The organism is Desmonostoc vinosum (assembly GCF_059505385.1).
On record NZ_JCACKM010000042.1, the window covers coordinates 1 to 49,526 of the forward strand.

Below are 49,526 nucleotides of genomic sequence, written 5' to 3' on the forward strand. Positions count from 1 at the left end.
TCTCCCTATCTCCGCGTCAGCCAAATCATAAGTCTTTAAACGGACATGATATAAATACAAATAGCGTTGCATAAGCATTGGTAGGTTGGGGTTTAGTGTAATAAAATCATGACTAATTTACACAATAGAAAACCCTGTTATGGCAACTAAGCTCACAAATACTATAAAACAGTTTAAAAATTTGCAATCATAAAAGGCATTTATATGAAAGCAATAGTTGTGATGCCGTTAGCCGAACAAAAAGGTGGCGGTGAAATGATGCTTTGGGATTTGATGCAGCAGGGACGTAACGCAGGTGTTGAGTGGTTGGTAATCTTTTTAGAAGACGGCCCGATGGTTGCACAAATCCAGTCCCTTAGCATTGATACGCGAATTGTCAAAATCGGTCGTCTGCGTCAATTTCACCGTTTGATTGTTGCAGTTTTTAGGATAGCAGCGATCGCCCGTCGTGAAAAAGCAAATGTAATAGTCAATTGGATGTGGATTACCCATATATCGGGAGGTCTAGCAGCGATGCTAGCGGGGATACCTGCTGTGTGGTATCAACTAGAAGTACCAACTGACAAGGCTTGGTTAGTGCGGCTTGCTACTCTATTACCTGCGCGTGCAATTATCACCCTCTCCCAAGATGGTAAACAGGCACAAGCGCAGATTTGGCCCCACAGACCAACAGCCTTAGTCTACCCTGGTGTAGCATTAGACAGATTTGAACCTTCTAGCCTACCTTCTGCTGAACAAGCACGACGAAAGTTAGGTTTGCCATTGCATGGGCCATTAATTGGAATTGTTGGACGATTGCAGCGATGGAAGGGAATGCATGTATTAGTGCAAGCAATGCCGAAAGTATTGCAAAAGTACCCAGATGCTCATTGTGTAATAGTTGGGGGAAAGCATGATTTAGAACCAGACTATGAAGACTTGTTAAAAGCAGAGATAGCAGCTTTGGGGTTAAATCAGCGGGTAATTATGGCTGGGCTACAGCGTAATATCCCAGAATGGATACAAGCAATGGATGTATTCGTTCATGCATCGGATCAAGAACCATTTGGAATAGTGATTATTGAAGCTATGGCTCTTGGTAAACCAGTAATTGCGGGTAATGCCGGAGGCCCAACTGAGATTATTACTAACGGTGTCAATGGAATGCTAACACCCTATGGCGATGCAGCTCAGTTGGCGATCGCTATTATCCGCTATCTTGATGAACAAGAATTTGCTCAAAGTGCCGGAGTAGCAGCGCGACAGCGTGCCCTAGATTTCTCTACACAACGTTATGCTCAAAACTTTATCAATACACTTCGTTCTGTAATTCTAGGTGTCTCGTAGATAGAATAATAGTTTTTTCACACCGTTTTATTTAGCTCCAGATCACAACTCAATTACAAAACTATCTCGCCGATGAAAGTCAGCCTCTGCACCTCGATGAGTTAACGCCCAGTAACTCACCGCGCTGTCTTGATTTTTGATGACAGTGGTAATGGCAACTTCAAGGGCTTGAGCTGCTGAAATGATTTTACTTAAATCGATATCTAAAGCCAGTGTCAAACTATCAAACTGCTGCTGCACACTAAACGGGAGTGTTGTAAAAGCTGTTTCCTCTTGCATTCCTTGACGATACCCATCAAAACGATAGATATTCCAGTGTCCAGCAGGCGACAAGTTAAATTCCCAATAGCGTTGAGAATTCTTGATGCCAAGAAAGAACTCAAAGCAAGTATCTTTCCATAACTCATGCTTTCGCACTGCTGTGTCTGATGGTGGAGTAATAACAACTTCTTGCAAGTTGCCCACTAGTGTGTGATTGATGCTCAATATATTAACATGTCGGGCGATATTACCTAAAATGTTTAAATCCGGCAAGGACTCGCCAGAGGGGAAAGGTAGCAAATAAAATGACTGCTGGTTCATTTCACGTCTTGGATGATGGCACGAATCTTGGTTTCTTGAGATTCGATACTCTCGGTAAGCTTAAACTGAACTAGTGCCCTCGCGAGGTTGTGTTCTGGATGCTTGACTTTGAAGTAGATATTTCCTGCTAAATAATCAGCAAAGAATCTCAGCCCTAATTCAAAAGCAATGAGACGAATCGCATCGTACATGTAGATATAGTCATTTTCTGTAAGAAACGCCTTCGCCACAGAGAGATAACCAGTTAAAATTTCTTGACACAATTCAGTATCAAAATATATATCTTCCCATGCTGTGGTTTCTTCTCCAGCAGGATTACAGCCCGATCGCAAACAATCGCCAATGTCGTAATGTACCAGACCAGGTTTAACAGTATCAAGATCAATGACACTGACAGCTTTTTGAGTAGCAGTATCAAACATCACATTATTGATTTTAGGATCGCCATGCATCAAGCGTAACGGTAGCTTACCTTTGGTTTTGGCATTTTCTAATACGTGTGCCAAGAGTTGGCGATCGCTAACAAATTGTAAGCAATAATTAACTTCAGGAGATTGACGCACACTAGTTTTTGTCAAAACTTCGTTGTAATGTTGAAGGTAAAGAGGTGTGATATGAAACCCTACAAGGGTGTCGGCAAGTTTTTCCGGCGACAGGTCACTAATGAGATTGTGGAACATCCCCAAAGCATAGCCAATTTCTTGGGCGTGTGAGCTGCTTTGCATGGTGTCAAAAGATTGCGAGGCTGAGATAAAGCTAATCGCTCGCCAAAATGAGCTGTTAGTATCTCTCCAGTAGTCTTGAGCATTTTTAGTTGGCAATACGCGCGGTACTTCCCAGCGGCGGTTAAGAGGACTGCATTGTAAACGCTGACGAACATGATCAGTATAGGCACGCATATTCTGCATGATCAGTTCGGGCTGACGAAATACCCGCATATTAATTCTTTGTAAAACAAAATGCTTTTCTGCTGAAGCATCCAATGTTACCAGGAAGGTATCATTGACATTACCACTTCCAAATGCTTGAACGCTTATCACCTTACCTTGAAGCGCGAATTGATCAGCAATAGCAACAAGATGATCTGTACCCTGTGTTTTCAATTCTTCTGTCATGTTTGTGTTTGACCTGCACTACTCCTCACGTAATTGCACAAAGGCAATAGGGCATATAGTAGCGCAAGGGAATGGAGAATGGGGACGCGGGGACGCAAAGACGCGGGGAAAATTTCCCGGTCACTGAGCGAAGTCGAAGTGCATCCCCTCCTATCCTGCAACAAGGTCGATTAGATTATCTTGGCAGTACGCAGACCGAAAAACAGACCAAGAGCTATACCAAAGAACAAACCCAAGAAGACGATGTAGGCAATTATTGCAAACATTTATTTTTTCTCCACAATACTTCACTAAATCTATTGAATCATTTGGGATGAGGAATAGGGAATGGGGAATTGGGAATTGGTTCCAAAATCTTTAAACGCGTCCCCCTTTGGGTGACGCTCGCAAGCTCGCTAACGCAGTCGCCTGCGGAGGGAAACCCTCCTTTACTCGCTGTCTCACCGCGTCCCCGTATCTCTCTATCCCCACGTTGTTCAAAACGCTAAATCTCAAAAACCTACACCTGTCAACCCTCATCCCCCCTTTTCAAGATTGCGATAGAATACAGCCCACAGGCGCTTTTTGGGTTGGGTAATGACTTCTGTAATTAGTGTGAATCTACCAGAGCAGTCTTATGAGATTGCGATCGCATCTGCAAGTTTAGATCAATTAGGTGAACGGATGAGCAGTTTAAACCTGGGCAAAAAGGTACTGCTGGTTTCTAACCCGACTATTTTTAAATATTATGGGGAAAAAGCGATCGCATCTTTAAAATCTGCTGGATTTGAAGTTGCTAGCTGCACTCTCCCACCAGGTGAACGCTACAAAAACCTCAACTCTATCCAAAAAATCTATGACGCTGCTTTGGAAAACCGTCTAGAACGTTCCTCGACAATGGTGGCTTTGGGGGGAGGTGTAGTTGGTGATATGGCTGGCTTTGCAGCAGCAACTTGGCTACGAGGGATTAATGTGGTGCAAGTGCCTACCACTCTCTTAGCAATGGTAGATTCGGCAATTGGTGGCAAAACAGGTGTTAATCATCCCCGTGGTAAAAACTTGATTGGGGCATTCCATCAACCACGTCTGGTGTTAGTTGACCCCGCAGTGCTAAAAACTCTGCCGATGCGGGAATTTCGAGCCGGAATGGCAGAGGTGATTAAATACGGCGTCATTTGGGATGCAGAATTATTCACTCAGTTAGAAGCAAGTAAACGCCTCGACCAACTCCGCTATGTAAAAGCTGATTTGGTGGATTTCATATTAACGCACTCTTGTCAAGCAAAAGCTGATGTTGTCGGCAAAGATGAGAAAGAAGCCGGACTGCGGGCAATTCTTAATTATGGTCATACCATCGGTCATGCAGTGGAAAGCTTAACTGGTTATCGTCTAGTAAATCACGGTGAAGCAGTCGCTATTGGCATGGTAGCAGCAGGAAAAATCGCCGTGGAACTAGGACTATGGCAAAAAGAAGATACAGAACGGCAAAATATTTTAATTCAAAAAACGGGTTTACCGACTCAGTTACCAGATGGGTTGAATATTGAAGCAATTATAGACTCGTTACAATTAGACAAAAAAGTTAAAGCGGGTAAAGTCCGGTTCGTTTTACCAACGCAGATTGGTGTTGTAAAAGTTACTGATGAAGTGCCTTCAGATGTTATTCGCCAAGTATTGCAAGGAATGTAGTTAAATTGCGATCGCCACGGTTAACTTTTAAGTAATTAATTATGTGTGCGATCGCGTTCAAATAAACCTCCCAAATACTATATACTTAGGAAGATTTTCGCGCAAGTTAATGTGTTGTAAAATACGTGGCAGCAGGCTAGGTAAATCTTGATTTGAGAGCATAAGTTTATGACTTAAACCACAACTTATACTTACGATGCCGTTGGTCAAAGGTTGGTAGGATAAGGAAAGGCAAAGTATTATTGCCATATTTAAAAGTTTTTGTGTGACATGACTATTACTGATGTTACTTCCCCTTTAATTACGAGCGCTCAACACACTCGCCAAGCTGCAAGTTCGCTGGCGATTCTCTCTACTGAAGCAAAAAATCAAGCGCTCGCAATGATCGCTCAAGCTTTAGAATCAGCAAAAGATGAAATATTGCAAGCAAATCTTGTAGATTGCCAAGCTGCTGTTGATGTCATTCCCAAACCACTTTACAAGCGTTTGCAGCTAGATGAACATAAACTAAGAGATGCGATCACCGGAGTACAAGATGTAGGCAAGCTAGCAGATCCGGTAGGTCAAATACAAATTCACCGCGAACTTGATACTGGCTTAGTTCTGAAGCGAATCACTTGTCCTTTGGGTGTTTTGGGAATTATTTTTGAAGCACGTCCAGAGGCAGCAATTCAAATAGTTTCGTTGGCTATTAAGTCTGGTAATGGTGTAATTCTCAAAGGTGGTAGCGAAGCTGTTCGTTCTTGTGAAGCAATTGTTAAAGCAATTAAACAAGGTTTATCTCAAACTGCTGTTAATCCCGATGCAGTGCAATTGTTAACAACTAGAGAAGAAACTCTAGAACTTTTGCAGTTAGATAAATATGTCGATTTAATTATTCCTAGAGGGTCTAACTCTTTTGTTAGGCTTGTGCAGGAAAATACTCGGATTCCTGTATTAGGACATGCTGATGGCATTTGTCATCTTTATGTAGACAAAGCTGCTGATATTAGCAAAGCAATTACTATAGCAGTTGATGCCAAAGCCCAATATCCTGCTGTTTGTAATGCAATCGAAACTTTGTTAATTCACCAAGCGATCGCACCTGAATTTTTACCAAAAGTTGCTGAAGCTTTGCAAGCACGTCATGTAGAATTAAGAGGCGATAAACGCACTCTAGCAATTTTACCAAACATTGCCACAGCAACAGAAACAGATTGGGAAACAGAATATAGCGATTTTATTTTGTCAATTAAGATTGTAGAGTCTTTAGAAGATGCGATCGCTCATATTAATCAATATGGTTCTCGTCATACCGATGCGATTATTACCGAAGATGTCACTACTGCTGAAGCTTTCTTTGGACTAGTAAATTCAGCTGGAGTATTTCACAATTGCTCTACCCGTTTTGCTGATGGTTTCCGCTATGGTTTTGGTGCAGAGGTAGGGATTAGTACTCAACAAATGCCGCCTCGTGGCCCTGTTGGTTTAGAGGGATTAGTAACATACAAATATCAAATGACTGGTGATGGTCATATTGTTGCAACCTACACCGGAGAAAATGCCAAGTCATTTACTCATCATGATTTAAGCTAACGTGCCTTACATCTGCACAGTCTTTGGTTATTGGTGTCATTTGTCATTAATTAATGACAAATGACACCAATAACAGAAAATTAACATGTATATAGTCAAAGAAAATAATCGGGTTGAACTCACACAATTCAGTTCAAAGAACCATAGAAGTCGTTGGGATCTAAGTCCACAGGAAATAAAAACATTTCCTTATTGATTAGCAGTGCCTCATAACAAAGCTTAACTGCCTTATTTAGGGTGCAGAACTTGATTGGAACCCATTTACTATTGGAGAAAAAGTAAACAACGACTCGAATCGGTGTAGACTCTTCCAACGGAAGTGGAATTTGCCAAGGTGAAAGCATAGAATATAAAACTCATTTTTATGTACTTATAATTAATTCTTATAGCAACACACGTTTATCGCCACTGTCCTAAGTCAGACTTTTGTGGTATATCCAATGAGTGGTCTATTACACAATACGGTTCAATTAAGTGTTTAGCCTTAAATGTTGTATTAAAAAGAACTCTTGTGGGATGGGCGTCTTGCCCGTCCGTGGCGGGTATCTTGACTGTTCCGCAAGAAAGTTTATTACAACATTACAACACATAACTAAGCTGTATTAAGAATCCGCTGGTTAGGGATCATGTATCATCAATTAGGTATCTTCTTTGAGCATTGATTTAACGACTTTGATAGTTCTGTCATTTTTTACCCTTTGAACTTACATACGTCTTCTATGCCTAGAAAAACCCCATCCCACTCGACTACCACAACACCACTGGCTCTCTCTGAATTACATATCCGTCTAGAGACTCTAGAAAAAGAACACCAATCGCTACTGAAACAGATTAAGAGAAAGCGGACAGAACTAAAGAACTTTGTTGAACAGATGCGTTCTTTAGCCACGGATGTATTTCATCGAGCCACGCCTAGTTTCCAAAAAATGGCAGAGCTAGATAAAGAAATCCACACTCTGTTTAATGAAATTTTTTCCACCAGAAAGTTTGGTAAACAAACCCAAAAAAATATAGAAGCAATTTACCATAGCCTTCAGATGGCAGGAATCATCAGTCCAAAATCTCAGAACGAACAGCCAGATACAGAAATAGACGAACTGTTTGAAAACTCCGAGCCAGAAGATGATTTTTCGCAAGAAAACGCTGAATATCGCCATCAAAATTGGCAAGCACAACAGTTTCCTGAATCTCCGTCTGTAGCTAGAACAGATGAATCTAGAAAAATTCGTCAAACATTTCTGAGGTTAGCTGAAATCTTTCATCCTGATAAGGTAAAAGACAGCGAAACCCAGATGTACCATACAGAGATTATGAAGGAAATTAATAAAGCCTACCAAGATGGAGATTTGGCACGACTTTTAGAAATTGAACGACAGCAACAAGTGGGCGAAACTATTGACTATAATAGCGAGGATGATTTAACACGAAAATGTAGAAGTTTAGAACAGCAAAATGAAATTCTCCAAACTCAATATGAAAACTTGAAAAGGGAACTACGTCTAGTAAAAAATACTCCAGAAGGAGCAATAGTTTCTGATTCTCGTAAAGCTGCTAAAAAAGGCATTGATCCTATTGGACAGATGTTAGAAACAATAGAAGATCAGATTCATGTAATTACAGAAATTCGTGATTTTGTCAATAACTTTAAACAAAAGAATATTACTATTAAAGAATTTCTCAATGGCCCAGCTATTCTGCGCTCTTTGAATCAAGAAATTATGGAAGATATGCTTGAGCAGATGTTATCAGAATTAAATGGGATAGTGATATTTTGAACTACCGAACTTAGGAAATACTATAATGAGGGTTCACCCTGTTCCCTTTTAATGCAATGATAAACTTTGTATTCATAGCCGTTTACCGCTGGCAAAGATTGAGTTTCAGCGCTACATGTTTTGACTTCTGCTGCTACAGAGGCATGGAAATTAACCAGCCATAAATCAAAGGGTCTTGGTAATGTTTTTAAGGTATTTCCGAGAGCAATTGTAGAAGTGTTGGGATTTTGGTCTTGATGAGCAAGGAGAAACAGAGGAGATACAGAGGCATGATTTTGGATTTTAAATTCCCTCACTATCCCCATCATTTCACCAATTTGGACGTGAGTTAATTGTGTAGTGGCAATTAGTATTTGCGCTTTGGATGTTTGTTGAATTAGCTGTACAAAAAGGTCAGGACGGTAGTATTTTTGATAGCCGAAGTTACAAACTACTGTAACTGCACTCAAAAAACCCATGAGCCAGATTAATATTACAGCTTTTTTGCCATTTATTCCCCATTTACCTAGTTCTGAAAAATTTTGTTCTACTTTTTTAAAGACGGATTTGTTGGCATTTTTTTCTATGATTAATTCTTGAGGAAGATGCCAACAAACTGCAAGACTTGCTCCTACTAAAATCATCACAGCAGGAAAGTAAACAAAGTTATAACGAGCGCCCCTAGTTAGGTCGATACCAAGACAATAGGTGAAGATAAAAAATAAAGTGATCGCCCCAACAATTACTCCAGTTAACATCTGAATCATCAGACGAGTTTCTGATGTTTGTAACTGTAATTGCCACCCGCGAACTAAAATCGGTACTGCCCAAATAAAGAAAATCAGCATCACCAAACCAGAAACAATCACTACCGCTAATTGTGGTGCTTCAACTGGTAGCAAGCAAATCATCGTAATCCATGCTGCCAAAGCTTGGAAAATTGGGCTTAGCCAAGCAAATCCCACACGCGGCTCTTGTATCCAGTCTGTCAATTTACTCCCATAAGTATTCTGTAAAAATATTGGTAGCCAAACCAAACCTGCGACAAAAGTGCCGATCGCAACGCTATAGATCCTCACCCAAGGAGGGGAAAGAGGATGATGTCGCCAAGCCAGAACTATTAAAACTAGAGCTTCCGCACAGAGGGTAAGAGCAAAGAAGTAATGAGTTGCAATACCTAAAGCATTAATGCCTACCCAAAAGAGTGCGATCCACACGGGTAACTGTGTACGATTTTGGATATGACGCGTAGTAATGACTAGGCAGGCAAGAGAAGCGATTACCCACAGAATAGCCAAAGTGTAATGACGTGCTTCTTGTGCTAAAAAAATGCTGTAAGGTGATACTGCCATCATCGCCGCAGCTAGATGACCAACTAAGCGAGAGCGAAAAGCTAACCAACTGACGATATAAATAGCCAGAACCGATGCCGCGCCCAAAAGAGCAGCAAGCGATCGCGCCCCCCACAAATCAACTAAACCCCCCTGTGCCGGAAATAACTGCATCCACCAGTGAGCTAAGAAAAAATACAGTGGCGGGTGGTTCGTTTCATGACTCAGATGTTCCCATACGTCTTGAATACTAGCATTAGCTTGGGGTTGGAGTGGCTGCAAGAGAATATCAGGGGTGATGGCCTGATCCAAAGGTACTGATAAAAAACTATTCCCTAAACTAAACACCAAGGTAGAAAATTCATCAGTCCAAGGCGGCTTGCTAGTTAAGTTAGCCAAGCGCAAACCGATGCCGATAAGCAACCAAATCAGCAACAGTAAAGGATTAAGCCAGCGTTTAGGGATAAAAATATACCAGTTAAGTAGATGCATTGTTCCCTATTCCATGATCCTAATTCTTAACAGCCACAATCCGATAGGACTGCTTGCTATGGGGAGTGTGAATAATCCTTCGTACTACAAATGACAAAGGACTAATGACCAACGACAAAATTCACCAACTTTCCAGGTACCACAATCACCTTCTTAATCTCCTTTCCCTCAAGGTAACGCTGGGCAACTTCTGATTCGCGGGCATACTTCTCCTGCGCCGCTTTATCAGCTGACGCTGGTACTTGAATCGCACCGCGAGTTTTACCATTAATCTGAATCACCAAAGGAATTTCATCAGCTACCAACGCTTGAGGATCATAAGATGGCCAAGTTTGCTTATGCACTGACTCGACGTTGCCTAATTGATGCCACAATTCATCAGCAATGTGGGGTGCAAAAGGTGCTAGCAACACCACCAATGTTTCAATACCCTCTGCATAAATAGGTGAATCTTGACAATTAGCTTCTTTTAAAGCATTTCGCAATTTCATCAACTCTGACACAGCAGTGTTAAATTGATACTCACCTTCTACATCTTCGGTGGTTTTTTGAATGGCAGTGTGAATTACCTGACGCAAATCCTTTTCCGATTTACTCAGTTGTGTCTGCTGATTACTAACTACTCTTGGCTTACTAGTAAAATCACTTGCCAATTGCCAAACATCATTTAAAAAGCGGAATTGTCCTTTGACATCAGCTTCATCCCACTCCAAATCTTTTTCTGGAGGTGCTTTGAACAAAATGAACATCCGCGCTGTGTCTACACCATATTTGGCAATGACATCTTCTGGTGCTACACCATTACCCTTGGACTTGGACATCGTAGCATAAAGCTGCTGTAACGGTTCTCCTGTCCGAGGATCACGGGGGTCAGCCGGGTCAACAAGATTAGAAGCAATCCATTTATCTTTACCAGACTTATTGGGATTCAAGTAAGTTAAACCCTGTACCATGCCTTGAGTCAACAAACGTTGGAAGGGTTCGTCAAAGTTCAACAAGCCCCTATCTCGCAACACCTTAGTAAAGAACCGTGAATATAACAGATGTAAAATCGCGTGTTCAATACCACCTACATACTGATCAACTGGCATCCAGTCATTAGTTTTACTAGAATCAAAAACTTGCTGTTCGTTCTTAGCGTCGGTAAAGCGCAAGAAATACCACGAGGAATCAATAAAAGTATCCATCGTGTCAGTTTCTCGCTTCGCTGGCGTGCCACAGGTTGGACAAGGTACATTTACCCAGTCTGCTAACTGAGTCAACGGCGAACCACTACGCCCAGTAAATTCGATATCTTCCGGTAACTGCACAGGTAAATCTTTGTCAGGTACTGGCACAATTCCACATTGGGGACAATGAATTACAGGTATTGGTGCGCCCCAGTAGCGTTGGCGTGAAATTAACCAATCCCGTAAGCGATACTGGACTCGCAATTTACCGAAACCTTCTTTTTCGGCATACTCGATTATTGCTTGCTTAGCATCAGTAGAAGTCATGCCAGTAAAAAGCCCAGAATTGATTAAAATTCCTGGTTCAGTGTATGCCTCGTTGTAATCAATCTGGATGAGTTGTGTAATTTCATCTGTCTCTAATGTGGGAGTTAAATCAAAACCTGCCACATCTTCTGGGGAAGCGATCACAAAATCAATCGGCAAATCGTAAGTTTGAGCAAACTTAAAATCTCGGACATCATGCGCTGGTACACCCATCACTGCCCCTGTACCATATTCATACAGTACATAGTCAGCAATCAAAATGGGAACCTCATCTCCTGTGAAAGGATTAATAGCTTTCCCACCCGTGGAGACGCCTCGTTTGGGCTTGTCTTCCGCAGTGCGTTCTAACTCACTTTGACGGGAAACTTCTTTAATAAAAGCTTCTACTGCCGCTTGCTGTTCTTTGGTGGTAACGCGCTTGGTTAATGGGTGTTCTGGTGCTAACACCAAATAGCTAACACCATAAACTGTGTCTGGGCGTGTGGTATACACGCCAATTTTTTCGTCACTGCCAGCGATCGCAAATTCTAAATAAGCGCCTGTGGATTTACCAATCCAGTTGGCTTGCATCAACTTCACACGTTCTGGCCAACCTGTCAACTTATCTAAATCATTGAGTAATTCTTCGGCGTAGTCGGTAATCTTAAAAAACCACTGCCGTAACAATTTGCGCTCAACTTCTGCCCCGCTACGCCAAGAACGCCCTTCGCTATCAACTTGTTCGTTTGCCAACACAGTTTGGTCAACAGGATCCCAGTTTACCGCCGCTTCTTTTTGGTAAGCTAACCCCGCCTGCAAAAACTGCAAGAAAATCCATTGTGTCCACTTGTAATAGTCTGGGGAACAGGTAGCAACTTCGCGTTCCCAGTCGATAGAAAAACCAAGACGCTGCAATTGCTGCCGCATTTGAGCAATATTTTGATAAGTCCACTTTGCCGGCGGAACACCACGGTCAATAGCGGCATTTTCTGCTGGCAAGCCAAAGGCATCCCAACCCATTGGGTGCAGTACCCGATACCCTTGCATTCGCTTAAGGCGGGCAATCACATCAGTAATTGTATAATTACGGACGTGACCCATGTGTAGGCTACCCGATGGATAAGGGAACATGGACAAAGCATAGAATTTTGGCTTGTCATCAACGATGGGTGTTTGATCTAAGCCAAGTTCTGCCCATGTTTTTTGCCATTTTTCCTCAATTGCTGCTGGTGTATATCGGAAATCCACCGAAAATTCTCCTACTGGATCTGTAATCGTGTCTGCCTCCATATTGTAGATGGTGGGCAAGGTAATCAGTTGGTAAAAATTAGGTAATGATTGAATCAAATATAAAATTTTCTGGTTTGGTACAGGTTTTTGTCTACGGTACGCTCAAACCAGGTGAAGCTAATTATCAAAAATATTGTGCTAGCAAGGTAATCGATGCTAGAAAAGCATTTGTATTAGGTAAACTATTTGCGTTACCGATGGGCTACCCAGCCATGACGCTTGGAGACAGTCAAGTCCACGGTTATTTACTTTCTTTTACCGATTTAGGGATTCTCAACGAGTTAGATGTCTTAGAAGATTATCAACCCACTAGACAAATGTCAGAAAATCTCTACACTCGGCAAAAGATCATTGCTTACGAACCAAACGGGCTACCCCTCGGTTGGGCTTGGGTTTACATCATGACCCTAGAGCGAGTTTACCAATCAAAAGGTGTCCCCCAACTTGATGGTAGGTGGAGGAGCTAAATTTATCCGCAAAGCAGTTTATTGTTAATCGCCATCACCTATCTTCTTGTAGGAAGTGGCATGGCAGTTTTTTAACTCAGCACCTCAATTAATGTCATATTCAACCTTACGCTGTTGCGGCCGTAACTCCTTGAGTGGATCTTCAGGAGAGGTCACTGCTGCTTTGGGAATTTCAATTACTGGGTTATTTAATCCCACCATCAGCGGCGAGACTGGAATCATAGTTTTCGTTGCTTCTACTGGTGGTTTTTGCGCCAGTTGGGGTACTCTTGATTCGCCACCTAGCAGCAAGCTAGATACTAACCCGATCAAGCAAGCTGCAATGGTTCCACCTCCTAGTACCCACGCTACGCGGGAACGACGGTGTAGACGTGTCAATACTTGCTGCATTGTTACTTCTGGCGACTGCTGGTTTGCTGGGACTGAGAGAGTCCGCAAACCTTGTCTTAGCTTCAACAGCCGAGCATACAAGCATTGAACTGAGGCATCGTTTGCTAGCCATTCCTCCACTTGCTTGCGTTCGGAAGCTGTTACCTCACCATCGAGGTAAGCACTCAATAACTCGAAGCGATCGCGCTTCACCATATCCATAGGGCCCGTTGATTCATTGGTATGCTTAGCCACCCCATCCGACAACTCTTGAGGAAACTGCCAGCGAGAAGGGTCATAAAACTGAGAATCAGTAGTCATATTAACATTATTACCAATTCATACACGGGGAAGAGAAGCGGACGATCCTGAGAAATTAATCAATTTTTCTCCTGATGGCACAAGCAATCGGTATTTTCCTAACAATTCTTAATCAATTCTTAAATTTTGCAATTTATTAGGAAAGACATACTGTAAGCTAAATGTCTAGATAATTTTGCAATTGAGCTTGCAATCTCGATCTAGCCCTAGCTATTCTTGATTTTACAGTTCCTAAAGAAACACCAGTGATTTCGGCAATTTCTTCATATGCCAAACCCTCGATTTCTCTCAGGACAATAGTTGTACGAAACACCTCTGGTAAATCCGCGATCGCTTCTCGCAATTGTTCGTAAAACTCTCTAGTTGTCAGTTGTTCTTCTGGGCCAGGGGTATCTCCGGCGATTTCCCAATCCATTTCGCCATCGTCTAGCGATCGGGGTGCATCCAGCGACAGGGGACTAACAAATCGTTTGCGTTTGCGTAGCTCATCATAAAACAAGTTGGTAGCAATCCGGCTGAGCCAACCTCGAAATTTGGCAGGTTCTTGTAATCGGTTAATATTTCGATACACACGAATCCAAACTTCTTGAGCTAAATCAGCTCTATCAGACCAATCTGGAGCCAAATGGTATAAAACCCTATCTACTTGAGTTTGATAGCGACGCAATAGTTCTGCAAACACAGCACGATCCGGTCGCAGCCCTGCTTGACAACGCAAAATTAGATCATGATTAGAGAGCTTGTCAACTTGCACTGATGCTTCTGGATACTTTGCATCAACCGTTGACCAGGATACAGTGATCGATTGACTCATAGATCGTACTGGCTTTAAATCATCCCTTTCTATTAGACCTGCTAACTGAGATCAAGTTCCTGGGTTAAGTGACGGATTTATGACTGGAACACTGAGATGTACAGGTTTGGGAATATCCTAGACCAAGAACGGGGTGTGAGGTGTAGGGGAAAAGAACTCTAATCTATATACATCCTGGCCCAAAACCAATAGAGTACAAGCCCCACCAGTTTTCAAGCTTGACACCCACGGTCAAAATCCCACAACGGAGGTATGAAAATACTTATACTCCCCACTTTCAATATAGCATAGCAACAATAAGCACATGTAATTGCTTTTGGCAACTGTGTATGTACGCTTGATAAAAATAATTGAATCTAGTTATTAAAGATAAGGATAAAGATTTTGCACTTGATAACTTCAAAGTTTCTCCACAATAAGCTACTTTTTAGGTGTCTAAACTTTGCATTCTAGATTTTAGAACTGTTTGATATCTTCAAAAACTGGGGAACAATATCTGTAATTTTAACTACCGTGGTCACTATGAACGTTATTTTTTCGATTTTGTTACTAGAATAGTTGCTGTATTTTGTGGGTGTTGCTGGTAGCTATTGCCAGAACTAGTTTGTTCAGGTACACGAACTTGAAAAAAGAAATTGAGGGAAAATGTAATTGTGATTGCTAGCAATAATTTTTCAAACATGGTCTTTCTCCCGCCCACACCATTTGTGATTGATTGCTACATTTCGATAGTTCCAGAAAATGATTTTTCTAGTAAAAAATTTTTCTGCCAAGATCATCTGCTATAGCCTTAGTTTGCCCAAAGGTATCAGCAGATTTATAACGAAAGTAAAAAGTTTTGATAAAATTTTGACAATTTGACAATATAATGCTTAGCTGATCCAAGTTAAGCGGCTGGATATGTCAGGGATAAACAATAGGCGAAAGCAATGGTAAGAAATGAATCTGTAGCGCGTATGGTCATGTTGCTCTGTTTTGGCACAGCAATTTTATCTCTGGCTGTCCATTGGCGGATTACGACAGCAGCAGAACAACTGGAGAAGCCAGCATCTGCTTCCCCACCGCGAGACTCTACCCCATCAAAATCTCAACAAAGCCGTCCACAAGGCGTTTACAGAAATACCTCACAAGCGAGTTCACAAAAAGCAGCAATAGATGTGTCTGCACTTCCCAGTCAACCCACACAGAACTCAGTTGCCAAACAGCACTCTCAACCAAAATTATCTGCTAGGCGTAATGCTGATGTGGAAAAAATTAGCAAAAAAAAGATAGCCAAAACAACTGACCGACCAAATAAGACAGGATTAGTTGTGTCAGAAGCAACACAGAAACCAATAACGAATGACCAACCACTGTTTTTATTATCTCAAGCTTCAGAACCACAAAAATTAACTGATAGACTAGCAGCGCAGCAGACGCAAGTCGTTGTTGACTTGAGCGATCGCCGCGCTTATGTTTACGCTAGAGATGAGGTTATAGCTAGTTATCCCCTGGCTATAGGTAAAAAAGGCTGGGAAACGCCTACTGGTTCTTTTAAAATCAGGCACATGCAATATCATCCGATTTGGCGTCACCCGATTACCGGCAAAGTATTTGAGGCTGGTACTGATAGTCCTTTAGGGGATAGATGGATTGGTTTTTGGACAGATGGACGTAATCACATTGGTTTTCACGGCACACCAGATACCGAAGTCATGGGAAGCGCTGTATCTCACGGTTGTCTGAGAATGCGTAATCCTGATGTGAGAGTACTGTATGAGCAAGTAAAGATAGGCACGGAAGTGGTGGTGCGTGATTAGGGAATGGGGGACAGTTTTTCTATTTCCTAATAGTCATTAGTCCTGTGTATAAAACTAATGACTAATGACCAATGACCAATGACTCTTAAGATTGCGATTTTTGCTCAAAGTTAGGCGCGTATGACTGAAGTAAAGCGCTGACTTGGCGTACAACTTCGTTGCCAGTACTTTTACCCAGTGCCTGACGTTCTGGGAAGAAATTGGGCCGGTCTAAATAGCGACTGATTGCCTCGCCTATTTGCTGAGAAATTAATTCTTGCAGTTCCGCCTTAGCGCGTTGGCGCTGGTAGTTGGCACCTTCTTCTGTAGTAGCGTACAGGGGTGGTAGACGGTTGAGGGCGTAAGCGGCAATATCTCCCACATCTAAGGAACTTTCGCTAGTAGCTTCAATTTCTGCTACTCTGGCGATCGCTTCTGTTAGCACTAACTCTTCCATAACATTGATAAACTGTTTGCGAGGTACCGCCACTACCTCACCTGTTAGCAATGCTCCCATCAGACGATCTAGCGCCATATACTCCTCGATTGAGAGTTCCGAGGCGTTATCACAGATTCGCCCAACTTCTGCTTCCATTGCTGGTGTAAGATAGCCATCTTGGAGAGCTTGTTCTACAATTTTTTCAATACTCATAACGCTCATCATTTTTACGCTAGCCAAGTAAGGTAGGGACGGTATCAATTTAATTTATTTTGCCTAAATTTTCAGCAAAAATATACAACCTATCTGAACAAAAGCGAATAAATTTTCCTTACTAATTAATTAAAGACCCTAGTTCGCCAGGGTATTGGGTCAACAGATAGTCCATTGACATATAAACCCCAGTGTAAATGAGGGCCTGTAGAGGCACCTGTTGAACCCACTGCACCAAGTAATTGACCGGGTTTGACGACATCCCCTTCTTTGACATTAATCCGACTTAGGTGCATAAAAATACTGGTTACTCCTTGACCGTGGTCAATGCCAACGACGTTACCATGAACTCGGAACCCTTGGGATACTCTACCCACTAAAGCAACCCGCCCAGCTGCTGGGGCGGTTACAGGTGAACCTGCTGCGCCAGCGAAGTCAACCCCACGATGGTAGTAGTCTTTGGCAAATTTACCATTGTAGTAGCGACGTACACCATAGATTGTTGACATCCTACCTGCATTTGGCTTGAGAAAGATGCCGTTCCAATACTTTTGCGGGGTTTTCAGTGCTTTCAAGGTTGCTACGCGTTTCAGTTCATACTCTGTGGCTTGCACCCCAGCTTTGCCAGGTGGTAGATTTATGCGTTGTACGGGGAATTTGCGATCGCTTACTTTCACAGCCAAGTTTTGTACCTGTCCATCCCCGGTAACTCTAAGTTTTCTGGTTCCTGCTTTTTCCAATGGAGTTGTAGGAATAAAAGCCCGATATTGGTTGGGTGCAATTTCAAATGCTGGGTATGTGTTTTCACCACTAGCCACTGTTGGATTGGTGTTACTCTCTGGATTATCCAGATTAATCAATACCGACAGCGTATCTCCCAATCTAGGATTAGTTGGAGTCATTTTCACCTGTAGGGCATCTACAGGCAATACTAAAGTTATGGGAACAGCAGCAAGCATTCCCATTAATAGATTCATTCCTCGGCGATTAACTGTCAAGCCTTTGACGCTAAAACCGAGCAAATTTTTCTGTAAATTATTAGTGCGATCCTCGGTAATCATAGAGCTATAAAAAAATCCCTTGCTTCTGTTGAAGAACAGACTAGCTTATTACTAGTAGTGTTTCCTAACCGCTGCAAATGTTTTTGCAGGTCAGAAATTTCACCAAGCGCCTTAGAAATTGAACTCTGATAACCGGGGTATATGCCATTGGGAATGAAAATGGATTTGGCTAGATTAGCGCTAAGGCGCTTGCACGGTTTACCTAAAAGCATAGTTTTTTAGGCAACAACGGCTAGTTTAACCTTTATTTAGCTTGACTGAAAATACATTTGGGATTTTAATATATGTAATTTTTATCAAAAATTATTACATTTCTATCTATGGGAGATTATGTAATGGCAACTGTTAACATTCTCCCGGAATTAAATTTGGGCGATTGTGGAATCAAACAGCGATCGCAGGCACAGCCCGTATTACACTAAGCCAACAGTCGCTCAAACAATACCTCCTGATTCCAGTTTGGGATGATTTAGCCGAACCAGGCAAGCCAGAGAGGAAGCGCCAGAAATAACCCTATAAAAGTCAAAGCAATACTGCTGGCTAGCAGGTTCCGATCTAATTCATAAACTTCAGCTAAAATTAGTACAGAAAGCCCGGTAGGTGTTCCAGACATCAGCACGAGTACCAAACGCTGTTCACCGCTCACACCTAAACAAGTAGCACCTAATCCTACTAACGCAGGCACAATAAAGACTTTCAACGCACTGGCAATTGAGGCACTTTCTAGACTATTCCATCCTTGGATATTACCTAGTCGCAGACCAACCAGCAATAAAGCAAAGGCGATTACAACCCAGACAGCTTGGTCTAGTCCTGACTCAACTGCTGCGGGCAATTTGATAAATTGCGTATTCAAGCCAATAAAAAATGTCCATAAACTAGGCACAGTTGCTAAGTCTCGTAACTGAGTCCACCAATGGTTTTTGATTTGGTTGTTCCCAAAATAGCTAGCAATTAAAACAGCTATACCGTACGTACCAACAACGTTGTTAGTAACACTAAATAATACTGCCCAGTCAGTATTGTCTGGGCTAGTTAGCACTTGTGTGAGTGTCAATCCAACAAAACCTGTATTACCTAAAATTGCAGCCAGGATAAAGCTGCCTAAACTTGCCCGCAACAGAGGATCATCAGGGTTTTTATTAGAGTTCAGCCCAGTTTTATCTATGACGGATAAACCAGATGAATCCCTACTAGGGGTTGAAATTAAAGATGTATCGATGGATAAATCTAGACTTTCTGGTTCTGATGGCACTGTTCGATTCGTTAATAGTTGCCATCCCCACCACATTAATACTGCTAAACCTATACTCAGCAGTAAGATGACCACTGCTATTCCAGGTATCAATCCGCCATTAGATAAGTTAGTGCGGCGTGCTAAAACTAAAAGTTGCAGTGGAATTCCAACCCAGTAAAGCGCTTGACCTAGTAGTTTGAGAAAATTTTCTGGGGTCAATCGAGATATTAAAAGTCCTAAGCCTATCCAGGTAAACAGAGGGATGTAAGCATGGAAGAGGGAATCAATCATGGTAGGCACCTTAATTTAGGTGTCGGATGAATTGTGTTTGTAGCCTATTTACATAATTCCTTTACTATTTTGAAACTTGTTGGGACTATTTGGGGAATGGGGAATTGGTTATTTCTCCCCCTACACCCTACTCCCTACTCCCTTGTTTTTGGTCAAGCCTTTGCTGTGTGGTTCATGATGTGGGTTTCTAGTTTGCCATCTTCCATGTGGACAATGCGATCGCCAATATCCAAAATCCGATTATCATGAGTCACCATTAAGATGGTACAACCTTGTTCTTTCGCTAATTTTTGCATCAAATTAGCCACGTCTCGACCCGATTGACTGTCAAGGGCGGCGGTGGGTTCATCTGCTAGAACGATTTGCGGATGACTAACTAGGGCGCGGGCTATAGCTACCCGTTGTTTTTGCCCTCCAGACATTTTGTTTGGGTAGTAATGAAGATGATTTCCTAATCCTACTTGCTCTAACATTTGAATTGACCGAGCTTGCACCTGTTTTAAGCCAATATGCTGATGCAGTTCTAAACCCATTCTGACGTTTTGCAGCGCTGTCAAACTGCCATGTAAGTTATGTGCTTGAAAAATATAACCATTATGGCGTCGTACTTGTATTAGTTGTGCAGTGCTAGCATTAACAAGTTCTCGTCCCAACACTCGCAAACCACCATATTGAGCAGAACGCAATCCACCGACTAAAGTCAACAGCGTAGTCTTACCAGAACCAGACGGCCCTGTCATGAGAATAATTTCACCAGCGTTAATTTCTAAGTTGATGTTATGCAGAATTTGCTTGCGAAGTGAACCGTAACCAAAATAATGGTCGAGATTTTTAATCGAAATAACTGGTTTGTTTGTCATTTGTTTTATTAGTTATGAGTTATTTCTCCCCTTACGAATTACGTTAGCGTTAGCGAAGCGGTAGCGAGGTACGAGCGTCAGCGGTAGCGACGAAGGAGCGTCATTACGAATTACCCATTCCCTAAAACATATCCGCAGGGTCGGCTGCTTGGAGTTTACGGGTGGCGATCGCACCCGAAATTGTACACATGATGATGGTCAATATCAGCACTTGTAATCCTCGAAGTGCTGTCATATACATTGGTAAATTGGTGGCGGTGCGAGTTAGTTGGTAAAGTCCTAAAGAAACTGCTACTCCTGGAATAAAACCTAGTGCAGCTAAAATTAACGCTTCTTCAAATACCACACTCAGTAGGTAGTAATTGCTATACCCCATTGCTTTGAAGGTGGCATATTCTCTGACGTGGGCATTGACATCAGTAGACAGGACTTGATAAACAATAATCACCCCGACTACAAACCCCATCGATACACCTAAGCTGAAAATAAAGCCAATGGGTGAGTTGGTTCGCCAAAAATTGTTTTCAAATTCAATAAATTCTGCGTGGGTTAAGACTCTGACATCATTTCTCAAGTAGGCTTTTAAGTTTGCTGCTACTTTTTTGGGGTCGTAACCTGGTTTTACCTGAATCAAACCCAAACTAACACTGCTTGACTGTCGCCTGGGAAATAGTCGCAAAAAGTTTAAATCACTAGTAATTAAGCTACCATCAGCCCCAAAAGAAGCCCCAACTTTGAATAATCCACTAACGGTAATCGTGCGCCCTTCTATTTCGGTGGTCAATATTTTACCTTGGTCAATTTGGGCGATCGCTTTTTGGTAATCTCCTCTGGCACCACGGTCAAACAGGACTGTATCTGGCATTTTAATCGCCTGCAATTGCCGATTGACATCGGGTAAATCAAAAGCTGGCTGATCTGGGTTGAACCCAATCACTAATACCCCCGTCTCACGGCGGGTTTGAGGATTTTTCCAAATTGTGTAGCTGAAATACATTCCCTGTGTTGACTTCACGCCCGGTATATCCATTGCCTGATATAATCGCCGCCGCGAAAATGTAGACATCCCTTGCAAGTTACGGGCTTGTGGACTAGTTAAAACAATGTCTGCTTGTACACTGCGATGCAGCCTAGTGTTACTGTCGTATAGCGCAGTTTGAAAGCCCAACTGCATAAACATGAGAACATCGGCAAAAGCAATACCTGACAACGCTACTAATAAACGACTTTTTTCATGACTCAATTGCAGCCAACCTAAAGGTGTTCGCCGTCGCAACTGTTGGAGTAATCCCTTCATAGGAGTGGGGGTGGGGAGTGGGGAGATGAGGGGGATGAGGGGACACGGGGACACGGGGACACGGGGAATGATCAATAACTTAGATCTTGCACCTGCCCAATCTCCCGCCAGAGAATAAATTCTCGCTCTTATTAGGTTAAGTCCACTTAAGTGGACTAAAATCTCTGCTTTTTGTGAGATTTAGTCCTCTTGAGAGGACTTTTGCTATTAGCCATAGGTTTCTAACCTATGGCGGTTTTTGGGACTGGTGCAAGATATCAGATAACAAATGACAATTCCCAATTCCCAATTCCCCATCAAAGCTCAATTACTGCTTTCACTTGCATGTTGGTGAGGTTGGCGGCTTTTTGGCTGGAGGAGTTATCTAGTCGAATATGGACTTCTACTACTCTGTTGTCGATGTTACTTGCGGGGTCAGTGTTAACTACATTCTGCCGCCGCACTTGTAAGCCTAAACGGTCTACTGTTCCTTGCAATTCAATTGGCAAGAAATCACCGATGGCTTGTACGCGTTGCCCTGGACGAATTTTGCTGATGTCGCTTTCGTAGACTTCGGCTATTACATACATCTGATTGGTTTGCCCAATATCGGCGATACCATCATTTGATACCAACTCTCCAGGACGAGCATGGATTTCAAATACTTGGCCATCTTGGGGCGATCGCACATAAGCCTGTTTCAAATTTACTTGTGCTTGATTCATGAGGGCGATCGCGCGACTAACTTCGGCTTGGGCTGCTTCTATATCTACTCCTCGCACTTCGGTGATTTGAGATAATGTGGCGGTGGCTTCTTTAATTTGTTGCTGACTGGCTAACTGGGTGCGATTTAACTGGGCTTGCGCTTCTTGTAAGCTTTTTTGGGCAGTTTCTAAATTTAAGCGCTTGCTGTCTCGCCCAGAGGCGGAAATTGCGCCTTGTTCATACAGCGCCTGATAGCGTTTGTCTTCTGTTGCGGCATTCTGCACGGTGGCTTGTAATCGAGCAACGGTCGCGGCTTGAGTATTAATATCACCTTGGCTTTCAGCTTGTAAACGGGCGATCGCAGCTTGTTGGGCGGTAATTTCACCGGGTTTAGCTCCTGCTTGGATGCGAGACAGATTTGCCAGTGCTACTTTTACCCCCTCTTGCGCTTCTTTTAAGGCTGCTTGCAAGCGTTCGCGGCTGTCTAGGATGGCGATCGTCTGTCCGGCTTTGATTCTATCTCCTTCTTTAATTAGCAACTCCTCTACTCGACTGCCCTCAGCAGACACCGCAGCAGAGAGTTTAATTACCTTCCCTTGTGGTTCGATTCGTCCTAAAGCTGTTACTGTTTTTAAATCTGGTAAATTTGTTGGCGTTTGTGCTTCTTGATTTGCAAAATTTTGCCAGTGTTTTACTGTATAAAAACTTATGCCGCCAATCAATAAAGATGCAACCATACTAATAACAACGGACGGACGCAGAACAGATTTAGGGGATAATATATACCCTAACTTTAAGTTTCGCACTAACTGTATAAACTCCCAAGTTTTCGTTGAAAAACATGATGACTTTACGCAAAAATGTACCTGTTTGCTAATTCCGACTTTTTAATTACTCTTGATTTACAGGCTGATAGTCCATAAAAAAATTTGGAAAATGTGATTGTATTAGGAGAATAACAAGTCTCTCATAGGATAGAGAAACTTATGTTTGTGACGAACTAGTTTTATTTTGTGAATGTATTTTAGGATATTAAACGCTTTAAAATTATGAAGCTGTAACAGCGCCAACAAACATCCCAATTTTGGGTGGAATTCAAATTACTTAATGTATCTGGTTTCGCGTAAAAACTTGCGTAAATCTGCAAAGTACTTGTTGCGATCGCTTTTTTTGTAAGCTTTCTGTAGGCGTTGCCAACCGTCTTGTCCTTGATTTAACAGATACTTATCTGCTAAATAGGCGGCTAAAAAACCTTTGCCATCATCGCCTTGTTGCTGCGCTTGGATATAGGTTTGCCATAATTCTGAGGCATGACTAGCAATTAACTTAGGATAGCGACGAGTCACGTCAATCATCTTTCCTTGACGATATTGCCAGATTTGCAGGGGATAGCCAGAAGCAGCATAAGAACTAAAAGCATAAGCAAAGCTATCGTCTCGACTATTAAACTCTTGCAGTCCATCTTGATTTAAATCTTTGAGTATATAGCCACCATTACCCCATTCATGGCGAGTTTGAATGTACTTTTGAGACTTGCGATCGTAGCGATAAATCAACGAATAAGTACAACAATGCGCTCCACCTGTAAAGAAGTCTGCAATAACTTCTGGTTCTTTGTTACCATCCAAATCTAGAACTGGTAACTTATCGTCTTGAGTTAAGTCTCCAATTGGTCTGTCATATTCATTGTCTTGTGACAGCAGTTGATTAAAAACAGTTTGACCGCCGCGCACAATTTGTAATCTGATGTTTTTATATTTATATTCCTCTGGTTTTTCATAAGACATTTCCGCCCGTACATTACCTAGTTCTCCGGTAATTGTTTCTGCTTTAGTGGGTTGGGTAAATACGGTCGCTGCACTCAAAACTACTAAACCCATGAGAGAGTGGCTAAGCAAAGTATGAATAATTTTCATAATTCGTTTTGTATAGAGATAGACTTCCTTTATACAACATCCAACAAATGACCAATATCGTAAATATTGAATTTTACTCAGTACTGTTGCAGTGAGGTAGTGTATAAAGATTGCTAACGCAGAGATCATCTGCAAGCAAAGCGAGTGGTAAGATACGCATATCTTAAATTAATTGAACAGTACCTTTGAGGGTACTTTCATCTTCGTCCTAGTTTCTTTAATCTAGGAGCAGGCTTCATAGCTGCAAGGAGAAGATTATGACATCATCTGTTGGAAATACCTCCGAGTCCCAAACCTCAAACACGGTGATTGAGTCACCTTTTCCTTCATCATCCCAGTTTGTTGATGAGGAACCTGGCATTTCAGAGCAGGCAATGCAGGACTCAAGCTTCACTGAGTCTGATAGCCCATTTCCATCTATATATGAACTGGAAAATCCCTTAGAGAGCCAGGGAATTGTTGCCCCTGAGATGGAAGAGTATGTAACATTCCTTAATGAACTCTACGATGAAGAGTTTAACGAAGCGATCGCCGAACTTGCAGATGATGCAACTGAGCTTTATCAAGAACAATTTGCCAGCGAATATGGTGATGCGATCGCTCAAAAACAGCAAGCAGCCTATCTTCTAGAAGCACATTTTAATCCTTTAATTAGTGCAGCAGAAGCTTTCACTGAAGGGTTAATTAATGAACTGGAACAACATGACCTGGATACTCTAAGCGAGGCAGAGGTAGACGGAATTATTGAGCGCTACGAACCTTCATTTGAGGGTGGACTCTGGAGCAAAATTAAAAGGGGCTTGAGAAAGGCAAAAAGATTCTTGGGAAAAATCAAGAATAAGGTTAAGGGGGCGGTTAAAAAGGTCTTCAAGAAGGTTAAGCAAGGAATTAAAGCTGTTGGCAAAGGAATTCGCAAAGCAGCAGGATGGGTTAAGAAAAAGTTGTTTGGGGTATTGAAGAGGCTGAGGAAGTTCGTTAGCCCACTTTTAAAGAAAGTTTTAAAGTTTGCGCTGAATCGATTACCTTCTCAGTATCGCCAACTGGCTCAGGCTTTGGCCAAGCGTCTATTTAAAAAAGAAGTTGGGGAACTGCAATCACCTGAGTCGGGAGAAGATACAACTGAGGACATCTCTGCAATTCAGCGTGAGTTTGATGAACAGGTTGCAAATCTGCTGTTTGCGGAAAGCGAAGCAGATATGGATGCCACGGTTGCCAGTTATGCAGCTGAAGCACAACAACCCATTACAGAAGATGCGATCGATAACCTAGATCGCGCCCGTGCCGAGTTCATTCATCAAATCACTCAACTCAAGGATGGTGAAGATCCTACCCCCGCAGTCGAAAACTTTGTGCCTGTAATTATGGCAGCCCTACGAATTGCCTTGCGAATCATTGGCCGTCAAAGGGTTGTAAAATTTTTAGCCAAATTATTAGCAAAGCTGATTCGGAATTTTGTTGGTCAGAAGTATGCTCCCCTACTGTCGCAAGCCATTGTCGATGTGGGTTTGCGATTGTTTGGATTGGAAGTCACACCAGAAGATGAAGCTAATGCCGGTGGTGCAGCGATCGCCGCTACAGTTGAAGAGACGGTTAGGAATGTGGCGACGCTACCAGATTATGTACTAGATAACCAAGAACTGTTAGAAGGCTTTGTCTTAGAAGCCTTTGAAAAGGCAGCAGCAGCAAATCTGCCACCCGTATTATCTGAAAACAGCTACGAAAAACGTCCAGAACTGCGTGAGTCTAATGGCATTCGCGGTACTTGGGTAATGCTGCCTCTGCGGGGACGCAGACGCTACAAGAAATATACTCGGATTCCGGAAGTTAAAATTACACCGGAAATTGCACGAACAGTTAAAACATTTTGTGGGGTTCCCCTAACTATATTCTTGCGCGATCGCCTGGGATTATCGCCTGGACGCACCATCATCGCCAAATTACACATGTATGAAGCTATTCCAGGGACAATGCTCAGTCAGATTTGTCAAGGAGAGAAATACGTTCCCGGATTAGGGACTGCTGAAGCCCGTTCTCAACTGCATCCGCTCACACCAGAAGCTGCCGGAATGCTACTAGGACATGCTGGTTTAGGGCGTGAAGTTGCTTCCCGTTATCTTGACCATCAACCCACAACTGCTGTCGGACAAAGGCTTTACTACCTGGAAATTCCAGGGGCACATCCCAAAGTCATGCCTACCCCAGAAGGAGAGTCAATTACCCAGCGAGCCAGTCAAGTCAGTGTCACATTTGATTTTCCCTCCGATCAATTGCGAATCTTTGTCTTTTTAAGTGAAGCAGATGCTCAATCTATTGCCATGCGACTTCGACAAGGAACCCCAATAGGCATGGTTGTGGCATTGCTGCATTCGATACTGCAACCAAAGCTAAAAATGGCATTGTCGGGTGAGTTTGCTGGGCATGTCAAAATCATTCACGGTGCAGTGACACCAGAGTTGGCACGGGGGCCTGCACTCAGGTTGTTACCACAATTTGTGACGGAACGTTTAACCCAGCAGGTAATTGACTGGTTGGGAACATTTTTGAGTGACCACTTGAAGCAACGCCCTCAAGATTTTATTGCTGCTACAGAAGATTTTGCAGATGGAGTAACTCTCATTGCCAGACTCAATCATCCTCCGGGATTATCTACATTAGGACGAGCTTTTCGGGGAGAACCCGTAAGTTTATATAGCTTCAGCTTTGCTGATGGAATGCCTGACGCCAATATTCAAGTTTTCGCAGGATTTTATCGTGAGTAAAGCGATCGCAATCTTTTCAGAAGGCAGGAGAAACCCACGCACCATATCGTGGGATTGGAAAAAGCACAACTTGTGTCTTGTTTAAAGTTTTGACTAATGCCTCTTTCCCCCTGCCCCAGTCACTGAGCGAAGTCGAAGTGCTGCCCCTGCCTTTTTTATTACCCGATTGAGGGAGCTAAAAATGAGTTCAGAATCCCTAAACACTCTACGAATGCAAATTGCCCGTCAAGTTGCTCATTGGGTAATGGCAGCCCAACGCCTCGGCAGCCTGGATGATTTAGCTTCTTTGAGTGCTTGGGAAGGGCTTGAACGCTATTTAGGTATTGTGTTACGTCAAAATTTACTCACAGCCGTTAATCAACTGCATCAGCAAGCAAAGTTCCTTCAGGCTCAGTGGAATGCCGCAGAAACAATCAGCGATTTTAGGCGAGTTCAATATCAACTCGTTCAATTTCGCAAACGTTATCTTAGAACCGAAATTTTGCTCGACTTCTATGCTGATGCCATTAATACCCGAACAAACCCCACGATTTCTGCTCTCTTACGTGCCTGTGACGCGCTCTGCCTCAAGAGTATGACACCTTTACTACAACCATTAGGTAAATCTACGCCCCCTGTTCTAACTTACCTCGACCAAGGTTTAGGTGCATCAATCCTCAAAGCTGGTTTACGCCTTTGGGATGGAAAGACAGAGAGTGCCGTTGCAGCCATTAAAATTGTGCGGCATAACCTCTATCGCCCAACGGCTCTAATTCATGAGGCAGGACATCAAATTGCTCATATTCTGGGTTGGAATCAAGAACTAGCAGCAATACTAGAGCGGGAACTCTCAAGCGATTCAAAAGAACTGGCCCAAATTTGGGCCAGTTGGTCATCAGAAATTGCCGCAGATACGATCGCCTTCGTCTACACCGGATACGCGGCTGTTGCGGGGTTGCACGATGTTCTAGCTGGGGGCGATGCATTTGTTTTCAATTTCATTCCCGGCGATCCTCATCCTGTAAGTTATGTCCGTGTATTGCTGGGTGTGGAGATGTGTCGTCAGTTTTTTGGCACAGGCCCCTGGGATCAACTCGCCTATTCGTGGAGTCATAGTCATCTTCTCGAACAAGCTCACCCTACCGTTCGCGCTGTGTTGCAAACATCTTTACCATTGCTGCCAAAAATTAGTGAACTGGCGTTATCTACACCCATGCGATCGCTTGGTGGACAAGCACTGGTGAATTTAATCGATCCTCGCAGGGTACAGCCATCGACATTGCTGAAATTGGAATATCAGATTGGCTCAGCTCTCTACACCTCTCATCATTGGGTGCAAACAGAGGCATTAAGATTGCTCGCCCTCTCTGGCTATAAAGCAGCAACCTTACCTGAACAATCTTTAGAGATTTTGCAGCAGCAACGGGATTGGATGGTGAGGCTGGGATTGTCCTTGCAGGCGGTATAAAAATCAGGGGAGGCGATCGCTTAAACAATTCATGATCAAAAGTTTATTTGCTCAATTGAAAAATATTTTTAAGCATATTCAATTACCCAATAAATTCCAGGAGACAGCACCAATGACAAACGGAGAAACTCGACAAGATAATGCCCAATCACAACCAGCAGTTGAGGTAGCCACATCATCAGAAGCAACTCAAGCTCAATTAGAGTTTTTGGAAATTAAGCAAGCACTAACAGATAGGCAAGCTAAACCAGATCCTCTACCAGGATGGATTTTACCGCGCGTCGATTCTAAAGCTGCGGCTAGCAATCCATAGCTAATCGATTTTAGATTTTGGATTTTGGATTTACCCAATACAATTACACCCTTATTTCCCAGTCCCCAATCCCCAAACTTATGTTCAGACGCTTTACTACACCATCCGATGGTCTTACTTTTAGAAATAAAGCCGAAATCCTATTTCGCCTGCATCCTAGCGAACTTTCAGCCCTGCTGGAAATAGCATGGGACTTTAGAGTTTGGGAGGCTAATGAATCACTCGGCCATCCCAGACGGCGGAGCGATATTCCTGGACTGCCAGAGTATTTACTCAATACTCTATTTAGCTCTGCACCCCCTCAGACGGGTTTGCCTAACTTCTTCACGGGAAATCAACAACGATTTGGTATTCCCGCTAGTGTCCCACCCCGCAATGGAGTGATGTGGGATCACTTAATCTACGCTTATCTGATTGAAAATACTCGTATTTATGACATATTTCGCAAAGTCATTTACGAATATCATCATGGTGAAAAATTGGGTGTGCCTCTAGCTAGTTCTCAACACTGGTTGAGAAATACAGAAGAACTATTCTTCAGAGATGCAGCCCCCTTTAGTATCTACTCAGTGGGTAGCTATGTGCGTCCAGATTCCGGGGCGTCGCGTCGTAATGCTTACTACCGGATGTTTGGCATGGACTTAAATCATGGCATGGAAAATGGTCAACCCTATCCTTATGTCAAACCTGATACCGCTAACCGTGATTTTGTCAGTACGTGGGAAGAGTTTCTCAGGGAAGTTTGGGTAGCAATTTCTAATCAAAATAACACTAGCGGCACTAATCCCCAAGACGACGCTGCAATTCTTGATTTGGCAAAAAGATTACATGACATGCTGAGAACACGCCGCACTAATGGGAACTTATCTCGTGAGGAATTCTGGTATGTCTCAATGATGTCATGGTTCCATCTAGCTGTTGAGTTTGATACACCGATTGTGAATTCTTTGAGGGCTGAGGGTGCGAGTGAAGAGGAGCGATTAAAGAAAATTGGGGAGCGGGTTAGTATGCCACCTCATGGCAGGTCTTTCTATTTCTTTTTGTTAAGCGATCGCATGTCATGGATTTTGACACAACTGGAAACGGATATCTATCTCAATGAGTTAGCAATTCCGGGTTTCTACACCGTTGGTTCTCCAGTAGAAAGGGTAATGAGAACAATTATTACCTACTGGTCGCAAGCTACAGGTCGCAACATGAAAGAGAAAGCACGCTCTGTCTCAATTCAAAATAGGGAGTAGGGAGTGGGGGAAGAAAAAGAGTTTCATTCATAACGGGTAGTGCGCCGTCAGTGGAACACTTAAAAGCAAAAAATATTGACCTCAAAAATAAGGGGATTCCTATGATTTCTTCACCTGATTCTGATGCTTACGAGTTTGATTCACCCTTCTTAAATGAAACGGTTTTCACCGATGAAGCAGCAACAAAATCTGCACAAGCGTGGGAATCTCGACGTGCCAAGTTTGAACTAGAAAGCCCTTTCCTGCAAGCATTTGAACCAGGACAAGGGACAATCACCGAACCAAAAGATGAAGAATATGAGGAGTTTTCTGAGGAATTAGATCAAGCAGAATATGCAGAAGAAGTCTTTGCAGAATCTTGGACTGGAGAGCAAGAGCAACTAGAACCAGAGATAATGGGGGAACGTCCAAATGATTTGGATGTAGATAGAATTTCTGATGAAAAAGATATTTTAGTAAAGTCAACCATAAACACATTCGAGGCTATAGAACCTGAATTTATTAACGAATTAAAAGAAGCAGAAATCTCTGAAAGTGCTTGGAGAATGCGCCCTCCATCTCGTTATCAGGCAAATCGTTATATCTGTTGGGCAGAAGCATTTTCCTCTTGGTCAATGGTTACTAAAGGTGTACGAAAATTCCCAACAGGTCAAGACGTAATTAACTTTTTGAAACCACTTGGCTTAGTTAACACTGATGACAGTTTGAAACTCCCAAAGGGGATGGACGAGATTCAGCGTGTTTTTGGTTTGAAGTGTAGAAAATTTGAACAGGGTTATAATCTTTCTGGAATAAATTGGGTGTCTATGCTCAGACATAGCCATTTAATTGTTATTTTTAAACGACCAACAGCTAGTTATTTTCACTTTGTAGTTGTTTATGGAGTAGATCGTTTCCATATTTGCTTTATGGATCCAGAACTTAATCCAGCTTTGCCAAGTTTGGATCAAGTAAAAACAAATCGTGTTTGTGCTAAGCTTGAAAACTTTGGTGCTAGAGCAGATGTATTTTGGATATTTTGGAAAGAACAGATATTAGCTAAAGAATTATTAGAGCCATCAAATATTGATGATCAAAATAATCAGGAATTTTCGGAGTATTTGCTTGATGAAACAGAAGCAGAAGATGTTTTCAATGAGGAATTTGGGGAAGTGATACATTCTTCAAAACCCAAAAACCATTTTCTCGATAATTTTGATGTAGACACTCAGCCGTATCTAGAATTAACCGAAAACCAAGAAGCAGTTTGGCATGAATCTGAGATAGATTTAGAAGGAGTGGATTTTGAGGAAAGTGAAGGTGTTTATTTAAACACCTCATCCGATTCGGAGTTACCTGTTACAAATCAACCAACTCCAGGCTACTTTTATGAAATCCAGCATGGCAAAGGAGGTCTACTCACAACTGCTCAAACAGCTTATCAGATAAAAACCAATGCCGAACGACTGGAGTGGGCACAACAAATTAATAATCACCCTCTAAACCGTAAGTTTTGGAGAAAGCCTGCTAACAGTTTTGAGCAGAAGTACTTTCCCAAAGGGATTATTAGCTTTAACCCAACTTTTAGCTGTGGTAAGGAACAGCGCCTTGCCAGTAAAGGTGAGAAAAAGTGTTTTGCTAGGATCTGGATTCCAATCAAGGAGAGATACACTCATCCCATACTAGGTAGAGCAATTGACCTGCCCAAAAATACTTTGCTTGCCTTGTTGCAGCCAACTAGTAATATCTCTACTGCTGAACTGGAACTGCTGCAACATGAAACCTCTACGACTGAGCCTCAAAAAAAGCAAACTTTTGAGAAAGTAACTAAACCAAAAGTTTCGCCCCATCGATTTATCTGCTCTATTATTGCTACGATTCCGCATCCATCGAACAAGGATGTAGCAGTAACTTATGGGCCAGCGACTGGTGTATTGATTGGTTTTCGACATATCTTGACTGCTGCACATGTGTTGTCACAGAAGTGGCTTGACGGTCAGCAACTGAAGGCAGAAATGGTTTTTGTTACCCCTATGCACCAAAGTAAAAGTGGATTAGCAAAGGTGTACGACGATAATGAAAGCGATTTGATCAATGCGCTATTGACAAGTCACAGACCCTTGGGTTCCTTCCGAGCATCTAGCTACAAGATCCACCCTCAATATATTAATTCTGCCTCTTCACCAACTGATTCTAATTCTTCACTATTTGATATTGCCTTGATCAAACTGAATACTAGTCTTGGCAGTTTGCCCTGGGAAAAAGGGCAATTTGGCTACTGGGGTAGCTCACGCTGGGGCGATCGCACTATATTAAGTTCTACAACTAATCGCACACTGCTTGAGAAAAAGAGCATCTGCCTTGCAGGGTACCCAACACCAAGAATACCCAAACACGGGATTAATCAATGGGAAAGTCGGGGGGCTGTTGATAATGCAAATCTTCCCAAATATGCAAAAGCAGTCAAAGGTGGATGGATGAGACTGGGTTATCAGACTCAAGCTGAAGATGGGCATTCAGGTAGCCCAGTTTGGGTTACATTCACAAGTAATGACAAGACGTTTCGCAAATTGGTAGCAGTTCATAGTGACGGCGGTTCTGGCGTTGAAGCCCAAAGCGGCGTACTGATTACCCCAGAAGTTTTGGATTGGATTCAAAAATCTCAATGATAGGGAACAGGGAATAAGCTAGTAGTCATTTAAATTACATCTTTGCGTCTTAACGATTTGAATTTTGAATTGGTAAGCTAAAAAACATCTAAATTACATAATTAAATTAAATAAAACTCTTGTGGGGTGGGCCGAAAAGCCATTGGTGTCAACTTAAGCTAGAAATAGCTTCGGTGTTGGCTTCCTCACCCGCCAAGAAATTTATTTCTTGGCTAATAGCTCAAGTCTACTGAAGTAGACTCAAAATCTTGGGGGATATTCAGTCATCTTGAGATGACTTTTGCTATCAGCAAGGAACTTCAGTTCTTTGCGGGACATCGGTTCTACGTTAACTTGACGCCAATGGCCGGAAAGCCCGCCCTAATTATCCCTTTTATGTCACTCTCGGAAAGTAATAATCAAAGCAAGATTCTGAAACTTTCATCCAATCTAGCTTTGAGCCTTTATTTTCTAACAGTAACTAAAATTTATAACCAAAAGCTTAAAACTAAAGCTCCAAAAGGCTTTCAGCGATAGGCTTCTCCCAAACTGACAAAACAGGGTTATGCAAGTTATATGTGGAACAGCTTATGAATATGGTCAAAAAAATGACTCTGAAACTCAGAGTCATGACATAATTGATATTCTGAAATTTGCTTCAGTATTGAGTACTGGGAAATTGTGACAAAATTTGTGCTTGGGTAAAGCGGAATTCCATAATTTTTCCGCTTTCAACCAAATCCCCAGTCCCCAGTTCCTTTCACCTTGCACAATACGCCCATTTAGAGCAGTGAAAGATTATTTCTTATCAGCTTCAGCAATGGGAACCCATTCGGTATGGAATGCGCCAGCACCGGGCTTATCAAGACGTAGGTAGGTGTGTGCGCCAAAGTAGTCGCGTTGAGCTTGAGTGAGGTTTTGGGGCAAGCGATCGCGGCGATAACTGTCAAAATAATCTAAAGATGCGCTAAATGCAGGTACTGGAATTCCCAATTTCGCTGCTGTCATAATTACCTCGCGCCAAGCAGCCTGTCTATCAAGAATAGTCTGCTTAAACTCAGGAGCTAATAACAAGTTTGGCAATGCTGGATTTTCATTAAAAGCCTTCTTGATTTTATTCAAGAAGCCAGCACGAATAATACAGCCACCCTTCCAAATCCGCGCCATTTCGCTCAAATTCAAATCCCAGTTATATGTTTTGGAAGCTGTAGATAGCAGTGCCATCCCTTGAGCGTAAGAACAGATTTTTGAGCAGTAGAGAGCATCGCGCACCATATTGACAAATTCTTTAATTTGTCCATCATATTTGCCACTGGGGCCTGTAAGCACCTTAGATGCTGCTACCCGTTCCTCTTTAATCGAAGAAATAATCCGGGCATTTACCGCCGCTGTAATCGTCGGAATCGAAACTCCTAATTCCAGTGCAGTTTGTACAGTCCAACGTCCAGTTCCCTTTTGTCCTGCGGCATCAACAATCAAATCTACTAAGGGTAGATTCGTTTCTGGGTCAATGTATGGGAAGATATTAGATGTAATCTCAATCAAAAATGAATTGAGTTCATCGGTAGTATTCCATTCCGTGAATACTTCATGTAACTGTTTATGATCTAGTCCCGCAGCATTTTTCAGTAAATCGTAGGCTTCTGCAATTAGCTGCATATCACCATACTCAATACCGTTGTGTACCATTTTGACATAGTGACCAGAACCACCAGGGCCAATATAGGTTACACAAGGGCCATCATCGACTTGGGCAGCAATTTTGTTAAAAATTGGCGAGAGATATTCGTAGGAACTTTTTGTACCTCCGGGCATGAGTGACGGGCCATTCAGCGCACCTTCTTCACCGCCGCTGACACCCATACCGATAAACCGAAATCCGGCAGGTTCTAATTCCTTGGTGCGTCGTTCCGTATCTTCAAACCAAGAGTTGCCACCATCGATAATGATATCGCCTTCATCTAGCAAGGGTTTAAGTTGAGCAATCACTGCATCTACTGGTTTACCAGCTTGCACCATTACTAGAATTTTGCGGGGACGTTCCAAAGATGCAACAAATTCCTCTAAGGTAAAGGCGGCTTTGACGTTCCGTCCTGGCGCGCGTTGCGCCATAAACGCATCCGTTTTTTCTCGGGAGCGGTTGTACACTGCAATTGGGAAGCCATTACGCTCAACATTTAGAGCGATATTTTCACCCATAACGGCTAATCCAATCACACCAAAGCTTTGTAGTGTCATAAATTTGTTTGGCTAACTCTTGCAGATCCTTTTATCTTTAAGGGTAGTCCGAGATTTTCGCTTCTCTTCTAAAGAAGACATTAAGAGTTAATCTAAACGACAAAAATCCACAACTAACATAGATAATTGGTTCTAATTTGTATCTTAGTCAACAATTCACTGGCAAAATGAGGGATTAGGGACTGGGGATTAGGGACTGGGGACTGGGAAAAAATTTAATTTTCTAAATTAGTTTTTCCTAAAATTTCATACTCAGTACCAAATCCCCAACCCCTAGCCCCTAGCCCCCAGCCCCTAGTCCCTAGTCAAAGGAGTAAGCAACAATGCTGGCGTATGTCCTAGCTTTAGCGATCGGTCTTGGTAGCTTAGCAATTTACTTAGCAGCTTTCTTTTTTCCGGAAATCCATCGTAAGAATGATTTTATCTGGAGTGGTGTAGGACTTTTCTACGCCTTGGTTCTATGGGTGTTTGCACCGCGCATTACTGGAGGACTACTGTTAGGTCATGTAGCTAGTGTTGCTCTTTTGATGTGGTTTGGTTGGCAAACTCTTTCACTACGTCGCCAATTGACACCACTCTTGCAACAAACCCAAGTACCCAGCCCTGAGACAGTAAAAACCACAATTCAAACACAAGCAAATAAGTTATCTCTGCAAGAACGGCTTGCTCAGTTGCAACGGGATATAGGCAGCACATTTAGCGGTGTGAAAAAACAAGTAAAACAACCCGCAACTGAAAAGACATCAAAGGCAGCACAACCTGAGACTGTTAGTTCTACAACAAAAGAGCAATCCGTTGTAGAGATTCTTGACAAAACTACTCCAATACCCACTGATACAGAAACAAAAACTGAAATTATACCGGAGGTAATTCCACCAAATTCTCCATCTCCCGAATTGGTGGAAGCAGCGCAAGTAGATGTGGCAACTGAGAACAAAGAACCAATTCCCGTAGAGGAAATTGCCCCAGATGCGGTACTTGCTCCCCCAGCAGAAACGCCACCGGAACAGACACCACCACATAATTAGACTTTGTGGGGCAGGCCGAAAAGCCTGCCTTAAAAATACAAATATTGCGATAAGTCTTCAAGCGAAGATGATAAGCTGTTCCACATATAACTTGCATAATTAGGGCGGGCAAGATGCCCACTCCACAAGAGTTTTATTTAATTTGATTATGTAATTTAGATGTTTTTTAGCTTATTAGTCTTTAGTCTGACGCTCTCTAACTGCAAAAGCGTGTATGCTGAAAGTTGTCTGGGCTATTAAGATTCCCAAAACTGTACCACCAAGAGTTACCGTAGCTTGAAATTTTCTTAAATTGCGGAGTTGTTCTGTTTCAATGAACATGTTTTGACTAATACCAAACTGCCACCTTGCCGCCTCTGGGTTAAAAAGGAAACTCATTGGCAGACTCACACCATAGCCGATAATTGTAAATGCTATGGCCGTGGGAATTGTTAGTTTTAAGTTTTGAAACAGTAAAGAAAGCATAATAATCAACCGTCGCACCCACAAGTGGACAATGCTTGTAATCAACCAAAAGAATCGGTAAAAACATATAATACATCATTATTCTAGACAGTCAAATTATCATAAAGTCTATTGATGTATTTGCCTTACTGTAATTCCTGAGCAAATTTAATTGGTGATTCTATTTTTGAAATTATGATACTTCAACTTGATATTACTGATTCTTTGCTGAATAAACTTGTTGGTAGACTTTTGTATAAGTGTTAGCTGGCTTGGTTTTGTAAAGGTTTGAGGGCGTTCTTCTGGTGATTTTAAGTAACGATAATGTAAGAAAACATCACGGTAAGGAATCTCAACATCTTCACCCCCACAAAGCCGCGTAAAATCTGAAGAAGAGACACTCATATAATGTAGATATGTTAGCTTTCTTCCTTGGTCATAAAGAATATTATCTACAGCATTAAATTTGGAAGCCCAATGGCAACCCGTAGCCCCATCATAATTAGCGTAGTTATAGTAAGAAATTCCACTTTTTAAAACCAAATAATTCAGAACTGTTTGGTCAGAATCTGCCCATGCAAGTGCATCAGCTTCGCCTGCTGCTAAATTTTCTAAAAGGGTTGCTAAAGTAGTATCGCTAAAAATATGCTTTTTAGAAGCAAACCAACCAGAACAAAAAATGCGATCGCTAATATTTTCATAGGGAAAAATGTCTTGGAGTTGATCTTCTTTCCAGTCAAAAATATACTTCAAATCTGACTTATATTGAAAATCATTCGTGATCCAATCATATTGATCTAATTTTTGATAAACATCATCTAGTGGTTGCATCAGTAGGGTATCTCCATCAAAGAAGATAAACTTATCAAACGGCCCATCTAGACAACAAAGTTTTCGATGTCTTTCTATACGATAATTTGTTGGTAAGCCATATTCTTGCCAAAGCTTTAATGCTCTAGGATGAGCTTGCCAGATGCGAGTACCAAATTCTTCCCAGCGAGATATTGAAGCATAATCTTCAAATAAGGTAACATTATCTCTAGTTGCTATCTCTGCTTTTACCTTATCTAATCGCTCATTATATGGAATTACACAAACAGGAATTGTTCTACCTGCATTAGCTTCTATACTATTAAGTAAAGCAACTAATTGGTCATAAACTACATCATTGGCTAGGGTGTAAATACCATCAATCATAAGATACTCCTCATATTAAGTGCGAGCAGCAACAAAGGGTAAAAAACGGCGAGTCAGTTTAGAAATAAAAGCAAATTTACCTTCATGAAGATAGCGATAATGTTCCCATAATTGCCAATAAGGACTACCAATTTTCATCCTTGTACCAGCCCAATGAAGATATTTTAATCGCTGTCCTCGGTCATATAATGCATAATCTTGCTGTTGAAAATTGCGTGAACCGGCCCAACTGCCAGGCCCGCCTCCAGGAATTTTGACGAGATTGCCACGTTTAGCAATTAGCTTGAGAACGAGATAATTTAGAACAGGTTGATCTGTAACTCCTTCGGAAAAATCAAAATATTCGCGATGCATCGCACATTCACGTAACGCTGCATCCATTTGTTGCTCAGTAATAGCACCTTTTTTAGAAGCCCAAAAACCACTATTAAAGACATCTTCTAGTTGAGCATCTGTAAAAATTTGCTGCTCTTTTACCAATGGAGAAAAGATGTTTCGCAGCTTGTCACCAGCGTGATGATAATCGCAACAAAAGAAATCAACTTCTGCAAGTTTGTCTAAATTGTCAGCAATTTTTTCAAAAACGACAATATCAGTATCAATATAAATAAACTCATCTAAGGGGCCAAACCATGCTACTAATTTTCGCATTTTGTTTGGTAAAGCCAGGAAAGCTTGATCGAAAATTTCTCCTATGCGTTTGGTAAATTGTTCAAGCAGTTCTAAATCTGGGAAGATTTGCACGTTATGTAAGGTAGCAAGTTGTTCTGCAACCTTGTGATATTTGTCATTAAAAGGTATGAGATAAATGGTCACTTCTTGGTCATAGTAACGAATGCTATTGAGTAAAGCGATCGCATTATCAATTACCCGGTCATTGGCAACTATATAAATTCCCCTACTCATAAATTATCCTTGTTTAATTAATTTCAATTTTTGCAAAGCTCTTGTCAGTAAACTTGGTGTGGGAGTCTCATAATAATTCTTGGGAGGGCTGGTAAAAACTGGACGCTTTTCTGGCTCGTGTAAATAACGATAGTAGAGAAATAAATCTCGATAGGGAAACTCAATATTTTCGCCAGCACACACTGCTTGATTGATATTAGGGGGAACACCAATATAATGCAGGTAAGTTAATCGATTACCTTTGTCATATAAAATATGTTCTCGTTCTTCAAAATGTTTTGATGTGGCAGAACATCCTGTTTTTTGTTCATCTGGTAGTTGGCGAGCGAAGTTATAAATAGAAAGATTAGACCTCATCACCATGTAATTGATCAGTGGTTGTTCGCCAGCCCCTTCATATAAAATTTCTGCTTCACCGCTTTGCAAATTGGATATCAACCAATCCCTTTGTTCGGTGTTAAATATTCCTCGTTTGGAGCCATAAAAGCCAGAACAAAATATTTCTGAATCAATCCGCTGTTGCTCAAAAACTTTTAGTAATTTTGGAGAATTAACATTGTAGATTTTACTAACATCTTTAAATTGAAAATCGTAGACAACAAAATCATGATTATCTAGCTTTGCAAACACAGACGCCAGTGAATTCATCACTAAAGTGTCTGCATCTAAATAAATAAACTTATCAAAAGGGCCATCAAAGGCACAAAAACGACGGTGAGCGCCATAAAGACGGAATTTACTACGATTCAATCGTTCTGGTGCTGCTGAGAGCATAAATTGATCCCAGCGGTTGATTGATTCTTGATTTTCGTAAATAAATACATGAGGACGCTGAGCTATTTCCTCAGCAATTCGCTGTGTTTGATCGTCAAAAGGATAGATACAAACTGGAGTTTCTTTACCTAATATCACATCGATACTATTGAGCAAAGCCACCAGTTGATCGAAAACATAATCATTGGCAAGAGTACAAATACCATTCATAATTTATCAGTGTTGAATAACAAAGTCTGACAACCAATTAAGCAGATTTAACTTGTGTAAGATGATTTGACGTGCTTCGGCGATCGCATCTTTAGCTGCATACCAAAAATCAGGTGTTGCTGTAACTTCTTGGATGTAAGCAATACCTTTTTCATCTAAACTGGGTAATCTTAAAAAACTACCTGGTGGCAGTAATTTATCAGCAGCAGGGCCACCATAGTAAATTGGCAAACACCAAGCAAGTAAACTATCCCAAAGTTTTTCACTCACATACCAATTATTATCAGCATAGTTTTCAATTGCCAAATTGTAATAGTATGGTGCCATGCCATACCACTTATTACCCAATTCTCCTGATTTTCTCGCCCAGTCTGGCAAATTGCGCCCATATAAATCAAATTTAATATTACTAGATTGTAGCGATCGCAAAAAGTCTAAACGCTGGCGATGGTTGGCTGTGCGGTTAATTCCTGAAGTAATCCAACTACAGGGTGCAACTTTTTGAGGAGGTGGCATTTCATTTAAATCTTGAAATGAATTGGAGTGATACCAAATAGCAGGCATATAGTCGGGAGTGGGGGCAAAATCATCAGGCCCAGAAATGTAACCACAATATTTATGGGCTTCTTGATAGTTATATTTGGTAATTTCTAAAACTTCTTCTAAAGGTGGTTCTCTGAGTAAGTAAATAATCCGTTCTTTGTTGACGCCACGCAGTAGAGAATCAATGTTAGTGACTGATTGTTTCTGGGGTTTGCGTAAGCGCTCAAACCAAGATTGTTGTGGTGTTGGTTGGGGAAAATCAAATTGATACATTAGCAGAAAATCTGGTTTTGCTGCTAGTGTTTGGATTTGTATATTGTTCCATGTTCCAAATTGATGTGGGGTTTGTTGCCAAAGCCAATCGACTCTAGTTTCTAAACCTCGATAGCTGCTGATCATTCCTACGGTAATGTTCATGTTAAAAATTTGTATAGTAACAAATTGAGACGCGGGGACGCAGGGACGCGGAGAGGAAGAAAATATGAGATTATGAAGTTTTGGAAGAATGGGTATTGATTGTCCATTGTTCAGGGTGTGAAATTATAGCTACTATTTGACTAAGTAACTCTTCACATTGCCTGTCTAAATCCAAAGTTTGCTCTCTGGTTAAATAACCACATCTGGTAGCAATTTCAATCCAGGTTTGAGTTTCAGCTGCTTCACTTTCAGCATCACTCAGCTTACTGATAAACGCTGCTGGATACCTTCTTTTTCGCCAAGACTCAGAAATATTAGCTGCTACAGAACGAGATGATCGTCTTATTTGATCTGTAAGTGAGTAGCGTTCTTCTATTGGAAAATATTTGGTTAACTCAAAAATTCTCATGGCTACATTTATTGAATTTTGCCATACCCTTAACTCCTTAAATGAACGAATATTTGCCATTTCTAAATTTCCTCATCACTTTAAAAATCCCAATTTAATTTCTATTCTCTCCGCGTCCCCGCGTCCCCCGTCTTTATCTAATAATTGGCGGAAGTAAAGATTTGTCAATGTAACTCAGGATTTTGGCGGCTCGATTTTCCCAGGAGAATTGCTTGACAAATTCGATGCTGTCTGAATATCCTGCTATTTTTCGGGGATGAGTTTCTAGGACTCGCCTCAAACTTTCGGCAAATTTGCTGGAGTTATCTGGTTCACACCAAGCAGCTATGGCTTGGGTATTTTGAAATTCAGTTAATGATGGAATTTCTGTGGCGACAATGGGGGTTCCAGAGGCGAAGTAGTCAAATAGTTTTAAGGGAGATGTGAAAGTTGCGGCTTTTCCAGAACAATGGGGATGAGCTAAGATGTCTGCTGCTTGTAGTAATGATGCTAATTCGTGATGTAAGATATAGCCTAGAAATTTAATGTTGTGAACTTGCTTTTGTTGGACTAGTTGCTGATAGGATTCGATTTCTGCTGGCTTTCCACCTGCACAGACAAATTGCACGTTTGGCATTTCTTGTGCTACGTCAATTAATATATCGATACCTTTAAATTGCTGTATTGCTCCTGCATAAACTACTAGTTTTTGACTTTCGTCTCGCAAGAGTTTTTGACGCCATTCTGCGGCTTTTTCTGGTTGTCTTTCCATAAATAGGCGATTAAAACCGTTGTGTAGTTTAATCACTTTTTCTGGTGGCATCCCGTTTTTAATCATGCTTTCACGGATTGTTTCTACAACGGTGACAGCGATTTGTAATAGGGGGTTGTTAACTATTTCTGGATCAAATGGTTTGTCTTCGTGATGGTGATGTTCGTAAATTGCAGGAATACCATTTTTAATGGCAGCTTTGACGAAATTCCAGTTGCGACTGTGGACAAGTTTGGTAGTTGGAAGGATGTGAAAGGGTAAATAATATTTGCAGGCGATGGTGTTAGAATCTGTAAATTTACTGGGGAAATGATCAATTGGCCAAGGCATCGGTAAGGGGGCAACTTGCAACTTGTTATGGAGGTTGTAATATTTAACAAGTTCTATTGGTGTTTTTCTTGGCTGAAAAGGACGGGCTAGATTGACTAGGTTTGTGGGTTTGGCTTTTTTGTCAGGATAGACTAAAACTGTCGAGTAACCCAAATTGGCGGCGGCATTAGCAGTATTTGTAGATTGCACTAAATGCGCTTCTGGTTGGGGCAATTCTTCCCCGATAAAATAAATATAATGTTTTTTATAAGTAGAATTTTTCATAGTTTTAAGTGTTAATATTATCCTCAAATTTTTCTAGTTGATTGAGCAGATACATGGCAGATTTATAGGATTCTGCAATTAGTTGATTTTGTTCTTGGGGTTTTTCGATAAAATTGTCTATTAAAGAACGTAGAGAACTGAATATAGGATTGATATGCATTCGTAAATCATCAGAAATATCGGTGAGGTTTTGATGTTGGGTTGCTATACTGCTATGATTTGGCTCAGCAATTGATAAGGATTGTCCTTCGATTTGCAAGTTAACAATCTCGTCAAAAACGTCTATAGTATTGAGAATTTTCCCGGCTGATTTGTAGGATTCAGCAATTAATTCTTGCCTTTGTTGGGTGTTATCTGCTAAATCGTCAAGCAATGAGCGTAAAAACCCAATCATTGAGTTTAACTGTGTGCGAATTTCGTGGGAGATGCGGAGTAAACTTTGATGATTTTTGGTAGCAGCTTCGGGATGATCTCTAAATTGCATTGAGTATAAGCGTGAGTAGTAACCACCTTTTTGTAAGAGTTCATGATGGGTTCCTACTTCCACTACACGTCCTTGATCTAATACGGCAATTTGATCGGCTTTTTGGACTGTAGAAAGGCGGTGAGCAATCACTAAGGTGGTACGATCGCGGCTGAGGTCATCGAGTGCAGCTTGTACTAAACGCTCGGAAACTGTATCTAAAGCACTGGTAGCCTCATCTAAAATCAGAATATCTGGATTTTGTAATAATGCACGCGCGATCGCTAATCTTTGTCTTTGTCCACCAGATAACATGACGCCGCGATCGCCTATCAATGTATCAAATCCTTGCGGCAATTTAATAATAAATTCGTAGGCATTTGCCCGTCTGGCTGCTGTAATAATTTCATCCTCAGTAGCTTCCGTCCACCCGTAGGCGATGTTATACCGTACTGAGTCGTTGAACAAAAAGGTGTCTTGACTAACAATTCCCATGCGCTTTCGCACGGATATGACATCAAACTCTCGTAAATCTTGGCCGTCAATGGTAATAGACCCTGAGATAGGATCATAAAATCTAGGTAATAAGTCTGCTAATGTCGATTTGCCTGCGCCAGAACCACCAACTAATGCCAAGGTTGTGCCACGCGGTAAAGATAAATTCACATCTTTTAGTACTGTCTTTTCATGGTTAGGGTAGGCAAAGGAAAGAGAGTTAAAATGCACTCCTTGTTCTAATTTTGTATAAGTAAGTTTACCGTTGCCCATCAAGGGCTTATTATCCAAGCTTAAAAACTCACTAGTGACATCCACACTAGTAGCAGTACTGGCAAAGTGACTACGAAGAGTATTAAGTTGAGAAATTAACGGCAATAATCGCAATAGCACTAATAAATATGTCAACAAAACGGCAGAAAGAGAAGCGATTTGATCGGCAAAAAATGTTTTACTTAAAAATACAATTAATAGTAAAGCTGTGATACCCATGACTTCACTCAAGGGTGCGATCGCTTCGGAATTGACTTGAGATTCAAAATCTGCTTTCTCGCGATCGCGGATTAACTTTTGTATTCGTTGATATTCTTTTTGCTCATTCCCCGTCGATTTTACTAACCGAATCCCGTTGAGTATTTCCAGTACAGTAATTGAATATGCTTTAGACATTTCACTGAGCTGTTTGCCAAATTTTTTAGAGCGGGCAATAGCATATTGATTAATCAATGTAACCAATGAAAGCAGAACTGTCGCCGCAATGGTTAATTGCCAAGAAATTGATAACAACAAACCCACAAAAACTAAGATAGTAATTACTAAAATCACTATCTTCACCGTACTCCCTACAGCCCCAGCAGCACGTCCTATTTCACCGCCAAGACGGTTAATCAAATCCCCTACTTTCGTTTTAGCGTAATAATCTATATCAATTTCTAATAATAATTTTAAACCAGTTTCTCGCATATCTGCTGTGAGTTTGCGTGTTAAGGCGCTCGATGCTAACGAGCTGGCATAAGTCGCTAGATTTTTTAATAAAATTGTGAAAATAATTGCCCCTGCCATAACACCAATGCGGTAGCTTGGGGAAATATTCTCAAATGGAGATATCATCGTTTTAAGAATTTGAGGTGCAGTACTGAAATCTACTTCTTGCCCCACAATTTTTAAAATTACTGGCACAATTAGAGCCGTACTCACCCCATTAAATAACGCACCAGAAAATCCCAATATTATCGTTAATAAAATCAAACCTGGATAGGGTTTAGCAAATCTTAGTAGTAAGTTTCTGGTAGACATTGAGTATTTATAATTATGTTCACAACTGAGCAATTACCGATTCCAGTGTAGCAGCCATAGCCTCAATACTATAGTTTTCTACACATCTTTCTCTGGCTTTGATACCACGCTGATTGGCTGCATCTAAATCCTGAAATATTAATTGGATTTGTTCAGCAAGTTGTTCGGGACAAGCAGGATCAACTAAATAACCAGTATCACCTAAAATTTCTGGGATATCTCCCACACGTGTTGATAATACAGGTTTAGCCATTGCCATTCCATCTGTCAACTTTAGGGGAAATTGGGCACGAGTTTCTAAAGTATCTCGTTGTGGAACAACAATAATATGAGCCGCTGCGACTAAATCAGGCATAACATCGGCTGGATATTTCGGTAGTTTGATTATCCAATGTCCCCAACGTTGTTGCAGTTGTTCATCATAATCATCATAAGGGTTGCCACCCACAATCACCAGTTTTAAATCTGATTGATTGATTTTTTCTAATGCTATGAAAATATCTTCTAACCCTTTATAAGGTCTTGGTGCGCCAGGAAACATTAAAATACGATATTCAGATAAACCGTAGCGGCTTCTACTAAATTCTGGATCATATTCAGTTGGATTAAATAGAGTAATATCTTTACCGTTGGGAACTAATGCACCACCAAAACGCTGCTGTAAAAACTTAGTATGCACCGTCACAGCATCAGCACGATTTATCCAGTTTTCCATCCATTTGATATATAAAGGATGATGAGGATTTCTAAATGCCCCCTCTGGTTTTAGTAAGTCTCTTGCGAATTGTTTGAGTGTGGGGCGATAATGCCAATCGTCACCACCATACCAACTGAGTTCCCAATCATCTATATCTAAAATTATCGGCTTTTTACTATACAGTTTTTTAAGTAGGGCAACTCCAAAGCTGGCCGCTTGTGGTTTAATAGCATAAATTATATCTCCATCAATTTTCGGTAAAACTTGATTAATTTCTCCCAAAAACTCTGGAAAATTCTTACCAGGCAAAGATTTAACTTCTAACTCTGCGGGCAATTTGCGATATAAATTTTCACCAAATAAAAATCCAATAATTTCAACTTCTACGTCTAGCTTTTTTAGCGCTGCACTTATCAAGTATGCACGCAGAATGGCAGCACTTGATAAATCTGCAACTAATAATGATAGCTTGGAAAATCTTTTCACTTGTTTTTATTTAATGCGCCAGGGATTTGTGACTTGATTAGGTAAAAATACTTTAGCAAATCTGTCAAATATCCTTGTATATAAAGAACGGGTAATGTTTTTAGCATACTGAGGCCTGTAAGGATACGTGCAGTGAAGCACTTTAATTTGATCCTGGATGTTATAAGCCTGCTGCCATTTACTGAGATAATTATAAGTAGGTGGTAAAATTTTCATTTTGGGTTTTACAGATGCGATCGCAGACGCGAAAGCACCTTGGTCTTTTAACAATAATTTATCTTGGTTGTTTTTGACAATTTCAAAATAGTATGCAAATTTGTCAAAGAATGTCTTAGTTGTCTCTGTTTTCCGAAAAGCGATAAAACCGCCATTGTACTGCACACTATCTTCTTTTAGGGGCAACCCTACAGATTGCAAAATCGGTAAAACATGAGGCAAAAGATCTTCTTGTTTTCCCCGTAATAAATTAGTTGCTTTGATAATATGAGGTTGGACATCTTCCGTCAATAAAAAATCGTCATCATCCAAAGATTCAAAAACATCATTAATATCAGTAAGTAAACAAATATCTGAATCTAAATAAATCGTTCGCTCAAATTCGGAAGCCGCATATAAAGCCAGCTTTGCCTGACGTGATGCTAAAACAGTATTTGCATTAGCAGGTGCTGGTTTTAAAATTACATTTTTAAAAGCCTTGAGCAAGGGATAAAAAATTTGAGGAACACTGTCAATTAAAATAATTATTGGCTCTTGATGAAATTTTCTAATCGCCGCTAAAAAATGAATACAATCCTGAAAAGAATAAAGACCAGTTAAAATCGTAATAAATCCTCTAGTTTCTTTAGTCATAAATTAAATAGATATTGAATAAAATTCAAATTAGCAGTTATTACTCATGTATTTTTAAAGTATTAAGAGCAAAAAAGAATAAAATAAACTTAACTTCATATTTCGAGTTTTTTCCAGAGAAATTCCACTGATAAATTCAAGTAAACTATACTTGTTTTCAGTATATATACCGTAAAAACTGCATCGTATATTATCATATTTAGACAGTGTAATAAAGTAATACTACAACGAAGTATAAACACTTGATATAGCTTATGTTAAGTAACGCTGTTACTTGCTGAAAACATCTACTCATGAGGGAAGCAGAGGTAATGCAGATTATTCGTCTTGAAGCACTCTCAGACAACTACATCTTTTTACTGCACGACCAAACACAAAATATCGCCGCCGTTGTCGATCCAGCAGAAGCAGAACCCGTACTTAAAGTACTAACAGAACTCCAAGCCAAGTTAGTAGCGATTTTGAACACGCACCATCATCAAGATCATGTGGGTGGCAATAAGCGGTTAATCCAAAAATTTCCCAGAGTCACCGTTTATGGCGGCATCGAGGATCGAGGCAGAATTCCTGCACAGCAGGTGTTTTTAAAAGAAGGTTCACAAGTTCAGTTTGCCGAACGCATAGCTGAAGTTATATTCGTTCCTGGACATACCCGCGCTCATATTGCTTACTACTTTCCCCCCCAACAAGCAGGTGAGCTCGGCGATTTATTTTGCGGTGATACCTTATTTGCTGGTGGTTGTGGTCGTTTGTTTGAAGGGACACCCACACAAATGGTCAACTCATTGGACAAACTGCGATCGCTACCTGATGATACCCGTGTTTGGTGTGCCCATGAATACACCTTAAATAATCTACAATTTGCTCTCACCATAGACGCTGACAACACCGACCTCCAAAAGCGCTACCATGAAGTGAAAACTTACCGCTCTCAAGGAAAAGCTACCATCCCCTCACTCTTAGGTGTAGAAAAACTTACTAATCCCTTTTTACGTTGGGAGCAGCCGACATTACAATCAGCTGTCAACAGTAGTGATCCTGTACAAACATTTGCCCGAATTAGGGGAATGAAAGACAAGTTTTAGTCAACAGTCAACAGCTATCAGTCAACAGTGTCCTACGTCACTGCCTTCAGTCCTAACTATGCTACAGCGCGATATCGCTTCCGCACCTCAGCGCAGGCGCTGGGGTGTCGCTTAGAAGCATACCCTATCAATCAAACTGGGCCAGATGGAGAAGAACTCACAATCGATGTGGCGATTTTGGGAGATCCTCACCCGCAGAAAATCGTAATTGTTTCTAGTGGATTGCATGGTGTAGAAGGTTTCTTCGGTTCTGCCGTTCAGTGTGCCTTATTAGAAGAGCGTTTAATTGGTTGGAGTTCCATCCAAGGAGCTGCTTTAATTTTATTACACACCTTAAATCCCTATGGATTTGCTTGGCGACGACGGTGGAACGAAGATAATGTAGATCTGAATCGCAACTTTTTGCTACCAGGTGAAGAATACAGAGGTAGTGCAGAAAAGTACAGAAACTTGAATGCTTTTTTTAACCCAACTTCACCGCCATCTCGTTTTGAGCCATTTTTTCTCAAAGCGATCGCTTCTATCCTTCGCAACGGCATCAATGACTTAAAAGATACCTTACCAATTGGGCAATACGACTTTCCCCAAGGGTTATTCTTTGGTGGAAATAGCCCATCTCCAACTCATCAAATCTTAGCAGCAAATTTACCGCAGTGGCTAGGTAATGCTACAGACGTTTTGCACATCGACTTCCACACAGGACTAGGTAAAAAAGCAACATACAAACTTTTTATTGACGATTTGCCTAATTTTGAGTCTACCGAGTGGCTGATAAATATTTTTGGTGCTGATGCGATCGAAACATATAAACCAGGCGGTACTGCCTACAAAATTCGTGGGGGTTTGGGTACTTGGTGTAAAACAATGTTTCCCCAATGCAATTATAAATTTCTCACAGCAGAGTTTGGTACTTACCCGATCATCAAAGTAGTTGAGGCATTACGAGCCGAGAACCGCGCTCATTTCCATTCACCACCAAACGACTCATCCAAAGAGTGGACACGCCAGCGACTAGAAGAAATCTTTGTCCCAGCAGATCGCAATTGGCGTCATACTGTAGTATCCCAAGGTTTAGATTTAGTAGAACAGGCGATCGAAGTTTGTTTTCCACCCCAAGAGTTGTGAGTTGGGGAATTGTCATTTGTTATTCTCCGCGTCCCCAGTCCCTCACAACTTTTCTCGCCCAAATAGTTGCGATCGCCCCCTGCGTTTCGCTAGGATCTGTAAGCTTTAGGGTATGAGTAAAGTCGCTAGGAAGCAAGCTACACTCATGTGAGCTATCCTGCTACAACCCAAATTTAATGAGATTTTACAGGAAAAACAAAAGACAATGGCCAAACGTGTACAGTTAGTTTTAACTCAGGATATCAGCAAGCTAGGAAAATCTGGCGACTTAGTAGATGTAGCTCCTGGCTATGCTCGCAATTATCTAATTCCTCAAAAATTGGCAACTCATGCCACTCCTGGTATTCTCAAGCAAGTAGAACGCCGTCGTGAACAAGAGCGTCAACGGCAATTAGAACTAAAAGAACAAGCGCTAGAACAAAAAGCAGCACTGGAAAAAGTAGGTAGTTTGCAAATTTCCAAGCAGGTTGGCGAAAACGAAGCAATTTTTGGTACTGTCACAAACCAAGACGTTGCTGATGCAATCCAAGCAGCCACCAATCTAGAAGTAGACCGACGTGGTATTACGATTCCCGATATTGGCAAACTTGGTACTTATAAAGCTGATATTAAACTGCATTCGGAAGTAACAGCTCAAATCGATATTCAAGTTGTAGCTAGCTAAGCTACGCAGGGGATGAGGGAGATGAGGAAGATGAGGGAGTGAGGGAGAAAGATAATTACCCAGTCCCCAGTCCCCATTCCCCAGTCCCCAGTCCCCAGTCCCCAGTCCCCAGT

At 41.5% G+C, this 49,526-nt stretch carries 41 protein-coding genes; 15 read left to right on the forward strand and 26 right to left on the reverse strand.

Annotated features, from left to right (window positions below; all coding sequences use genetic code 11):
- The first annotated feature begins 204 nt into the window (after positions 1-204).
- Positions 205-1,326, forward strand: a complete 1,122-nt coding sequence (locus AC5JMF_RS07140; protein ID WP_495795008.1) for a glycosyltransferase — start codon at positions 205-207, stop codon at positions 1,324-1,326.
- Positions 1,327-1,368: 42 nt separating this feature from the next.
- On the opposite strand, the gene AC5JMF_RS07145 is transcribed toward AC5JMF_RS07140, so the two are convergent.
- From AC5JMF_RS07145 to petL, 3 genes are all read right to left on the reverse strand, one after another.
- Positions 1,369-1,908 carry a DOMON-like domain-containing protein gene (locus AC5JMF_RS07145; RefSeq protein WP_495795009.1) on the reverse strand — a complete coding sequence of 180 codons (540 nt, stop codon included), beginning with the start codon at positions 1,906-1,908 and terminating at the stop codon, positions 1,369-1,371.
- Positions 1,905-3,023, reverse strand: a complete 1,119-nt coding sequence (locus AC5JMF_RS07150) for a phosphotransferase enzyme family protein (protein WP_495795010.1) — start codon at positions 3,021-3,023, stop codon at positions 1,905-1,907. The genes AC5JMF_RS07145 and AC5JMF_RS07150 overlap by 4 nt, the downstream gene beginning before the upstream one ends.
- A 170-nt stretch (positions 3,024-3,193) precedes the next feature.
- Positions 3,194-3,289 carry a cytochrome b6-f complex subunit PetL gene (petL, locus tag AC5JMF_RS07155; protein WP_495795011.1) on the reverse strand — a complete coding sequence of 32 codons (96 nt, stop codon included), beginning with the start codon at positions 3,287-3,289 and terminating at the stop codon, positions 3,194-3,196.
- Between the two features lie 310 nt (positions 3,290-3,599).
- Here petL and aroB point away from each other — a divergent pair, with 310 nt between their 5' ends.
- From aroB to AC5JMF_RS07170, 3 genes are all read left to right on the forward strand, one after another.
- Entirely contained in the window at positions 3,600-4,691 is a 1,092-nt protein-coding gene (gene aroB / locus AC5JMF_RS07160; protein ID WP_495795012.1) for a 3-dehydroquinate synthase, read from the forward strand.
- A 270-nt stretch (positions 4,692-4,961) separates the two neighbouring features.
- Positions 4,962-6,266, forward strand: a complete 1,305-nt coding sequence (locus AC5JMF_RS07165) for a glutamate-5-semialdehyde dehydrogenase (protein ID WP_495795013.1) — start codon at positions 4,962-4,964, stop codon at positions 6,264-6,266.
- A 719-nt stretch (positions 6,267-6,985) separates the two neighbouring features.
- Positions 6,986-8,041, forward strand: a complete 1,056-nt coding sequence (locus tag AC5JMF_RS07170) for a J domain-containing protein (protein WP_495795014.1) — start codon at positions 6,986-6,988, stop codon at positions 8,039-8,041.
- A 20-nt stretch (positions 8,042-8,061) separates the two neighbouring features.
- Here AC5JMF_RS07170 and AC5JMF_RS07175 read toward each other — a convergent pair whose 3' ends face one another.
- Entirely contained in the window at positions 8,062-9,843 is a 1,782-nt protein-coding gene (locus AC5JMF_RS07175) for a glycosyltransferase family 39 protein (RefSeq protein ID WP_495795015.1), read from the reverse strand.
- Positions 9,844-9,944: 101 nt separating this feature from the next.
- Positions 9,945-12,566 carry a leucine--tRNA ligase gene (gene leuS, locus AC5JMF_RS07180; protein WP_495795047.1) on the reverse strand — a complete coding sequence of 874 codons (2,622 nt, stop codon included), beginning with the start codon at positions 12,564-12,566 and terminating at the stop codon, positions 9,945-9,947.
- An 86-nt stretch (positions 12,567-12,652) separates the two neighbouring features.
- On the opposite strand from leuS, the gene AC5JMF_RS07185 reads away from it, so the two are divergent.
- On the forward strand, positions 12,653-13,075 hold the full coding sequence (locus AC5JMF_RS07185; protein WP_495795016.1) for a gamma-glutamylcyclotransferase family protein: 423 nt from the start codon (positions 12,653-12,655) through the stop codon (positions 13,073-13,075).
- An 84-nt stretch (positions 13,076-13,159) separates the two neighbouring features.
- Here the strand turns inward: AC5JMF_RS07185 and AC5JMF_RS07190 are convergent, their stop codons facing one another.
- The 3 genes from AC5JMF_RS07190 to AC5JMF_RS07200 form a co-directional block, all read right to left on the reverse strand.
- Complete coding sequence (locus AC5JMF_RS07190) at positions 13,160-13,765, reverse strand: anti-sigma factor family protein (protein WP_495795017.1); 606 nt, start codon at positions 13,763-13,765, stop codon at positions 13,160-13,162.
- Positions 13,766-13,922: 157 nt separating this feature from the next.
- On the reverse strand, positions 13,923-14,579 hold the full coding sequence (locus AC5JMF_RS07195; protein ID WP_495795018.1) for a sigma-70 family RNA polymerase sigma factor: 657 nt from the start codon (positions 14,577-14,579) through the stop codon (positions 13,923-13,925).
- Between the two features lie 529 nt (positions 14,580-15,108).
- Positions 15,109-15,261, reverse strand: a complete 153-nt coding sequence (locus AC5JMF_RS07200) for a QAALIT motif small membrane protein (RefSeq protein WP_495795019.1) — start codon at positions 15,259-15,261, stop codon at positions 15,109-15,111.
- A gap of 247 nt (positions 15,262-15,508) precedes the next feature.
- Between AC5JMF_RS07200 and AC5JMF_RS07205 the strand changes: the two genes are divergently transcribed.
- Positions 15,509-16,378, forward strand: a complete 870-nt coding sequence (locus AC5JMF_RS07205; RefSeq protein WP_495795020.1) for a L,D-transpeptidase — start codon at positions 15,509-15,511, stop codon at positions 16,376-16,378.
- Positions 16,379-16,463: 85 nt separating this feature from the next.
- On the opposite strand, the gene AC5JMF_RS07210 is transcribed toward AC5JMF_RS07205, so the two are convergent.
- From AC5JMF_RS07210 to AC5JMF_RS07240, 7 genes are all read right to left on the reverse strand, one after another.
- Positions 16,464-17,009 carry a late competence development ComFB family protein gene (locus AC5JMF_RS07210; RefSeq protein WP_495795021.1) on the reverse strand — a complete coding sequence of 182 codons (546 nt, stop codon included), beginning with the start codon at positions 17,007-17,009 and terminating at the stop codon, positions 16,464-16,466.
- 125 nt (positions 17,010-17,134) lie between these two features.
- On the reverse strand, positions 17,135-18,070 hold the full coding sequence (locus AC5JMF_RS07215; RefSeq protein WP_495795022.1) for a M23 family metallopeptidase: 936 nt from the start codon (positions 18,068-18,070) through the stop codon (positions 17,135-17,137).
- A gap of 469 nt (positions 18,071-18,539) precedes the next feature.
- A complete protein-coding gene (locus AC5JMF_RS07220; RefSeq protein WP_495795023.1) occupies positions 18,540-19,598 on the reverse strand; it encodes an AEC family transporter in 1,059 nt (352 codons plus the stop codon).
- 152 nt (positions 19,599-19,750) lie between these two features.
- Positions 19,751-20,458 (reverse strand): DevA family ABC transporter ATP-binding protein, encoded by a 708-nt coding sequence (locus AC5JMF_RS07225; RefSeq protein ID WP_495795024.1) that lies wholly within the window; start codon positions 20,456-20,458, stop codon positions 19,751-19,753.
- Positions 20,459-20,579: 121 nt separating this feature from the next.
- On the reverse strand, positions 20,580-21,755 hold the full coding sequence (gene devC, locus AC5JMF_RS07230) for an ABC transporter permease DevC (protein ID WP_495795025.1): 1,176 nt from the start codon (positions 21,753-21,755) through the stop codon (positions 20,580-20,582).
- A gap of 296 nt (positions 21,756-22,051) precedes the next feature.
- The gene (locus AC5JMF_RS07235) at positions 22,052-23,245 is read right to left on the reverse strand and encodes an ABC exporter membrane fusion protein (RefSeq protein WP_495795026.1); all 1,194 of its coding nucleotides are present in this window, start codon (positions 23,243-23,245) and stop codon (positions 22,052-22,054) included.
- Positions 23,246-23,539: 294 nt separating this feature from the next.
- Positions 23,540-24,355, reverse strand: coding sequence for a hypothetical protein (locus AC5JMF_RS07240; protein WP_495795027.1), 816 nt, complete (start codon positions 24,353-24,355; stop codon positions 23,540-23,542).
- A 257-nt stretch (positions 24,356-24,612) separates the two neighbouring features.
- On the opposite strand from AC5JMF_RS07240, the gene AC5JMF_RS07245 reads away from it, so the two are divergent.
- The 5 genes from AC5JMF_RS07245 (at position 24,613) to AC5JMF_RS07265 (ending at position 32,763) form a co-directional block, all read left to right on the forward strand.
- Positions 24,613-27,114 carry a hypothetical protein gene (locus tag AC5JMF_RS07245; protein ID WP_495795028.1) on the forward strand — a complete coding sequence of 834 codons (2,502 nt, stop codon included), beginning with the start codon at positions 24,613-24,615 and terminating at the stop codon, positions 27,112-27,114.
- 181 nt (positions 27,115-27,295) lie between these two features.
- Complete coding sequence (locus AC5JMF_RS07250) at positions 27,296-28,561, forward strand: hypothetical protein (RefSeq protein ID WP_495795029.1); 1,266 nt, start codon at positions 27,296-27,298, stop codon at positions 28,559-28,561.
- A 112-nt stretch (positions 28,562-28,673) separates the two neighbouring features.
- Positions 28,674-28,874, forward strand: a complete 201-nt coding sequence (locus AC5JMF_RS07255; RefSeq protein ID WP_495795030.1) for a hypothetical protein — start codon at positions 28,674-28,676, stop codon at positions 28,872-28,874.
- 80 nt (positions 28,875-28,954) lie between these two features.
- Entirely contained in the window at positions 28,955-30,115 is a 1,161-nt protein-coding gene (locus tag AC5JMF_RS07260; RefSeq protein WP_495795031.1) for a hypothetical protein, read from the forward strand.
- Between the two features lie 101 nt (positions 30,116-30,216).
- A complete protein-coding gene (locus AC5JMF_RS07265; RefSeq protein ID WP_495795032.1) occupies positions 30,217-32,763 on the forward strand; it encodes a trypsin-like serine peptidase in 2,547 nt (848 codons plus the stop codon).
- Between the two features lie 777 nt (positions 32,764-33,540).
- On the opposite strand, the gene gnd is transcribed toward AC5JMF_RS07265, so the two are convergent.
- Positions 33,541-34,980, reverse strand: coding sequence for a decarboxylating NADP(+)-dependent phosphogluconate dehydrogenase (gene gnd / locus AC5JMF_RS07270; protein ID WP_495795033.1), 1,440 nt, complete (start codon positions 34,978-34,980; stop codon positions 33,541-33,543).
- 323 nt (positions 34,981-35,303) lie between these two features.
- Between gnd and AC5JMF_RS07275 the strand changes: the two genes are divergently transcribed.
- Positions 35,304-36,008, forward strand: coding sequence for a Ycf66 family protein (locus AC5JMF_RS07275; RefSeq protein WP_495795034.1), 705 nt, complete (start codon positions 35,304-35,306; stop codon positions 36,006-36,008).
- A 174-nt stretch (positions 36,009-36,182) separates the two neighbouring features.
- Here AC5JMF_RS07275 and AC5JMF_RS07280 read toward each other — a convergent pair whose 3' ends face one another.
- From AC5JMF_RS07280 to AC5JMF_RS07325, 10 genes are all read right to left on the reverse strand, one after another.
- On the reverse strand, positions 36,183-36,473 hold the full coding sequence (locus AC5JMF_RS07280) for a hypothetical protein (RefSeq protein ID WP_495795035.1): 291 nt from the start codon (positions 36,471-36,473) through the stop codon (positions 36,183-36,185).
- 147 nt (positions 36,474-36,620) lie between these two features.
- On the reverse strand, positions 36,621-37,649 hold the full coding sequence (locus AC5JMF_RS07285) for an Npun_R2821/Npun_R2822 family protein (protein WP_495795036.1): 1,029 nt from the start codon (positions 37,647-37,649) through the stop codon (positions 36,621-36,623).
- 15 nt (positions 37,650-37,664) lie between these two features.
- Positions 37,665-38,555 carry an Npun_R2821/Npun_R2822 family protein gene (locus AC5JMF_RS07290; RefSeq protein WP_495795037.1) on the reverse strand — a complete coding sequence of 297 codons (891 nt, stop codon included), beginning with the start codon at positions 38,553-38,555 and terminating at the stop codon, positions 37,665-37,667.
- A gap of 3 nt (positions 38,556-38,558) precedes the next feature.
- Positions 38,559-39,539 carry an Npun_R2821/Npun_R2822 family protein gene (locus AC5JMF_RS07295; protein WP_495795038.1) on the reverse strand — a complete coding sequence of 327 codons (981 nt, stop codon included), beginning with the start codon at positions 39,537-39,539 and terminating at the stop codon, positions 38,559-38,561.
- 6 nt (positions 39,540-39,545) lie between these two features.
- Entirely contained in the window at positions 39,546-40,499 is a 954-nt protein-coding gene (locus AC5JMF_RS07300; RefSeq protein WP_495795039.1) for a glycosyltransferase family 10 domain-containing protein, read from the reverse strand.
- A 70-nt stretch (positions 40,500-40,569) separates the two neighbouring features.
- The gene (locus AC5JMF_RS07305; RefSeq protein WP_495795040.1) at positions 40,570-40,968 is read right to left on the reverse strand and encodes a four helix bundle protein; all 399 of its coding nucleotides are present in this window, start codon (positions 40,966-40,968) and stop codon (positions 40,570-40,572) included.
- A 73-nt stretch (positions 40,969-41,041) separates the two neighbouring features.
- Positions 41,042-42,253 carry a glycosyltransferase family 4 protein gene (locus AC5JMF_RS07310; protein WP_495795041.1) on the reverse strand — a complete coding sequence of 404 codons (1,212 nt, stop codon included), beginning with the start codon at positions 42,251-42,253 and terminating at the stop codon, positions 41,042-41,044.
- Between the two features lie 4 nt (positions 42,254-42,257).
- Positions 42,258-44,507 (reverse strand): ABC transporter ATP-binding protein, encoded by a 2,250-nt coding sequence (locus AC5JMF_RS07315; protein ID WP_495795042.1) that lies wholly within the window; start codon positions 44,505-44,507, stop codon positions 42,258-42,260.
- 19 nt (positions 44,508-44,526) lie between these two features.
- Complete coding sequence (locus AC5JMF_RS07320) at positions 44,527-45,690, reverse strand: glycosyltransferase family 4 protein (RefSeq protein ID WP_495795043.1); 1,164 nt, start codon at positions 45,688-45,690, stop codon at positions 44,527-44,529.
- Positions 45,691-45,696: 6 nt separating this feature from the next.
- Complete coding sequence (locus AC5JMF_RS07325) at positions 45,697-46,539, reverse strand: hypothetical protein (RefSeq protein ID WP_495795044.1); 843 nt, start codon at positions 46,537-46,539, stop codon at positions 45,697-45,699.
- A gap of 311 nt (positions 46,540-46,850) precedes the next feature.
- Here AC5JMF_RS07325 and gloB point away from each other — a divergent pair, with 311 nt between their 5' ends.
- From gloB to rplI, 3 genes are all read left to right on the forward strand, one after another.
- Positions 46,851-47,624: a hydroxyacylglutathione hydrolase gene (gene gloB, locus AC5JMF_RS07330; RefSeq protein WP_495795048.1), complete on the forward strand. Its 774-nt coding sequence runs from the start codon at positions 46,851-46,853 to the stop codon at positions 47,622-47,624.
- 27 nt (positions 47,625-47,651) lie between these two features.
- On the forward strand, positions 47,652-48,749 hold the full coding sequence (locus tag AC5JMF_RS07335; protein ID WP_495795045.1) for a DUF2817 domain-containing protein: 1,098 nt from the start codon (positions 47,652-47,654) through the stop codon (positions 48,747-48,749).
- A 205-nt stretch (positions 48,750-48,954) separates the two neighbouring features.
- Positions 48,955-49,413 carry a 50S ribosomal protein L9 gene (gene rplI, locus AC5JMF_RS07340; RefSeq protein WP_495795046.1) on the forward strand — a complete coding sequence of 153 codons (459 nt, stop codon included), beginning with the start codon at positions 48,955-48,957 and terminating at the stop codon, positions 49,411-49,413.
- The last annotated feature ends 113 nt before the right edge of the window (positions 49,414-49,526 follow it).

Excerpts from the sequence above, each read along its gene's own strand:
- AC5JMF_RS07140 (WP_495795008.1), top strand. The coding sequence starts at position 205 with ATGAAAGCAATAGTTGTGATGCCGTTAGCCGAACAAAAAGGTGGCGGT.
- AC5JMF_RS07145 (WP_495795009.1), bottom strand. The coding sequence starts at position 1,908 with ATGAACCAGCAGTCATTTTATTTGCTACCTTTCCCCTCTGGCGAGTCC.
- AC5JMF_RS07150 (WP_495795010.1), bottom strand. The coding sequence starts at position 3,023 with ATGACAGAAGAATTGAAAACACAGGGTACAGATCATCTTGTTGCTATT.
- petL (WP_495795011.1), bottom strand. The coding sequence starts at position 3,289 with ATGTTTGCAATAATTGCCTACATCGTCTTCTTGGGTTTGTTCTTTGGT.
- aroB (WP_495795012.1), top strand. The coding sequence starts at position 3,600 with ATGACTTCTGTAATTAGTGTGAATCTACCAGAGCAGTCTTATGAGATT.
- AC5JMF_RS07165 (WP_495795013.1), top strand. The coding sequence starts at position 4,962 with ATGACTATTACTGATGTTACTTCCCCTTTAATTACGAGCGCTCAACAC.
- AC5JMF_RS07170 (WP_495795014.1), top strand. The coding sequence starts at position 6,986 with ATGCCTAGAAAAACCCCATCCCACTCGACTACCACAACACCACTGGCT.
- AC5JMF_RS07175 (WP_495795015.1), bottom strand. The coding sequence starts at position 9,843 with ATGCATCTACTTAACTGGTATATTTTTATCCCTAAACGCTGGCTTAAT.
- AC5JMF_RS07185 (WP_495795016.1), top strand. The coding sequence starts at position 12,653 with ATGATTGAATCAAATATAAAATTTTCTGGTTTGGTACAGGTTTTTGTC.
- AC5JMF_RS07190 (WP_495795017.1), bottom strand. The coding sequence starts at position 13,765 with ATGACTACTGATTCTCAGTTTTATGACCCTTCTCGCTGGCAGTTTCCT.
- AC5JMF_RS07195 (WP_495795018.1), bottom strand. The coding sequence starts at position 14,579 with ATGAGTCAATCGATCACTGTATCCTGGTCAACGGTTGATGCAAAGTAT.
- AC5JMF_RS07200 (WP_495795019.1), bottom strand. The coding sequence starts at position 15,261 with ATGTTTGAAAAATTATTGCTAGCAATCACAATTACATTTTCCCTCAAT.
- AC5JMF_RS07205 (WP_495795020.1), top strand. The coding sequence starts at position 15,509 with ATGGTAAGAAATGAATCTGTAGCGCGTATGGTCATGTTGCTCTGTTTT.
- AC5JMF_RS07210 (WP_495795021.1), bottom strand. The coding sequence starts at position 17,009 with ATGAGTATTGAAAAAATTGTAGAACAAGCTCTCCAAGATGGCTATCTT.
- AC5JMF_RS07215 (WP_495795022.1), bottom strand. The coding sequence starts at position 18,070 with ATGATTACCGAGGATCGCACTAATAATTTACAGAAAAATTTGCTCGGT.
- AC5JMF_RS07220 (WP_495795023.1), bottom strand. The coding sequence starts at position 19,598 with ATGATTGATTCCCTCTTCCATGCTTACATCCCTCTGTTTACCTGGATA.
- AC5JMF_RS07225 (WP_495795024.1), bottom strand. The coding sequence starts at position 20,458 with ATGACAAACAAACCAGTTATTTCGATTAAAAATCTCGACCATTATTTT.
- devC (WP_495795025.1), bottom strand. The coding sequence starts at position 21,755 with ATGAAGGGATTACTCCAACAGTTGCGACGGCGAACACCTTTAGGTTGG.
- AC5JMF_RS07240 (WP_495795027.1), bottom strand. The coding sequence starts at position 24,355 with ATGAAAATTATTCATACTTTGCTTAGCCACTCTCTCATGGGTTTAGTA.
- AC5JMF_RS07245 (WP_495795028.1), top strand. The coding sequence starts at position 24,613 with ATGACATCATCTGTTGGAAATACCTCCGAGTCCCAAACCTCAAACACG.
- AC5JMF_RS07250 (WP_495795029.1), top strand. The coding sequence starts at position 27,296 with ATGAGTTCAGAATCCCTAAACACTCTACGAATGCAAATTGCCCGTCAA.
- AC5JMF_RS07255 (WP_495795030.1), top strand. The coding sequence starts at position 28,674 with ATGACAAACGGAGAAACTCGACAAGATAATGCCCAATCACAACCAGCA.
- AC5JMF_RS07260 (WP_495795031.1), top strand. The coding sequence starts at position 28,955 with ATGTTCAGACGCTTTACTACACCATCCGATGGTCTTACTTTTAGAAAT.
- AC5JMF_RS07265 (WP_495795032.1), top strand. The coding sequence starts at position 30,217 with ATGATTTCTTCACCTGATTCTGATGCTTACGAGTTTGATTCACCCTTC.
- gnd (WP_495795033.1), bottom strand. The coding sequence starts at position 34,980 with ATGACACTACAAAGCTTTGGTGTGATTGGATTAGCCGTTATGGGTGAA.
- AC5JMF_RS07275 (WP_495795034.1), top strand. The coding sequence starts at position 35,304 with ATGCTGGCGTATGTCCTAGCTTTAGCGATCGGTCTTGGTAGCTTAGCA.
- AC5JMF_RS07280 (WP_495795035.1), bottom strand. The coding sequence starts at position 36,473 with ATGCTTTCTTTACTGTTTCAAAACTTAAAACTAACAATTCCCACGGCC.
- AC5JMF_RS07285 (WP_495795036.1), bottom strand. The coding sequence starts at position 37,649 with ATGATTGATGGTATTTACACCCTAGCCAATGATGTAGTTTATGACCAA.
- AC5JMF_RS07290 (WP_495795037.1), bottom strand. The coding sequence starts at position 38,555 with ATGAGTAGGGGAATTTATATAGTTGCCAATGACCGGGTAATTGATAAT.
- AC5JMF_RS07295 (WP_495795038.1), bottom strand. The coding sequence starts at position 39,539 with ATGAATGGTATTTGTACTCTTGCCAATGATTATGTTTTCGATCAACTG.
- AC5JMF_RS07300 (WP_495795039.1), bottom strand. The coding sequence starts at position 40,499 with ATGAACATTACCGTAGGAATGATCAGCAGCTATCGAGGTTTAGAAACT.
- AC5JMF_RS07305 (WP_495795040.1), bottom strand. The coding sequence starts at position 40,968 with ATGGCAAATATTCGTTCATTTAAGGAGTTAAGGGTATGGCAAAATTCA.
- AC5JMF_RS07310 (WP_495795041.1), bottom strand. The coding sequence starts at position 42,253 with ATGAAAAATTCTACTTATAAAAAACATTATATTTATTTTATCGGGGAA.
- AC5JMF_RS07315 (WP_495795042.1), bottom strand. The coding sequence starts at position 44,507 with ATGTCTACCAGAAACTTACTACTAAGATTTGCTAAACCCTATCCAGGT.
- AC5JMF_RS07325 (WP_495795044.1), bottom strand. The coding sequence starts at position 46,539 with ATGACTAAAGAAACTAGAGGATTTATTACGATTTTAACTGGTCTTTAT.
- gloB (WP_495795048.1), top strand. The coding sequence starts at position 46,851 with ATGCAGATTATTCGTCTTGAAGCACTCTCAGACAACTACATCTTTTTA.
- rplI (WP_495795046.1), top strand. The coding sequence starts at position 48,955 with ATGGCCAAACGTGTACAGTTAGTTTTAACTCAGGATATCAGCAAGCTA.